Here is a 57,303-nt window from a genome sequence, read left to right as displayed (position 1 = left end):
TGAAAGATCCTTCCACCTGGACCACCTTCGTGGGTTCGGACTTCGTCGAGGAAGGCCGGCGCGCCGCACAGTGGCTGCTGGATCACACCAAGAACACCACCGGCGACGTGAACATCGTCGAACTGCAGGGCACCGTGGGTTCCGATCCCGCCATCGAACGCAAGAAAGGTTTCGAGGAAGTTCTCAAAGCCCACCCGCGCTACAAGATCATCCGCTCCCAGACCGCCGACTTCACCCGCGCGAAGGGCAAAGAGGTGATGGAGGCTTTCCTCAAGGCCGAGGGCAAGAAAATCAACGTGCTTTACGCGCACAACGACGACATGGCCATCGGCGCGATCCAGGCCATCGAGGAAGCCGGCCTGAAGCCGGCCAAGGATATCCTGGTGATCGGCGTGGATGCCGTCAAGGGCGCCTTCGAGGCGATGATCGCAGGCAAGATGAATGTCAGCGTCGAGTGCAATCCCTTGCTAGGTCCCCAGCTGATGGAAGCGGCCGCCAAAGCCGCCGCCGGACAGACATTGCCGCGCTGGATCAAGTCCATCGAGGGCGTGTTCCCGGCCGAAGTGGCAGCCAAGGAATTCCCGAACCGCAAGTATTGACGCGGACAGTCCGGCCCCGGCCTGCTGCACGCGCCAGCACCGGGGCACAGGATCTCCTGCAATTCGTGCAAGAGAAGCGCATCGATGGCAAAGGAAATGGCTGAGAAGCCTCGCCGGGGTTAGGTGCCCAGAAGACTGCGTGTCCAGGCACCAGACGTCGCCAGGTAGCAGGCGTACAGCGACGTCGTGGCAGTAATGAAGAGGCGGTTACCTCGCGGCCCGCCAAACTCCAGATTGGCCACCGGCTCCGGAACAAGTATCCGGCCGAGCAAATCACCCTGCGGCGAGAAGCAATGCACGCCATCACCGGCGCTCGTCCAAACGTTGCCGCGCAGGTCCACACGCAAGCCGTCCGGTATCCCCGCGTCCACGGTGGCGAACACTTCGCCGCCACGCAGCCGGCCGCCAGCCGCCACTTCAAAGGCTCTGATGTGCCGCGGCCCCTGAGGATCATGCGATGCTCCCGAGTCCGCCACATACAGGCGCGCGCCGTCCGGCGAAAACGCCAGACCATTGGGCTGCACAAAGTCCGTGGCGGCGGCGTCGATCCGACCGGTCCCGGGGTCGACCCGAAAGACATAGCGGCCACCGTACTCGGGCTCGGCCACGTAACCCTCGTAGTCGGACAGGATCCCATAAGTCGGATCAGAGAACCACACGGCCCCATCTGGCGCGACAACGGCGTCGTTGGGCGAGTTCAGCCGCTTGCCGTCGAAGGCGCTGGCGATCACGGTGCGCCGGCCGTCGAGCTCGGTGCGACCGACGCAGCGCGTGCCATGCTCGCAACTGACGAGACGGCCTACGCCGTCGCGCGTATGACCGTTGGCGAAGTTGGAGGGCCTGCGAAACTCCACCACGCTGCCCGCGCCCGCGCCGTCGGGCACCCACCGCAAGATGCGGTCGTTCGGGATATCGCTGAACAGCAGGAAGTCGCCGGCCGGGAAGTACACAGGGCCCTCGGCCCAGCGCGTGCCGGTGAAAAGCTTCTCGACGAAGCCGTTCGGCGGAACCAGTCCGCGAAAACGTGCATCGTGCAGCAGGAAGTCGCCCCGAATGCCGTAGCGGTCGGCCACGATCACCTCACCCTGGCCGAGCGGCCATACAGCAGCAGCATGCACAGGATCAACGCCCCGTAGATGATCTGGCGGCCCGCCTCCGGCATCTGCAGCACTGCGAGCACGCTTTGCAGCAGCACGATGAACATCACGCCCGCGACGGTGCCCAGGTAGCTGCCGCGACCGCCCAGGATATTGGTGCCGCCCAGCACGACTGCGGCGATTGCGGGCAGCACGTAAGGATCACCCATCGCCTGGTACGCGTTGGCCGAGTAGCCAGCGAGCAGGATGCCGGCGAGCGCCGCCAGCGCACCGCAGGCAACGAAGCACAGCACGATCACTTTGCCGGTACGCACGCCCGACAGGTAGGCGGCGCGCTCGGTGTTTCCGATGACGTACACGTAGCGGCCGATGGCAGTGCGCGTGAGCACCAGGTAGAACAGCAAGGACACCGCCACCCAGGTCCACACGGCATTGGGTACGCCCAGCGTCTTGCCCACGCCCAGGGCACGCATCAGTTCGGTGGCGCCGTGCACCGGTGCGTGTCCGCCGGAATAAAGGACCATCAGGCCCTGTAGCACAGCATTGGCGCCGAGCGTGAAAATCATCGAAGGGATGCGCAGGATCGCAACCCCCAACCCATTGACCAGACCGATCAACGCGCCGCAGGCGATGCCCACGGGGATTGCCCAGCCAGCGCCGTAGGTGGCGCCCGCCGCCGCGGCCATCATTGCACCGGTGGTGATGGTCCAAGGCACCGACAGGTCAATGTGGCCCAGCAGGATGACGGCCATGAGTCCGGCGGCTGCGATGCCGAGGAAGGCGGCGATCTGCAGTTGCAGCAGCAGGTAACCCGGCATCAGGAAGTTGCTGTTGATGGCGCTGGCGGCCAGCAGAAGAACCACCGAACACAGAGCCACCATGGCCGGGGGATTCAACAGCAGTCGCTGAAACAGGTTCTTGACGCTGGCAGCGGGGCGTCGGGTATCGACGGAGAGGCTGGTCATCAGAACAGGTCCAGGCGGTTTCGCAGGCGAAGCACGTGCAGCGCACCAACACACACGGCGGCCAGAAGGATAAGTCCCTCAAACAGCGGTTGCCAAAGCGCCGGTGCATCGAACACGAACAGAAGATCGCCAATGGTACGCAACACAAAGGCTCCCAGCACCGAGCCCACCATACCCCCGCTACCGCCGTAAAGTGAGGTTCCACCGATCACTACTGCCGCGATGGAATTGAGGGTATACAGGCCCGCCTGCGGCGAGCTGGCTTCACCCGACAGGGAAATCAGCGACAACAGAAGCCCAGCCAGGCCGGAAAGCAGGCCAGCGGCGGTGTAGGCGATGAACTTGGCCCGTTGCAACGGCACACCCGAGAGGTAGGCGGCCTGTTCGGACGACCCCACCGCATAGCAGGCCCGGCCGATGATGGTGCGCCTGAAGGGCATCCACCCCAGCACAATGACCGCGACGAGCAACACCAGTGTGGTCGGGACCACGCCAAAAAGACGGCCGGTCAGCGCGTCCGACAGTCCCTCGCTAACTTCGCCGCCCGGCGACGGACGCAGCAGCAAAGCAAAACCGAAGAACATTGCGCCCGTGGCGAGCGTGACGATGATCGGCTGCAGGCGTCCGAGCACCACGATCGCGCCGTTGAGTGCGCCAGCCGCTGCACCGGTTGCCAGCACCAGCACCACGCCAAGCGCCACCTGCCAGGGCGCACCGTTCACAACGACGGAAGCCAGGCAACTGGTGAGCACCATCACCATCCCAACGGAAAGGTCCAGTCCGCGCGTGATGACCGGGAGTGTCTGGGCCATCGCAACGATTGCCAGCAGCGCTGCCTTGTTCGAGGCCGTGGTGACGATGGCCACGGAGATCGAGCGCGGATGTTCCAGCAAGTAGAGCGAGAACATCAGGACAAACACCACCAGCGCGCCCAGCGGGCCGCCGTTGCGGCGCAGCAGACGCAACCATTCTTCGCGCCTGTTCATGCGACGACCTCCTGTTCGGGTGCCGCGAGCGACACGTTGAGGGACGCAGCCACGATCTCCTGCTCGGTGATCTCGGCTCCGACGAGCGTACGCGCGATACGTCCCTCGTACATGATCAGGACGCGGTCAGCCAGGCCGATCAGCTCTTCGTAGTCGGTGGAGTAGAGCAGGATGGCCACGCCCTGGGAAGCCAGCTGGCGTAGCAGGACATAGATCTCCTGCTTGGTGGCCACGTCGATGCCGCGCGTGGGATCGTTCAGCAGAAGCACCCGCGGCTGAGCCATCAACCATTTGGCAATCACCACCTTCTGCTGATTGCCCCCTGACAGGGTCTGCACCGGGTCTTCCACAGAGCCGAGCTTGATGCGCAGCTTGTCCACCATCTGCATCACGGCAGCCTTCTCGGCTGCCGGGCTGAGCAGACCATTGCGGCTGAGCGCCTCCAGGCGCGCAAGGCTGGCGTTCTCTCGAATACTCATCGGCAGGACCAGCCCCTCGGTCTTGCGATCCTCCGGAATCAGGGCAATCCCGAGCTCCGGCTTTTTGCACTTGTGAGGTGTCAAACCGAGAACCGGCTGGCCGAAGACCTCGAACTCGCCGTGTACGCCCCTGAGCACACCAAAAAGCGCCAGCAGCAGTTCGCGCTGGCCTTGCCCGTCCAGCCCGCCCAGGCCAACGATTTCACCTTGCCGGATCTCCAGCGAAATGTCCCGGAGGTCGGGGTCCCAGTTCAGGGACTTGACCCTGACAGCCGACGGTGCGTCCGTGGCCGGCCCGGTCTTGGGCGGATATGACTTGGCGACGTCACGGCCAATCATGAGCTGCACCACCTCGGCATCGGACCGGGTGCCACTGGCGAAAGTATCGACGCGGCGGCCGCTGCGAAATACCGAACAGGTGTCGGCAAGCGCCTTGACCTCGTGCATGCGGTGCGAAATGAACAGCGCCGCGACACCCTGGTCCCGCAAACTGAAAAGCAGGCGGTACAGGCGTTCCACATCCTCGCTGCTGAGGGCGGAGGTCGCCTCGTCCAGAATGAGCAGGCGCGGCTTTGCGCCGAGCGCCTTGGCAATTTCGACCACCTGCCGGCGGGACAGCGGCAGATCGCGCACCCGATCCATGGGATGGATATCGTCGCAGCCCAACAGGGACAGCAGTTCGGTTGCGCGGTTTTGTTGGGCCCTGGCGTCAATCAGGCCGTATCTCATCGGAGGCCTGGACAGAAAGATGTTGTCGCATACGGACAGGTCCGGCACCAACGACAGTTCCTGGAACACGCACACGATGCCGCGCTCGCGTGCGGTGTTGGGTGAGCCCAGCCGCAGTTCCTGGCCGTCCAGCAGAATGCGGCCGGCGTCGGGCTGGACGACGCCGGCGATGATCTTGATCAAGGTCGACTTGCCGGCACCGTTCTCGCCCAGAACGGCGTGGATTTCGCCCGGCGCGCAGGAGAAGTCCGCGCGATCAAGCGCACATACGCCGCCATAGTGCTTGGTGATGCCCTGAAGTTCGAGCAGAGGTTTCTGGGTCACGAAAAGAAAAAAACTCCCTACAGAAAAAGCCGGACTCCACCGCGGAACCCGGCATTGGAACCCAGGGGCAGCGCTTAGGTGTTCCCCTCGCTCTGCTTCATGATGTCCGGCGCCGTCAGGTTGATATTGCACGGCGGGAATTCGTTGGCCACGTAGAAGGTGTCGGGCAAGTCCGGGTAGAAATTCTTGCCGGGCGCCATGTCCTGGTACTCCACGTAGGGAATGGGCACCGAGATGTATTGCGGCAGCTTGTGGCCCTGCAACGCTGCAACGGCAGCCTTCAGCGCCACCGCGACGAGGCCCGGTGACTGCGCGGCAGAGGCACCCTTGAGGCCCTCCTTGTGGTGCTGGTGGACCATCTTGCGAAAACCGTTCTCCCCTTCTGCCCCAATGGGTACAAACGGGTGCTTGGCCTCGATCAGCGCACGGATGGTGCCATTGGAGCCCGCCTGCGTGTAGATGCCGTTGAAGCGGCCGTGCACGGCGATGGCGTCGGCAGCCACCTTCTGCGAGGTGCCGTCGTCCCAGTTCCCCACCACTTCAATGATCTGAACCTGCTTGTGCTTGTTCATGATTTCGCGGAAACCCAGATGGCGGTCGCGATCTACCGAGTTACCCGGCAAACCCCGGATCTCCAGCACCTTGCCGCTAGTGACCCCGTTCTTCTCCAGCCAGCGGCCCATCAGGCGCCCCATCTCCAGCTGGTCCTCGTTCACCTGGATCACCTCGTCCGTGTCGAGCACATTGTCAAACGGGATCAGCACAACACCCGCCTCCTTGGCTCGTTTGATCACGGGCTTGAACGAGGTGGGCGACACCGCGATAGTAAGGATGGCGTCGAAGCCCGCGTTGATGAAATTGTCGATGGCGCCCAGTTGCGCGGCCACATCCGTGCCGGTGGACACGACCTTCAATTCCTTGATGTGCGGCTTCATCTCCGGAGTCGCCGCATAGGCCTTCAGCGACTTGATCATCTGGATGCGCCAACTGTTGCCGGCGTAGCCATTGGCCAGCGCGATGCGATAAGGTCCTTTCTTGGCCGGATACTGGATAACCTTCTTGTTGCCAGTGAACGGTTTAAAGCAGGCCGGCTCGTGGGTCTGCGCGAGTGCCGGCCCGCCCAGGCTGGCCAGGGTAGCAGCCGCGCCTGCAGCCAGAATGTCTCGTCTCGTTTGCATGCTTGTCTCCTGTTTAGAGTGAGCCGGTCCGTGACGCCGGCAATCTGAGAAAGGCGCAGGATTGCGCGAAGCATTTGGTCAGGCCAAAACTTAACGATTTCATTTTTGGTCTGGCCGCAACAGGTCGCATTGGGACTTTCCCTTGGCTTGCGCCGCTTCGAAGGCTGCGTCCTCTTCTTCAGGGCCCAAGGCGCCGCGGGCGCGTCGCCTTGCCTGTGACGCCAACGCGGGCGGCAAGCTCAGCAGCCGAGCGACACGCCGCCTTCTTCTGTTCATGGTTTTTGGCGATATCCGCGAGCGAATGTTCCAGGAAGGAATTACACCGCCGGCTACGGACCTACCGGATGAAGCGGGGGACGACACGATGCGGTCCACCAGCGAATTCGCTCAGACGCAGCCGCCCTGCAGATAGTCCTGGAAGGGCTTGGGGCGTCTCAGCACTCCACGATGGCCTTGACCACACCCTGCGCAGGATCGAGCAGGCTCTTGAAGCGCTCGGGAAGTTCGGCCAGAGACAAGCGGTGCGTGTTCAGCGCAGCATGCGGCACCCGCCCGGCACGCATCGCATCGATGACCGTCCGAAAGTCCTCGACCGTCGCGTTGCGACTGCCGAGTAGCGTGGCTTCGCGCTTGTGGAACTCGGGATCGGAGAAAGTGATGCTGTCGCGGACGATGGAAACAAGGACGTACTTGCCACCGTGGGCGATGAACCGGAATCCGCGCTCCATGGCTCTGGCGTTGCCAGTGGCATCGAACACCACGTCGAAGAACGCCCCTGCCGTCAGCCGTGCAAGCTCAGCCTCGTCATCCGGCCCGAGAACCACGCCGGCATGCGCCCCTAGCTGGTCCATGCAGAACCGCACGCGTTCGGCCCGGGCGTCCAGCACCGTCACCTGGCCGCCACGCAGTCCAGCGAAGATCAACACTGCCATTCCGATGGGACCGGTGCCGACGACCAGCACGCGCTGACCGGGTTGCACATCTGCCCGGCGCGTGGCGTGCGCTCCGATGGCCAGGAACTCAAGCATCGCCGCCTGATCCAGGGTAAGACCTTCGGCGCGGTGAACGAAGGCCGTGGGCACGGCGAGGTATTCCGCCAGAGCACCATCGCGATGGACGCCGAGAACCTGCAGATGAACGCAACAATTCGTCTTGCCCTGCTGGCAGGCGCCACAGTTTCCGCAGGAAAGATACGGCATCACGTAGACCGGATCCCCTTTGCGCAGGCCTGACGCGGGTGGCGCCTCGTGGACTTCGCCGGCGAGCTCGTGCCCCATCACGCGGGGATACTCCAGGTAGGGCTGGCTGCCGGTGAAGATGTGCAGGTCGGTCCCACAGATACCTACCCGACGTACCCGGATGAGAACTTCATCGCTTGCGCGGATCGGCATATCCCGGTCGAAGGCCCGCAGCGATCCCGGGGCTTCACAGATCACGGTCAGCATGATTGGCCTTGTACAGTGGTCAGACCAGCGACTATATATCCGCTAATTTGGACTGACCACCCTCGGCGGCGAGCTTTCGAATCTCGGAAAGCCTGGGGACGAATCCAGCAGCGGAAGCGAGACATCATGAGGCCCCGATACCCTGCCCAGAATTCGCTCCGCCTCATCGAACAAAACTGGTCCGACCAGGCGATCGACCCAGTCCAGAAGCTGCATGCCGCAGTAAACCACGTGATGCCCGCGCGTGGTGATGCGCAGTCCCCGGCGATGCCGCTGGAAAACGGGCTCGCCCACCGCGTCCTCGAAAGCCTTCAGCCGGTGACTGGCCCCCGACAGAGACAGATGGCAACGGCGTGCAGCTTCCGATAGTGAACCGGATTCGGCGCAAAGCACCACCAGTCGGATCGAGGCGAGATCAAGGCGTTGAAGGTTCATAATTGGTCATGCCAATTTTTGAAATGTATCAATTTTGGTCTGACCACGCAAGATTTTTATTGCCGCTCGCTGGCCATGTCCGCTAAAGGAGCACTGCCCGACTGTATGATCCGTCCGTCAACTTCTCCTGCCATGAGCGTTATCAAACCTGCCGAAACTCGGCGCCTGTACCAGCAGATCGCCGATCAGATCAGAGAATTGATCACCAAAGGATCGTTCCAGGTCGGCGACCGCCTGCCGGCCGAACGCGAACTAGCCTTGCTCCTTGGTGTTTCCCGGCCTTCATTGCGCGAGGCGTTGATCGCCCTGGACGTCCAGGGTAGCCTTGAGATCCGTAGCGGATCGGGTGTCTATGTCTGCCCGCAACCCAAACGCACCTCCGGGAAGGCTACGCCGGCACTCGGGGAGAGTCCCAGGGAACTGATGCAGACGCGCTCCGCCCTGGAGAGCGCGGTGGTGATTCTCGCCTGCGCGCGCGGCACGCCGGAGCAGCTCAAACAGCTTCGGACGATTGTCACCCGCATGCGGGCGGAAACAGAGCGCAACCGGGCCTCGCTGGATCTGGACCGCCGCTTTCACATGACGCTCGCGGAGATGAGTGGCAATTCGGTGATGGCGCGCCTGATCGCCGAACTGTTCAATGAACGGCACAGCCCGATCTCGGCCAAGCTGTCTTCGAAATATGAGAACCCTCGCACCTGGAAGGCTGCCCTGAAGGAGCATGAAGCTATCCTGAGCGCACTGGACACACGCGACCCGATAGCCGCGCAAGCCGCCATGCTCGCCCACCTGCGCGCCTCCGAACTTCGCTGGGTGGGGGACTGACCTCCGTCTCCTGAGGAAAGTTCCTCTGGACACAGGATGTGCAGATTGCTATCGCTTGTGCCAGAAATTGAATTGGCGCCCAAGCCGAGGCGGGCCTAGCATCGCGCCTTGCATCCCCGTCCGCACACCATAATCTAGGAGACGATTCACATGGACATACAAACCCGCTATCCCAGCCTGAAGGGCCGATCTGTCCTCATCACCGGGGGGTCTACCGGCATCGGCGCCACGTTGGTACGCCAGTTCGCAGCGCAGGATGCGAAGGTCGGGTTCATCGACATCGACGTGGACAATGCGCTCGCCCTGCAGGCAAGCGTGGCGAAAGAGTCCGGCAAGCGCGTGCATTTCATGCGTGGGGACGTGACCGACACGAGCGAGTTATGCCGGGCGATTGAAGCGATTCGCTCTGAGATCGGACCCATCCGGGTGTTGTTAAACAACGCGGCCAACGACGAACGGCACCGGATCGAGGACACAACACCGCAATCCTGGGATGCGGGTGTCGCCGTGAACCTGAAGCACCAGTTCTTCGCGGCACAGGAAGTCGCATCCGACATGAAGACACTGGGCGGTGGCTCCATCATCAACTTCGGTTCGGTCAGCTGGATGCTCAAGCAAGGCGGCATGCCGGTCTACACCACTTGCAAGGCAGCCGTGCAGGGGCTCACCAGGAGCCTGGCGCGAGACTTCGGGCCCTTCCACATCCGGGTGAACACCCTGGTGCCGGGTTGGACAATGACGGAAAAGCAATTGCGGCTGTGGGTCACGCCCGAATCCAAGGCGGAGCTGGCTCGCTCGCAGTGCCTGCCTCGGGATCTCATGCCCGAACACATTGCGAAGGCGGCACTGTTCCTGGCTTCTGATGACAGCGAGATGATGACCGCGCAGGATCTTGTCATCGACGGGGGTTGGACCTGACAGGCCGCTAGAAGGCGATCCTGAGACTTCCTGATTCCGCCAATTGCTTAAACGTCTCGCGGGCAACATGCATGGTGCCCCATCGCTGGTGACTGATTTGAAGAAGAGCGGCACCATCGCCCCGATTGAAGGCGGACAGATTCCTTCCTGCATACGCGTGTGATGCAAGCCGTCCTTCACTGAGATTTTCACAGGCTATGCTGCCGCAGCAGCCCTGGTCATGATCGCTTGCTCTATCTAATCTGCGCAGGGATCGGCCCGATACGATCGCTCCCGATACTCGAAATAGTCGAAGTCGGCAGCCAGTCCGCTACCTGACATGTCCTGGCATGCCATTCCCACGAAAGCACCCGTGAAGTTGGCACGCCCCGGCGCGCTGGCTTCATCTGAGAGGATGCTGGCGTCGAATTGGAAGGGAAGCCACTTCCACGCACCGCCCTCGGCCCGATAGGCGAAATACAGCCGCTCCATGTCCACCTCAACTCGCAATTCCACAGGCATCCCGGGTTTGACTGTTACCGGGGCCGAGAACGCATCGGCCGACATGTGGTTGGGCAGGCTCGACATTACCCGCACATGCTTGCCGAGTACCTCGTCGTGAGACAGGTAGAGGTAATGGAACTTGGTGCTGTTGTAGTAGCAGATCAGCCCGGCCTGCTGCTGGAAGTGGCGGGGTTCGAACTCAACGCGGGTCCGGGCGCTGTAGCAGTGCGCCTGCTGGCGCCTGGCGACCAGCGATTGCTTGAAGAAGCTGCCCACCGTTTCGCGGCCGAACAGACGCAAGTGCCCCGGCCGCGCTGTCAGGCTAAACAGCTCCTCGGGCCAGGGTGAGCGAAGCCACTGGAAATCGGTGGGGAGCTCGGGCGTATCGAAATCCTCTCGCTCGGGAACGCTTGCGAACGGGTGTGTCGGCAGCGCGGGAGCTCGCGCCTGCAACTGGACCAACGCTGACGCGCCGTCGGTCCTCAACCAATCGTCAGCACCCCACACCATCGGCTGGATTGCAGTTTCGCGCCCAAGAGTGCAGGTTCCGCGATTGGTCAAGGGACGGCCGCACAGGTAGGCGATATACGTCTGTCCGTCTTGCGTTTCCACAAGGTCGGCATGGCCGGCCCGCTGCAAAGGGGCATCCGGCCGATCGCGCGAGCTGAGGATGTAGGTGTCGGGATGGAGCTCGTAGGGACCGCGGAGTTCGCGCGAGCGCGCCATCGTGACTGCGTGGCCCCAGCCTGTTCCACCCTCGGCGGTGATCAAGTAGTAGTAACCGTTCCGCTTGTACAGGTGCGGCCCCTCGGTAAACCCGATCGGCGTGCCCGCAAAGATGTTGATACGCTCGCCGACCAACTGGCCCTGCGCAGGGGAATACTCTTGCAGCACGATGCCGGCAAAGCGGTTCTTGCCTGGCCGGTGATCCCACAATTGGTTGACCAGATACTTACGCCCATCGTCGTCATGAAACAGAGAAGGGTCGAAGCCGCTGCTATTGAGATAGACGGGATCGGACCATTCGCCATCGATTGAGGCCGAGGTGACCAGGAAATTATGAAAATCGCGCAGCGATGCGCCCCCGGCCGCGCCCGCGTTCGAGGTCTGGCCATAACGTTTGACGTCGGTGTAGATCAGGTAGAAAAGCCCGTCAGCGTACGAAAGGCAGGGCGCCCAGATACCGCACGAGTCGGGGTCGCCGAGCATGTTGAGCTGGCTGGGGCGTGTCAGTGGGCGGGTAATCAACCTCCAATGCACCAGGTCCCGCGAATGATGGATCTGCACGCCCGGGAACCACTCGAAGGTGGATGTCGCAATGTAGTAGTCGTCGCCCACGCGGAGGATGGACGGGTCAGGATTGAAGCCCTTGAGGATCGGGTTCTGGATCAGGGTGGAGGTAGGCATGTGCAACGACTCAAGCTAAACGCAGACCGCTCGCCGCGTCAAACAGATGGGCACGTTCGGCCAGCGGCGCGATGTGCAGGATCTCGCCCGGGCGCGCTTCGATGCGCTCCCTGAAAAGGACCGTGATGGCTTGCCCGCCGAGTTCAGCGATCACCTGCGTTTCCGATCCGGTGGGCTCAACGATCTTCACCAAAGCTGGCACTCCCGTGTCGGACAAGGTGAAGTGCTCGGGGCGCACACCGTAGAGCACGGCGCCCGCCTGTGGCGGCGACGCAGGCTTGGCTACTGGCAGCACCAGCCCGCCTTCTGCGTGAAAACCGTCGGCATGGAGCGTGCCCTTCAGGATGTTCATCGCCGGGCTGCCAATGAAACCAGCGACGAACAGGTTGGCGGGCCGGTCGTACAGCTCCAACGGCGCACCAACCTGCTCGACCACGCCATCATGCAGAACGACGATGCGATCGGCCATGGTCATGGCTTCCACCTGGTCGTGCGTCACGTAGATCATGGTGGTGCGCAGGCGCTGGTGCAGTGCCTTGATCTCCGTACGCATCTGAACCCGCAGCTTGGCGTCGAGATTGGAGAGGGGCTCATCGAAAAGAAAGACCTTCGGGTCGCGCACGATTGCACGCCCCATGGCCACTCGCTGGCGCTGGCCACCTGACAGCTCCTTGGGCAGGCGCCCCAGCAATGGGACCAGGCCCAGTATTTCCGCAGCGCGCTGCACTTTCTGTCCGATCTCTTCCTTGCCTGCACCATTCATCTCAAGCGAAAACGACATGTTCTGCGCCACGGTCATGTGCGGGTACAGGGCGTAGTTCTGGAACACCATGGCGATGTCGCGCTCGGCTGGCGGCAGGTGGTTCACGACTCTGTCGCCGATGCTTATTTCGCCGACGGTGATGTCCTCCAGCCCGGCGATCATGCGAAGCAAGGTGGATTTACCGCAGCCCGACGGACCCACCAGGATCACGAATTCACCGTCCGCGACACCCAAGTCGACGCCGCGAATGATGCGCTCGGTGCCGAAGGTCTTTTCCACGCCTCGAATGTTGACGGATGCCAATGCGCTTCTCCTTTGTGCCTTGCCTGCGTCAGCCCTTGACCGAACCTGCGGTCAATCCGGCGACGATGTGTTTTTGGGCGGCGAAGAACATGATCACCGCCGGCAGGATCGTCAGGGTGATGAACGCCAGTACCAGGTTCCATTCGGTCGAGTACTCCCCCTGGTAGGCCATGATGCCCAGCGGCCAGGGATAGTTGGATTCGCGGTTGAAGACCACGAGCGGCAGCAAATAAGCGTTCCAGCTGTGCACGAACACGATGACCGAGACGGTGGCCAGGATGGGCCGCGACAGCGGCAGCACGATGTACCAGAAGAACTTGAAGTAGCCGCAGCCGTCAATGAGCGCGGCCTCGAAGAGCTCCGCCGGAAGTTGCTTGAAGTAATTGCGAAAAAGCAGCACGCTGGTCGCCACCCCGAACGCTACCTGCGGCAGCACCACGCCCCAGTAGGTATCCAGCAGGCCGAGGTCCCGGATCTTGATGAACAGGGGCAAGATGGCCGTGGCGGCCGGGAACATCAGACCTAGAAGCAGGTAGTTGAAGAGGAACGTGGCGCCGAAGAACCGCACATGGACGAAAGCAAAAGCAGCCATTGCAGAAACGCCAACCGTGAGTACGACCGTAAGCACGGCGATGATCACCGAGTTCAGCATTAGCCGCCAATAGCGCCCCCCCGAGAGAATGTCCCAGTAGTTCGTCCACTCCCACTCGCGCGGCAGCCCGAACGGATCGACGCGCAGATAGCCCAGTGATTTGAAGCCTCCCAAAGCCGTTGCGATCAGCGGAACCAGCACCACACCCGCAACGACGAACAGAACCGCATAGCGCAGCATGACGGGCACCCCGCCTGCGGCGACGCGTGGCGAGGCAGTCGCAGCCCGGTGATTGGATGCGTTATCAGTCATCGCGCATCAAGACCCGTTTGTAGCCGAACGCAAACACTACGCAAATGAGGAACAGCACCACGCCCACTGCGCTGCCGAAACCGATCTGCATGCGCGTCACACCGTAGCTGTAGAGGAAGGTGACCATCGTCTGCGTGCTGTCAGACGGGCCGCCCTTAGTCAGCGGCATGATGATGTCAAAGAGCTGGATGGAGCCGATGATGGCAAAGAAAACCGACAGGCGGATGGTTGATCCCAGGAGCGGCAATGTGATGCGCCTGAATATTTGCCAGCTACTTGCTCCGTCGATGCGCGCCGCTTCATACAGGCTGGAGTTGATTTGTTGCAGGCCAGCGATATACAAGATCATGTGAAAGCCGAAATACTTCCAAACGACCACGACCAGGATGGCGTACATGGCCAAGTCGGGCTCTGCCAGAACATAGGGGGGTGAAGCGCCGAAAGCCTGCCAGATCTTGGCCAGAAAGCCATACTCGCCGTCATAGACGAAGCGCCAGATGAGGCCAGCCGCGATCTCCGCCAGTATGTAGGGCAGGAAAAAGATCAAGCGAAAGGTCGTGGTACCGCGAAGGCGCCCTACCAGAAGCAGCGCCATCGCCAGGGCGAGCGGCAATTGCACGGCCAGCGAGACAAGGATGACCAGCAGATTGTTTTTGAGCGCCGTATGGAACGCTGGCGTTTCGAACAGCAGCTTGAAATTGCGCCATCCGCTGAACTGTGTCGGGGTTCCATAGCCGTTCCAGCTGAACAAGCTGTACCAAGCCGCCTCGCCCATCGGCAGCGCGACGAACACCGTGAACAGCAGCAGCGCAGGGGGCAAAAACAGCAACGCAACGGTCGCGCTCGTGCCCAACCTGGAGCTGGGCCCGCGGAAACGGACCCATTGCCCCATCAGTTGGCCAGTTTCCACGCCTGCTGCACGGCGGCGGCAGCGTCGGCGGGCTTGATGCGGCCCGCCGCAAGGTCTGCGGAAATGTCATTCACCACGGCCCCGACGGACGCACCGAGCATCTGGTCGTAATAGACTTGGTGGTATTTCGCGTTGGACACGTTCTCGACCAGCAGGCGCAGCACGGGACGCTTGATGGCGTCGTTCGTGCCTTTGATGGCCGGCAGGTACAAACCCTTCTCCGCGGCGATACGCTGGTTCTGCGCTTCGGAGAAGAAGCGCAGGAACTCCACGGCTTCCTTGGGTGAACCCTTGGTCACGATCCAGCCATTAAGCCCGCCCAGTGTGTCGGTCGGGTCGCCCTTTCCGCCCGCAACGGTGGGGAAAGGCATCCAGCCCAGCTTGTCGTCCGGGATTCCGATCTTGTCGGCGGAGTTGGCCTTCATGGAGCCGAGCATGCCGTTGAGCATCAGCACCATGGCGCCTTTGCCGTCCCCGAATTGGCCCGACGATTGCGGGAATGTTGTGCCCAGGAACCCGGGTTGGAAAGGTTTGAGATCCGCCAGCTGCTTGAACAACTCGCCCGCACGTACGAAGGTCTCGCCGGCGAAGCCCTTGCCTTCGCCACGCAATGCGGCGTCAAATGCCGGCTTGCCGCCGACACGGATCGCCAGATGCGACCAATAGAAATGAAGCGGCCATTTGTCGCCCCCGCCTGCGATGATGGGTGTGATGCCCGCGGCCTGGAACTTCTTGACGGCTCCCAGCAAGTCGTCCCAGGTTTTGATGCCTTGGGCCTCGACGCCGGCCTTGGCAAACAGGTCCTTGTTATAGAAAAAGCCGACTTGAGACAGCTGGAACGGCACGCCGTAGATCTTGTTGTCCAGCGTGTACGCCTGCACGCCTGCGGGCAGGAAGCGCTCCTTCCAGCCGCCGGCACTCATTGGCGCGCTGATGTCTTCGAGCACGCCGGCCTTGACCTGCTCACGCATCACGCCCCCTCCCCAGCTATACAGGATGTTCGGGCGATCAGGCGATTGCAGCAGGGTTGTGAGCTTCTTCTTGTAGGCCTCGTTTTCGAGGTACTGGATTTCGACCTTGACTCCGGGATGGGAAGATTCAAAGCGCTGTGCCAAGTCGGTATAGAACGCCCGGATTTCGGGATTCTGATCGACGTGCATTAGGCGAACGTTGACGTCTGCAGCCATGGCCGCAACACATGCCGCTCCTGTGGCAAGCGCGAGGGCACCCGATAACACTAGCTTGCTGAGCTTCACATCGTCTCCATTAGTTGTCTGGTCGAACCAAATGTGCCACTGGCCTCCGGTCCCAACATCAGGGATTACCCCCGTCCACCGCCATCCCAGTGGAGCCGAAAGAAATCCACTTGTGAGCCGAGGAGGGAGCGTTCACAATTGTTTACCAGTCAAACTATTGTGGTACGCCTGCCGCGCACCCGTTTTCGATGCCCAGTACGTCTATTACCGGAGACCAGCGCTATCTCAAATCCATCAATCGCATGATCTTGCTGCGCCTGTTGCGGGAGCAGACCGGGATGTCGCGAGCCGAACTGGCCGAGCGCAGCGGGCTGACCCGCTCCACAGTCAGCGCCCGGATCAAGGAGCTCATCGACGAAGGCTGGTTGAGCGAAGAAAATGCCAGTACCACGGGCGGCCCCGGACGAAGACCCACACCCCTGAATCTGGATGGATCGCGCCTGATCCTCCTGGGCGCTGAACTCGGGCCTGACGCAATCCGAGTGGTGGCCACGTCGATTAAGGGTGACATTCTCGAATCGAGCCAGGCGACGCTGCGCTCCCGGGAACCCGATCCGGCGTGCCATCAGCTGGTGGAAATGGTGAGCGCCCTCTCCTCCCGCATGACACGCGAGGGCGCGCAGCTATTGGGCATCGGAGTCGGGCTGCACGGGCTCGTCGACAAGCGCTCAGGCATGCTGGAATTCGCTCCCAACATCGGCTGGCGCAACGTCGATGTGGGCAACCGGCTCGGCGCCGAACTGGCCCGCTCGGGTTTTGCAAACGTGCCGGTCTATTATCACAACGAGGCGGACATGGCCGCTGTCAGCGAGACCGAGTTCAGCGAACGCCCCGTCGCCGATCCCTTGGTATACGTCAGCTGCGGTGTCGGGGTTGGCGCGGGGATCATCCTCAATCGCGCCCTCTTCACCGGCGCCACCGGCTCGGCCGGTGAAATCGGGCACACAACGCTGGTGATTGATGGCGCGCCCTGCTCTTGCGGGCGCTTGGGGTGCGCGGAAGCCTACCTGGGCCTCAAGAGCATCGCGGCAGCGGCCGGTTGTCTGCAACACGGCGCGATCAACCACGCAGCCCTTCGAGCCCGCATGTCGGCACGCGACCCGGAAGCACGGGCGGCCTTCGCGCGGGCCGGTGAGTTTCTCGGCGTTCTGTTGCAGAACGCCTGGACGACGTTCAATCCCCAGGTAATCGTGCTCGGCGGCGAAGCAGTAACACTGGGCGGCGAAATCCTGGTGGACGCCGCATCGCAAATCCTCGCTCGTTATGCTGCCCGTGCAGGCCTTCAGGCTCCCAAAGTGAGGTTGGCCCGGTACTCAGACCTTGCTATTGCAGTCGGTGGCGCTGCTTACGTGTTGCATGCAATTCTCAACCCGCACCAGCGCTCCTCGCACATTCGCTACGAGCCGGAGGCATCCGAGGCGAGTGTGCATCCGGAGCACGCCGAATGGGCCGCTACCGCCTAATCCGGTAGCGCTGACGCATTCTGACTTGTAATGCCAAAGCGCCGACGCTTTGTAAAAGATGCGCCGATTCTCCGAACTGGGATGGTCACGGTGTACCTACCTGGGTTTACAAACCAAGGGGCTGGCAACGTCTCAGAATTGCAGACGGTGCTCAACGAATATTCGCCGATCATGCACTTCCGGGGCTGTTTGCCGCCAGCACGAAAGCCAGTGCTGATGGCGTCGTTAGGGCTTGTGAGCTTTGCCAGGTCCGTCGCTCTTTTCCGCGGCAATGACCTTGATCTTACCGACCATCCCTGCTTGGTAGTGGCCGGCAATCAGGCACGCGAAGTCGAAATCGCCCGGGCGATTGAAGGCCCAGACCAGTTCACCGGTCTCGCCAGGCGCCACGTGAGTCATGTAGGGCTCGTCGTGCTCCATGGTCGGAAACTTCATCATCAGGGCTGCGTGCTCGTCGAGTTCCTTCTTGTTGCCGATCACCATCTCGTGCATCACTTTGCCGCCGTTCTTCACCGCGAACCTGACAGTCTCGCCATGCTTGACTTCGACCCTGTCCGGAGTGAAGCGCATGTTGTCTGTCATGACTAGTTCGACCGTGCGCCCGGCCGCCTTGGCATCACCCGCGATGCCCCAGGCCTTCTGTTCTTTTTTGACCGGCCCAGTCTTCTTTTTGTTGTGATCTTCGCCTTCATGAGCCACGGCTCCTTGCGATACGCCCATTAGCGCTGCAGCCAGCAGTGCGATCAGTACTTTCATCTTGAATGTCCTTTCAATGACACGGTTGGCGGAGATCGCCGGATTGGTGGCCCGAGTGGCCTGACACGGGTTTTCGGATCTGGTCTTCCACATCCTTCTAGGGTGCAACCTTGGCCGGCATGGGACCGGTTCCGCTGTTGGACGGGCGCGGCATCTCCGACAGCTTGCGTTGTTCATGGAAGGAGGTGCTCCAAGGCGGGAACGGCATGACGGACGTACGAATCCGCGGGCGCCAGTCAAAGCTGGCGGCCGGAATGCGGATCAGGCGTGAGGTGTTTGTCAGGGGTCTTTTGACGTCTACTTGGACGGGGCAGCCTCGATCAGCTTGAGCGCCTGCTTCATGCTTTCCACAGCCTCGGTCTCCAACGCTTCATAGACCGGTTTTTCGTGATTGAGCTGCGCGAAGATCTCGCGGGCCTTGGCGACCTTCGCTGGGTCGTTGATCTTGGGGTTAGCCAGCGCTGCCTCGAGTCGCTTGTACTCACTGGAAAGGAATGCGGGCTGTTCACCGAGTTCGCGCAGGCCTGCGTTGGTGAGGCTTCGGATACGCAGCAGCATCTTGATGTCGGCTTGGTCCATCTGGCCCTGGGCACGCTCCATTGCCAGGCGCGCCTGGATTGCCTCCTTGCTATCCAGCTTCTTGCTCGCCGCGAGTTGCTGGTATTTGGTGATGTCCGGGCCGAAATCGTGCGCCTGGGCGCCGGCCGTTCCAAGCAGCAGCGCGGCTGCAATAAAAGCGATTCGAATGTTCATGTCGGGTTCCTCTTGTTAGGTTGAAGACATTTGCAGTCTAGGATCGACTCTATAAGATGACGCATAGATTTGTTTTCACTCAATAATGGGTAGTTATATGCGCGTGAACGAGATCGAAACCTTCCGGGCCATCATGTCGAGCGGTTCGGCGCGCAAGGCTGCCGCCCTGCTGGGCGTGACGCAACCTGCGATCAGCCAATCGCTCAAGCGCCTGGAAGCCGAGGCCGGCTTCGCCCTCTTTCAGCGGCTGCGCGGCCGTCTGTACCCCACGCCCGAAGCGAAGGCGCTGCTGGTGGAGGTCGAGCGCGTATTCGTTGGCCTGGGAGCGATCGAACATCGTGTCAAGAGCCTCAGGGAGTTCGGGGTCGACCAATTGCAGGTGGCCTGCTATCCCGCGTTCGGACTTGGTTTCATGCCGCGATGCCTGAAGCAACTGATGGCCTCTCCCGCGAAGGGCCCCCGACCTCACGTATCCCTGCAGATCCTCAGCTCAAAAGAGGTGAAAGACCGGGTCATATCCGGGTTGGCCGACTTCGGGCTGATGGCCGACGAGGTGTCTGTGGACGGCCTGGAACCGACGACATTCGCGACGTTTCCCGGCGTCGTCGTGATGAAGAAAGGACACCCGCTCGCCAGGCACAAGCAAATCCGGCCAGAACAGCTTGCCGAGTTGCCCTTCCTGGCGTTGAATCCCGAAGATGCATCGAGGCGGAGGTTGGACGCGAAACTCGCCGAGCATGGCGTCACCCTGTCGGTGTCTGTTCACACGCCCTATGCGGTCAGCGTGTGCGAGATGGCGCTGCACGGCCTCGGCGTGGGCGTCGTCAATCCGATCACGGCTCTGGACTACGCTGACCGCGGTCTGGTGGTGCGCAGGTTGAGCGTGGATGTGACGTTCTCATGCTTCCTGGCAATCCCGGCGGGCCAGGTCTTGTCGGGCACCGCGAAAAGATTCCTGTCGCTCATGCGGGCTCAACTGCGGGCCGACGAACAAAAGCTGCAGGAGTATTTGAAGGCGGCCTGATCAACACCCGGACAAGGAAGCGGACGTTGACGCCACACCCCTGACTTGAGCGCATCGAGCCACCTTACCTGGCTGGCTGGATTTCCGTGACAACGATGGCGCCGCCAGCAGATTCGGCCTTGAACCGGATCTTGTCGCCCGCTTTGACAGCGTCCAGCATGGCCGCGTCCTTGACCTGGAACACCATGGTCATGCCCGGCATTTCCAGGTTTTTGATCTCGCCATGCTTGATGGTGATCTTCTTGGCCTCTTTATCGACTTTGCGAATTTCGCCATCGGCCATCTCGGCGGACGGTTTCGCTGCTTCTTTTTTTGCTTCACCCATCGGCATGGCTCCGCTACCGGAGTTTATGGTCGATTGCGCGTGTGCCGCGCCGGCAAACAGCGCAGCAAGGATCAGAAGGGTTTTGAGGGATTTCATGGTTCGTTCCTTTAAGAAGAGCTTGAAGATTTCGAGGGATAAGACTTGAATATGCTGGTGCTGCCATCGGGTTTGACCAGCAGCACGTCGTAAGCGTCTTTGCGCTTTCCGTAGATGGGGCCATCCATGCCCGGGGAGCCGACAGGCATGCCGGGCACCGCCAAACCGATGGCCTTGGGACGTTGCGCCAGCAGGCGCTGTATGTCACCTGCAGGAACATGTCCTTCAATGGCGTAGACGCCGACCTGTCCGGTGTGGCATGAGCCCAGCCTGGCGGGTATGCCAAGCCGCGCTCTTGCCGCCGTATTGCCGCTGTCGTTGACCCGCACGTCAAAGCCGTTGTCCTCCAGGTGTTTTACCCAGTCTTTGCAGCAGCCGCACTCGGGGTCTTTCCAGACCTCGACGAAGGGACGGGTTTGGGCGGACGTTCCGCCACTGAGAACGAGCTGCGCGCCGGCGACAAATACCGGGAGAGCTTTGAGAAACGAGCGTTTTTGCATAGCGGCCTCCGTCAGCGTCAGGATTATTTGGATGCCACCACTGTGAGCTTGCCCACCATCCCAGCCTGGTAGTGGCCGGCGATCAGGCAGGCATAGTCAAAAGTGCCTGGCTTGTTAAAGGTCCAGATGATCTCACCGGTCTTGCCGGGGCCGACGTGGGTCATGTAAGGCTCCTCGTGCTCCATGTTCGGGAACTTCATCATCAGCGCGGCATGCTCATCGAGGTCTTTCTTGGTACCGATCACCATCTCGTGCATGATCTGGCCGCCATTCTTGATGACGAACCTGATCGTCTCGCCTTGCTTGACTTCCAGCTTGTCAGGGCTGAATCGCATGTTGTCAGTCATGGTGAAAGTCACGGTGCGGGTCACGGTTTTGGCATCGCCGGCGATGCCCCACGCTTTCTGCTCCTTTTTGACAGGGCCCGCTTTTTTGGCATGGGTTTCGTCGCCATGCGCCAAGGCGAAGGTGCTCGCGCCAACGATCAGGGTGGCGAGGATTGCTGTGTTGATTTTTCTCATGAATATTCCTTGAGTTAGTGTTGATGAGAGGTTGCGGAAAAAGGTGCAGTTGGCGCGGTGTAACCGCGCAACAGGGCGTAGCGGGCCACCTGCTCCGAAGTCAGGAGTTGGGTTTGCTGCAAATGGGTTTTCAGATGAGAGGCACGCAGCGCCGCCTGCAGTTGCCCGATCCGCTGGGTATGGCCTGCCAATGTCTCCGCATCGATCCGGCGCGCCGCAAATGCGGTATCCAGTTCCCGTTCGGCTTGCACCAGCTGCGCCCCCAGCGCCCGGGCTTCGGCTTTGTGGCGAGCCAGCAGCGCTTCTGAGTCCTGCTTTTGCTGTTCGTTCAGTTCGAGCGGCTGTGCCAGCTCCAGGGTATGCATAGGCCCGGGATAACCATTGAGTTCGGCGGCTTTGGCCAGCTCCATACCTTTTCCGGTCAGCAGATCCTGTGTCTGGGATGCGGAGAGTGACTTGATCTCGCGAACCTGCTGCCCAGCGTAGGGGCTGAGGCCTGCGGATGCGGGGCTAGCTCCCGATCCGTGTTGATGCTGGGCCATTGTGGCTGTACTGATAGCCCACAAAATGCAGGAAAAAGAGAGCTTGAGAGTGTTTATATGCTTCATGAGTTTTCCTTGGTTTCAATGCTTCATGTTGCCCATGGGCTTGCGCACCTGGACTTCAACTTCTTTGGCCGGCATGTTCTGGACCGGCATGGATTTGCCTCCCTCTGCGGCGAAGCGCGCGGGGTTGGGCAGCGACCCGGTCCACTCATAGGCCACCTCGCCGGCGGGATGCTTGTACCAGCCGGGATCCTTGTAGTCGCCAGCCTTCTGGTCCTTGCGCACCTTGACCACCGAGAACATGCCCCCCATCTCGACCGAACCGAACGGGCCGGTGCCGGTCATCATGGGTGCGGTGTTGTCCGGCAAGGGCATTTCCATCTCGGCCATGTCAGCCATGCCGCGCTCGCCCATCACCATGTAATCTGGAATCACATTGGTGATCTCGCGCGCCACTTTGCGATGGTCCACGCCGATCATGGTCGGCACGTCGTGGCCCATCGCGTTCATCGTGTGGTGGCTCTTGTGGCAATGAAACGCCCAGTCGCCCTCCTCGTCGGCGAGGAATTCGATCTGCCGCATCTGGCCGACGGCGACGTCGGTGGTGACCTCGTACCAGCGAGTCGATTTCGGCGTCGGCCCCCCGTCAGTGCCGGTAACGAGGAACTCGTGCCCGTGCAGGTGGATCGGGTGGTTGGTCATCGTCAGGTTGCCGATCCGGATGCGTACCTTGTCGTTCTTGCGCACCACGAGCGGATCGATCCCTGGGAAGACCCGGCTGTTCCAGCTCCACAGGTTGAAGTCCAGCATGGTCATGATCTTGGGCGTGTAGGCACCCGGATCGATGTCATAGGCATTGAGCAGGAACACGAAGTCCCGGTTCACCTCATCAATCAGGGGATGCTTGGCCTTGGGATGGGTGATCCAGAAGCCCATCATCCCCATGGCCATCTGCGTCATTTCGTCGGCATGCGGGTGGTACATGAAGGTGCCGGGGCGCTTGGCCACAAACTCATAGACAAAAGTCTTGCCCACAGGGATGGCCGGTTGGGTCAAACCTGACACGCCATCCATGCCGTTGGGCAGCCGTTGGCCGTGCCAGTGCACGCTGGTGTGTTCCGGAAGTTTGTTGGTCACAAAGATGCGTACCCGGTCGCCTTCAACCACTTCGATGGTGGGGCCGGGCGACTGGCCGTTGTATCCCCACAAATGCGCCTTGAAGCCTGGAGCCATCTCGCGCACCACGGGTTCGGCCACCAGGTGGAATTCCTTCACACCGTTGTTCATGCGCCAGGGAAGCGTCCACCCATTGAGGGTGACCACAGGGTTGTAGGGACGCCCGGTATTTGGCACCAGCGGTGCCATGGTGTCAGGCTTGGTCTGGATCACCGGCTCGGGAAGCGCCGCCATGGCGACCCTGCTGACAGCAGCGGCGGCTACCGCCGTGGTCAGCGCGCCAGCGCCCGTCAGGAAATTTCTTCTATTGGTCATTGGAGTTCCGTAAATTTTGTTTGGGCCTCAATGGCCACCTTCAGCGCCACCGCCGGCGGCACCTGATACAGGCATCGCGCCCATGGCGGTCGGTTTGCCGATGATGGAAGCGGCAAGCGCTGCGTCTGCCAGCCAATACTGCTGGTAGGCATTGATGGCGGCGGTGACGCTGGAAATCTGCTCCCGGGTGTCGGCCAGCAGCTCGAAGACGCCGATCAGCATTCCGTTGTAGCGAAGGACGTTTTCTTCCGCCATCGACTTGCGCAGCGGAACAACTTCGTCGCGATAGTGCCTGGCGACGTCGTAGGCAGTCCGGTAGGCCGAGTAGCTTTCGCGCAGCTGCGACGAGGCGCCCCGCACGGTGCTTTCGTAGCGGTTAGCCGCCGCCAGGGACTGGGCGTTCATGGCGTCGCGGCGTGCCGACCCCCAATCAAAAATCGGCAGGCGGATTCCCAGCTCGTAACCCCTTCGCGGCGTCCTGGTGCCGGCGGCTTCGTCGATGACGGTGTCGCGGCGGATTCCAAGCTCCACGTCGATCAGGCTGGTGAGCAGGTTCAGGCCTTGTGAGCGCCCTGCCACATCGAGCTGGTGTCGCGCCATCTGAACGTCGATACGTTGCTCCGTCGCGTTGGTACTCACTGCAGCGGGCTGGCGAGGCTCTTTGGGCAGGTCGGGCAAACGTTCAGGCAACTTCAACGCATCGGCTTGGGCATCTGTCAGGCCCAGCTGCCGGATCAGCTCTTCCCGCGCGGCCGTCGCGGCATGCTGGGCGGATGCCAGCTGCGCTGCGGAATCGGCGTAAAAACTCTGCTGGCGCGCCCGCTGCAGTTTGTTGAAGTTACCCACCTGCTGCATGCGCCTGGCAAGCTCAGCCCCGGCCTGCGCGGTGGCGTTGACCTGGCCGGCATACTGCAAACTCTGCTGGGCGCCTACGGCCCTTACCCAGGCTTGTCGGACCTGCGTGACCTGCTCGACCACGCTGGCGCCAAGCTGCACTTTGGCCTGCGCCACCTGCCCGCGGGCGATGGACACGCGCTGGGGCAAGGTCAGCAAGTCCAGCAAGCCAAACGACAGCAGACGGCCAAGTTCGAGTTCTGAGCCCATGCGGGTGCGCTCAAAGGTGAACAACGGATTGGTGATGCGGCCGTTCTGGCTTGCCGTGGCCATATCGGCCCAGCTTTGGGCCAACAAGGTTTGCACCGCAGGGCTGTTGGTCAGCGCCAACTGGACAGCGTCATCCATGCTCAGCGGTTTGGCCAGCAGTTCATCCGCGAGTTTGCTGCGCGCCTGGCGCTGCTGATCGGTACGGCTGAGTTCCAGCTTGCCCTGGGTGAAGGTGTTGGTGCTGCCATTGGCATCGCCAAGCGCTTCTTCGAAGTTGACGGAAGCGCAGCCGGCCAGCACCAGCGTCGCCGCGGTGATCGCGCCGAGTTTAAAAATGGTTTTCATGACGTTCCCATTCAAGGTTTGGCTGGCGCGTTGCGTGCGCCATTCGGTGGCGGTGCTTCAGGCGTCTGTGCTTGCCTGGCTTCCTTGGCATAGGCACGCCAGCCGCCGATACGGGCGGTGGTGTCGTTGGCTTCCTTCCAGTTCACCGTGGACTCTTCGGTGTAGGGCTGGTAGCCGTCCATGGCCGACCGGAAGGCCGGCGGTGGGCTTGCCTGGGTTACAGCAGGTGCCGGACTGGCCGGCGCAGGGCTTTGCGCGGCCGACAGGCCTGGCAAAGCAGATATCAGAACCAGCCCGTAGGCCAGCAGGGGGTTAAACATGGGATTCCTCGCGATTTCATGGAACGGCGACAACAAAGGCATCTCCCGCAGGGGAAATCAGCTTTGATGACGAACGATGAAAAGCACCCGTACCGCGGAGCCCGAAGGTCCGCGGTCAGCCAGGTGCGTCAGGCGCGAGGCGGTTTCTCGGGCAGGGCCGAGGGTACGCTGTGAATCAGGGCCGAAGGCTCGATATATACAGCGCCGGAAATGGAATGAATTGCCACTGTCCGGGCAGCAGCGGTCATGCCGACCAGGTTGCAGCAAGAGGCACAAACGCCGCACTTGTGAGCCGCGTCGGGCAGCTGGTTTTGCGCATCCGGCGCCTGCTCGAAGCCGGTCGCTTGCGTTGTCTCCGCATGCATCGCGTGATCGAGAGCATCCTCGGAAGCACCAGCGTGGTGATGGTGGTCTTGCGGATCGGCTGGCGCCTGCAAAACCATATGGTCGACGTTCTTGCCGCAATATTGCATCGATACCGAGGCAAAGCCCTGCATGGGCAAAGCCAGCATCATGAGCCAGAGCAGGAACGTGCAAAAACGCGACATAGGTTCTTGATTCTATAGATTCTTTTAAGTTCCGATGGAATAACCACGACTCTAAACCTTGCCACTGTAGGAAGGTCAAGGCGCTATTCGCCTCGATATGTAAGGAGGTGTTGAATGCCATCGAAATCTGGCCCACTGCGGGGAGCGGACAAAACCTGGACTACCTGGAGGTAGTTCATGTATTCGTACGAAGACAGCATCGAGCGGTCGAGCGCTACTACATCAAGCTCGGCAGACGCGCGAGGCCAACTATCCGTCAGCTGAGTATCGATCTGGCCGCTCAAATGAGCGTTAACAATCGTCGCGGTGTAGAGACCAAGATAGTGTCTACATCGGCTTGCGTGAATCCGCGGCGAAGCATCCGCGGCACGATGTTGGCGAAGATATGCTGGTAACCATGGCCGCCGTAGCGGCCAAGTCGCGTGCGGGTGCAGATGTCGTGGCTGATCAGAACCTGCTCGCGGTAGCCACGATCAACCAATAGCTTGACCATGCGCAGCCGGGCACCATCGTTGGGCATGTCGATGTCGGCGGCCGGGTAGGCGGTCTGCTCCCAACCGAACAGGTCGAACTCGATCACACAGCCCGTGTCCGCCAACTGCAGCAGCCGGTCATCATCGAAGATGGTCCTGTCGATGTGGCTGATCACCACCCGGTCCACGGGTTGGCCGCGCGCGCGGATGAAGTTCACCACCTCCATGGGCTGGTCGGCATTGCGCCCAGGGTGCACGTTAAGAGCCGCGCCGGTGTCCTGCATCGCGGTAATGGCGCCGTGCATGACGCGCTGCTCCAGGTCGGTCCAGGGCGCCTGGCAACCGATCTCACCGATGATGCCGGCGCACACCTTCGTGCCCCACGCGCCGACGGTGATCTGTTCGATCATTTCGCGTGCGAAGTCGTCGGCCGAACGCGTGTGGTTGGCGGCGTTCTGGTAGTCGTTGACATAGTGGCCGCAGCCCATGACCACGCGCACCCCGGTCGCCTGCGCCACCTCCACCAGCCGGTCAGGCTGTGGGTTGAGGCCGCCGACCGTCAGGTCCACCAGCGATGCGCCGCCCGCGGCCTTCATGTCGCGCAACTCGGCGATGGCCACGTCGGTCTCATCCAGGCGATAGTTGCGCATGAACTGCTTCTGGCCATAGGCGATGCCCCAGCAATTGCACAGGTCGATGTCCTGTTCCTGCTCCACCGGTGGATTCAAGCGCAGCGGGGGTGGCGTCAGGTCGATGAAGACATGTTCGTGCATGAGGGTAGGACCCAGCTCGCTGGGGTTCACCAGGCCCAGCACAGTCTGCACGTGGCCTTTGCGTTCGGCCGGCTTACTCATTTTTGAAGTCCCTTCCCGTACTGATCCACGAAGGCCGCGAAGGCGCCGTGGAAACGGGCCAGGTCGTCGTCTGTCAACGGCAGGGACAGCACGATGAAGCCGCGCCGTGCGACATAGAAGCCGTGGTCCAGCATGTGGAAGAAGAACAGGTCCTTGACGATCTGTCCGGACGCGGGAATGTCGTCGGAATGGCGAATCTCTTCCGGCGTAGCGTGCAGGTTCATGAGCGTGCCCAGGCCGGTGAACTGCAGGGTTGAACCGTGCGCCCTGCTGGTCGCGTTCAGGCGCTCGCGCAGCGCGTCGCCTCGCGCGTTGAAAGCCACGGCCACCTCAGGTGTGTAGATCCGGCTCAGGCCGGCAATGCCCGCGGACATCGACAGCACGTTGTTGTTGAAGGTGCCGGCATGCCCCATGTGGCCCTGCGTACGTGGATCGAACAGCCCCATGACGTCCTGCCGGCCGCCGAAGGCGCCGAAGGACATGCCGCCGCCGATGTATTTGCCCAGTGTTGTCAGGTCCGGTGTGATGCCGAGTACGGTCTGGCGGCCGCCCGGTGCCAGGCGCGAGGTCATCACCTCATCGAACACCAGCAGAGCGCCGGCCTCGGTGGCCAGACGCCGTAAGTCTTCAAGGAAAGCCGGGTGCCCGACGATGCAGCCGCCCGCGCCTTGCATAGGCTCGACCAAAATAGCGGCCAGGTCCTTCGCATGTTCGGCCACCAGCGCGGCCGTGCCGGCCTGGTCGTTGTACGTGCCGAGCACGAAATCGTGCGGCACATTGATCGGCGAGTGACCGGTAGCGAAAGTGAGCACGCCGCCGTGGTAGCCCCCCTTGAACACAAGGATCTTCTGGCGGCCGGTGAAGCGCTTGGCCGCGGCGATGGCCAGCAGGTTGGCCTCAGTGCCCGAGTTGGTGAAGCGCAGACGCTGGACCGAGGGGATGCGAGTCGTCACCAGTTGCGCCAGCTGCGCTTCGAGCAGGTTGTGGCCGGTCAGGTTAATGCCTCCGTGCAGCGCGTTGATGACGGCGTCGCGGATCACCGGGTGGCTATGGCCGTACAGGCCAGCACTGAACTCGCCGAGGAAATCGGTATATTCATGGCCGTCTGCGTCCCACAAGCTGGCGCCTTCACCTCGCGCGATGGCCAGCGGAAAGGGTTCGTAGTAAAGCACTGAGCGGGTGTTGCCGCCGGGCATGACGTCGGTGGCTGCCTGGTAGCGGCGCTGGCTTTCGGGGTTGCGCGCCACATACGCTTCGCGCAGGCGGTTCAGGTCGGATTCAATGGTCATGTCGTTTCGATGGGTTCCCAAAAAAATGGGAAGTTCATGCCGATGCTCCATGGAAGATGAAGCCACGCCCAGGCACCGAGTCCAGCAAGGACCGGGTGTAGGCGTGGGCTGGTTTGGAAAATACCTGGTGCGCCGGGCCTTCTTCGACGATGGCCCCCTGGTGCATGACGATGATGCGGTCGCAGATCTGGTTGGCAACGCGCAGGTCGTGAGTGATGAACAGCAGGCCGATGCGCAGGCGTTGCTGGATGTCATGGAGCAGTTCGAGAATCTGCGCCTGGACAGACACGTCCAGCGCTGAGACAGCTTCATCGGCAATGAGCAGTTGCGGGTTGCAGGCCAGCGCTCGGGCGATGCAGATGCGCTGGCGTTGTCCGCCCGAGAACTCGTGCGGATAGCGGTGCAGCGCATCCGGGCGCAAGCGCACCAGGGTCATCAGTTCCTCGGCGCGCGCCCAAGCCAGTTCGTGGCGCTGGCCGGCGTTCACGGCGCCTTCGATGATCGACTCGCCCACGGTCTGGCGGGGGTTGAGCGAACGGTAGGGGTCCTGGAACACCACCTGCACCTGCTGGCGAAACGCCTTGAGCCGGCGCCCGCTGGCCTTCTCAATGGACTCGCCCTGCGACAGCACAATGCCGCCACTGGGGTCGATCAGCCGTGCGATGCAACGCGCCAGGGTGGACTTGCCCGACCCGGATTCGCCCACGACGCCCACGGTCTCGCCCGGGCGCACCCTCAGCGACACGTCGCGCACGGCGTGCACGTCCTTGCGGCCGCCGAAGAGGCTGCGCGAGCTGTAGTTCTTGGCCAGGCCCCGGGCTTCGATCAGCGGGGCGGCCTCGGCCACCGGCGCGCGCTGCACCGGCATCAGCCCCGGCACGGCCGACAGCAGCATGCGCGTGTAAGGCTCGCGTGGTGCCTGCAGCACCTGCAGCTTGGGTCCCTGCTCCACCATCTCGCCCAGGCGCATCACCACCACGTGATCGGCAATTTCGGCCACCACGCCGAAGTCATGCGTGATGAAGAGCACCGCGGTGCCGTTCTCGGTCTGCAGCTCCTTGATGAGCCTGAGGATCTCGGCCTGCGTTGTCACATCCAGTGCCGTGGTGGGTTCATCGCAGATCAGCAGCGCCGGCTTGAGAATCAATGCCATGGCGATCATCACGCGCTGGCGCTGCCCGCCCGAGAGCTGGTGCGGGTAGGCGCCGAAGATGCGCGGCGGCTCCGGCAGGCGCGTGCGGCCGAACACCTGCAGAATGCGCGCGCGCCGTTCGGCGGGCGACAGCGCGGTGTGCACGACCAGCATCTCGTCGAGCTGCTGGCCGCAGGTCATGACCGGATTGAGCGCGGTCATGGGCTCCTGGAAGATCATGGCCATGCGCTCGCCGCGCACGCGGCGCAGCCGCTCCACGGGCATGGCCAGCACGTCTTCGTCCAGCAGGCGCACGCTGCCCCGGACGGGCGACACCGAGGACGGCAACAGCCGCATCACGGTTTGCGCGATGACCGATTTGCCCGAGCCCGACTCGCCCAGCAGGCAGGTGGTCTGGCCGGCAAACACCTCGAAGGAAATCCGCTCGACGGCGTTCGGCCGGTCCGCGTTAGGGGGAAGTTGCACCGTGAGGTCGTCGACCGTCAACACGGCCTGGGTGGCGGATGGTGAATGGCTCATGGTCTTGCTCAGCGGCGGCGCAGTTTGGGGTCGAGCGTGTCGCGCAGGCCGTCACCCAGGATGTTCACCGCCAGCACAGTCAGCGCCAGGAAGGCGCCCGGGAACAACACGTTCTCGGGGTGTTCGTTGAAGTTCACGCGCCCCTCGGACATGATGTTTCCCCAGGTCGGAATCTCGGGCGACAGCCCGATGCCCAGGAAGGACAGGATGGCCTCGACCAGCATGGCCGCCCCACAGACGTAGGTGGCGTGCACGATCAACGGCGCCACGGCGTTGGGCAGGATGTGGCGCCAAAGAATCTTCCAGGTGGGCGTGTTCAGCGCGACCGCCGCTTCCACATAAGGCTCCTCGCGCACCGAGAGCACGATGGACCGCAGCAGCCGCGCCACGCGCGGAACCTCGGGGATGGCGATGGCCACCACGATGGTCACCAAACTGGCGCGCCACATCGACACCAGGGCAATGGCGAGCAGGATGTTGGGGATGGCCATGAAGCCATCCATCAGGCGCATCAACACGCCATCCAGACGACGGAAGTAGCCGGCAACGAGCCCGATGAGGCCGCCGCCCAGCATCGCGAGGACGGCCACTGCCACGCCCACCAGCAGCGACACCCGCGCGCCGTAGGCCACGCGGCTCCAGGTGTCGCGCCCGAAGCCGTCGGCCCCCAGCAGGAACAAGTGATCGGCGGCTTCCCCGCCCAGGACGGTGAAGGGCGCGCGAGTGCCGGGCCCGATGTTGATGCTGCCCGGGTCGATGGCCGAAGGGTCCACCGTGCCCAGCCAGGGTGCGGCCAGCGCCACGAAGGTCAGCAGGGCCAGTGCGCAGGCACCTAGGCGCACGGCACCGTTCGAACGGACCAGGCGCCAGGTGGAAGGCCGCTGGCGGGGAACAACGACTTCTTCCGTGGCGTCGGCAGGCGGGTCGAGATCGGTGATCATGGTCGTTCGGGGAGTTCAGTAGCGGATGCGTGGATCCAGCAGCACATAGCTCAGGTCGATCAGCAGGTTGATGAGGACATAGACCACCGAGAACAGCAGGATCACGCCCTGGATCACCGGGAAGTCGCGCGAAAGCATGGCGTCCACGGTGAGCTGGCCCAGGCCGGGAATGGCGAACACCGTTTCGGTCACCACAACGCCGCCAATCAGAAGTGCAATGCCGATGCCTATGACCGTGACGATGGGAACGGCGGCGTTGGCCAGCGCGTGGCGCATCAGCACCGCGCGTTCGGCCAGGCCCTTGGCGCGAGCGGTGCGGATGTGGTCTTCCGTCAGGGCTTCCGACACGGCCGCGCGCGTGACCCGTGCGATCAGGGCGGTGTAGACCAGCGACAGCGTCACGGCGGGCAGAATCAAGTGCGAGATCCAGGCGCCGGCGCCCGAAGACAGGCGCGCATAGCCCTGCACCGGCAGCCATCCGAGCTTGAGTGCAAACAGCCAGATCAACACGTAGCCGATCACGAACACGGGAACCGAGAATCCCATCACCGAAAAGCCCATCAGCATGCGGTCGAGCCATCCGCCGTGGCGTGCCGCCGCCAGCACGCCCAACGGAACGGCGATCAGTACGGCGAGCACAATGGTGAGCGCAGCGAGCGACAGCGTGGGTTCCAGACGCTGCATGATCAGCGTGCCCACCTTGGTCTTGAAGTAGTAAGACTCGCCGAGGTCACCACGCAACAGCTCGCCGACCCAGATCAGAAACTGTGAGGGCAAGGAGCCTTCCAGTCCCAGGCTTTGGCGCACGCGGGCGAGGTCGGCCTCGGTGCCCATGTCTCCCACGATGAGCGCCGCGGGATCGCCGGGTGTCAGCCGCAGGATCAGGAACACGAAGACAGCGACGAAGATCAGGACCGGCAATGTCGAAAACAGCCGGCGTGCGATGAACGTGTACATGGCATCAGGATCGGCGAACCGTCAAGGCTTGCTGATGTTCCAGTAGACATTGGCCGCTCCGACGAGCACACCATTGACCACGCCTTTGCGGAACGCCACCGGCCGCAACAGCTCGCCCATGGGGGCAAAGGCGCCGATTTCATATGCGCGCACCTGGATCTCTTCGGCCAGTTTCAAGCGAAGCGCAGGGGAGCCGGCGCGGGAGAAATCGGTGCGCAGCTGCTCCAGGCGTTCGTCGCTAGCCCAGCCGAACCAGCCTGCCTCGCCATTGGCCGAGAGCGGCGCATAGTTGATCGGGTTTAGTGCGTCTTCCGTCCCCCAGTAGGTCACGAAAGCATTCCAGCCACCTTGTTCGGCCGGCTCCTTCTTGGCACGGCGCGCCACCACGGAACCCCAGTCCATGGACTTCATGTCGACGGTGAAGCCGCCCTGGCGCAGCAACTGTGCCACCACCGGCGGCAGCTTGGCCAGCGAGGTGTTGTCAGTGGCGTGGAGCAACACCACGGGTTGCCCTTTGTAGCCCGCCGCCTTTAACAGCTCCCGGGCCTTGGCGTACTGGGATTTTTCGGTGAAGCCTAGACTCTTCTTGGAGGCCAGCGGTGAACCGCAGGGATAGACCGACATACAGATCTTATAGAGCTCGGGGATGCCCACCTGTGTGCGCAGCAGCGCGTCCTGGTCCATGGAGAACATGGCGGCCTGACGCACCCGAACGTCGTTGAAGGGCGGCACCAGATGGTTGAACCGCAGCAGGTACTGCCCTCCAGCGGCGGCGACGGTGGTGACACGGTTGTTTGCCTTCAAGGCGTTGTAGTGCTCGAAAGGCACGGACTCGAGCATGTCGACTTCGCCATTGACCAGCGCGTTGACCTGGGTCTGCGCGTCCTTGAGCACCACCCATTCGACGCGATCGACTTTCACGCTCTTGGCGCCGGTGGTGCCCGAGGGCGCCTCCGGGCGAGGTACGTATTTGGCGTTCTTCAGGTAGACCGCACGCTCGCCCGGGCGAAACTCGTCGGCCTTGAAGACATAGGGCCCCGAGCCGACGCTCTCGGTGATCTGCTTGTCCGCCGGCGTGTCGGCGACGCGCTTGGGCATGATGAAAGGCACCAGCGAAGAGGGCTTGCCAAGCGATTCGAGCACTGCGCCATAAGGCTCTCTGAACACCAGGCGGAAGCTGCCGGCAGACATCACCTCCGCCTTGTCCATGGATGCGTACATGCGCTGGCCCATCGGATCGCGCTTGGCCCAGCGCGCCAGCGACGCAAGCACATCCTCCGCCGTCACCGGCTGGCCGTCGTGGAATGCCAGGCCGGATCGAAGCTTGAACGTCCAGGTCTTGCCGTCACTGCTGACGGTGTGCGAATCGACCATCTGCGGCTTGATGTGGCCCGCGGCATCGGTGCCGAAGAGTGTGTCGTAAATCATGTAACCGTGGTTGCGAGTGACCACGGCGGTGGTCCAGATCGGGTCCAGCACCTTCAGATCGGATGAAGGCACCAGCCGGAACGTGCTGCCGGCGCCCTGCGCCTGGGCGGGCGCGGCCGCCAGAGTCAGGGCGAGTACAGCACCCAAGGTGGAGGTGAGCATGAAGCGACGCTTGGATTGCATGTGAACTCCTTGATAACACCGGAACGGGGCATGAACGGCTGTCTGGCGGGCGGCATTTGCGGCCCCCTGCAGTTGAACCCGTGCAGGCGGTCCGGCGGACCCACACAGCCTCAAGCAGGTAATATGCCACACTGGACAATTTTATTATTGATCACAGGACAATTAAATTGTTATCCCCGGACGCAAAGAACCTTCAGGGGAATAACCCTAATGGGTAAGCTGCCGCGCAGCCTCCCTGCGCCGCCTGCAAACGGTGCGGAAAACGCCCCCATAAGATGCGCAGAGCGTCCCGTTGGGGCGCTAGATACAAAGAACGAGCGTGTACCATCGGCTCGACAAACTCAACGCCCCACCCCTGCCGCCATGCCATCCCCAGCCGCACCCAAGCCTGCCCGCAAGACTGCGGGCAGGCCGACCGACAGCACGATCACGCGCGAACTCATCGTCGACGTGGCACTCAATCAGATCGACCGCGTGGGCATTCACGCTTTCAGCCTACGTGACGTGGCCCGTTCACTGGATGTCTACCCAACCACCATCTACTGGCATGTGGCGTCAAAGGAAGCGTTGCTGGCGGAAGTGTCGAATCTGGTGATGACTGGCGTGGTGCCGCCGCGAGGTGAAGGCGACTGGCGTACCTGGATGCGCAAGCTGTTCAGCAGATACCGCAAGTCGGTGCGCAAGCACCCCAACGTGGCGCAACTGATCGGCGCACAGCTTGCCTCGAACGGGGCCTTGAGCATCGATCTGATTGAAGGTGTGATTGACGCGCTGCTGGAGGCGGGCGCCACTGAAGCCAATCTGCGTGAAGCCTATAACTCTGTCATATCCTCGATGATGGGCTTCATGACGATGGAGCTGGCGCCCCTGCCTACCGACGACCCTGAGGGCTGGGCCAAAGCGCTGGAAGGCCGCGTACGCTCCATCGACCCGTTGGCTCACCCGACGCTGACGCGTTACTTGCCGCTGTTGGCCAACCGTGCCTTCATCTTGCGTTGGCAGAACGGAACCGAGATACCGCTCAACAGCAGTTTCGACGCTCAGGTGGAAATCTTTCTTGCAGGGCTGGAAGCGTTTCTGGGGGGAAAAACACCCTCTGGCAGATCGAAGGTGCGGCCGGCACGGCGCTCTGAGTCTTAAAACGTGTGTCGCAGACCCAAGTCATAGCCGTTGGACGTCATCGCCGGGATCAACGAGCGCCCACGCCGGGTAATTAGCGCCTATCTGATTCAGGACAAGAACGATCAGCCGCTGATCCAGTTCGCCTTGCACTCACGTCTTGCAGCGCAATTGATAGACAACTGAGAGGAGCGCATCGACTGAGCCATAAAAGGCGGCGTCGGTCGATTTTGCGGCCCGCTCTGCTTGATGTCGAAGATGTCACAGTACCTACATGGTGTACCAAACCAGGGCATAGCGACGTTCCAGAATTGAAAAAGCCCCTGAATCCGTTAGGAATCAAGGGCTTGCGCATCTGGTGGCCTGGGGCGGAATCGAACCACCGACACAAGGATTTTCAATCCTCTGCTCTACCGACTGAGCTACCGGGCCTGAGCCTTAGATTATATATCACCCGAAAGAGGTGCCTGGCCGCCACGGGCCTCCGGGATTAAACGCCGCGTTTGCCGCGGGTCAGATCCACGCCGAGTTGCTTTAATTTCCGGTAGAGATGGGTGCGCTCAAGGCCGGTTTTTTCGGCCACACGGGTCATGGAGCCGCCTTCCTTGGCCAGATGGAATTCGAAGTAGGCTTTTTCAAATTCATCACGCGCGTCGCGCAGCGGTTTTTCCAGCAAGAAACTTTGTGTGGCCTGGGGCCCCAGGTCGATAGGCGGGGGCAGCGTGCCGCCGGTCATCACCGCTTCGACCGTGAGGTCGGCCGCATGCACTGCGGTGTTGTTGCTCGGAGCCACGGGTTTGCGCGGGGTTGTCTTGGTCAGGCCCTGCTCAACAGCCTTGAGAAGCTTTTGCAGCGTGATGGGTTTTTCAAGAAACGCCATGGCGCCAATCTTGGTGGCTTCCACTGCGGTGTCGATGGTGGCATGACCGCTCATCATGATGACGGGCATGGTAAGCAAGCCGCTGGAGGACCACTCCTTGAGCAGCGTCACGCCGTCGGTGTCGGGCATCCAGATGTCCAGCAGCACCAGGTCGGGCCTGGAGCGTGCGCGGGCGGCACGGGCCTGCGCCGCATTTTCGGCGAGCTCGATCTGATGCCCTTCGTCATTAAGGATTTCTGAGAGAAGGTCGCGTATGCCCAGCTCGTCGTCGACCACCAGAATGTTTGCCATGATTGAATTGCTGCCTGCCTGTTATTGCGATGCCGTGCCGATATCGAAGTGTTACTGAATGTGTTGTTAAGCCACAACTGCAAATGATAACGACACTTGTGCCCCTTGCACCAAACCGTCTGTTACGCGGTTTGAAATATCGATGCGCGCACCGTGTTCATCCGCGATTTTCTTGACTACCGCGAGCCCTAGCCCGGTGCCTTTGACCTTGGTAGTGACATAGGGTTCGAAGGCGCGTTTAAGGATGTGTTCAGGGAAGCCGGTTCCGTTGTCGCGGACGGTTAACCGTACCCGTTTGGAGGTTTCGGAGTATTCGGTTTTGAGAGTGACACGCCCGCCCTCCTTGCCTTCCTGGGCATCCTGCGCGTTCTGCAACAGGTTGTGGATGATCTGGCGCAGTTGTTGATCGTCCCCCTGGATTTTCGGAGCCTTGGGATCCAGTTCGGTGACCACAGGCACCGCGGCACTGCCACTGCGCAGTTCGCTGTGGCCGTCACTGAGGTAGAGCTGCATCACATCATTGATCAGGGCATTGAGATCTACAGGCTTGAGTTCGGCGGCCGGCAAACGGGCGTAGTCACGGAACTCATTGACAAGGCGCTTCATCGCATCGACCTGGTCTACGATGGTTTTGACGGATTTGGTGAGCAGCAACTGCTCGGGCTCGCCAACCTTGCCGGTGAGTTTCATCTCCAGGCGTTCAGCCGACAACTGGATAGGCGTGAGCGGATTCTTGATTTCATGGGCCAGGCGGCGCGCCACTTCACCCCAAGCCTGTGCACGCTGTGCCGACACCATCTCGGACACATCGTCAAACACCAGCAGAAACTCTTCAGTGCCGGGCATCTTGGCGCCACGAGCGATCAGCGTGATGGCATTGTCAGGCGCACCAGGCACGGCCGCGTTGAGCTCAAAAGATTGCTGCCAGTGCTCAAGCTCATGGGGCGCACCATCGCTGAGGTAGTCGGCGAACTGGGCAAGGACATCCTTGGCAAACCCGCCCAAGCCAGGGACTTCACCAAGCGATTTCCCATGGTGGGCCGCCAGCGGTGCACGCAGGATGCGCGTCGCACCGGGGTTGCTGGACTGGATATGGCCGTGCACATCCAGCACGATGACGCCGGCGGTGAGATTGTCCAGAATGGTCTGCAGATTAGCGCGCGCAGCGTCAACCTGACTCATGCTTTGCTGCACGGCGGACCGGGCGTCGGACAGCTGCTGTGTCATGTCGGCAAAGGATCGCGTGAGCCCGCCCAGTTCGTCCTTGCCCTGCAGTGCGGCTTTGGGGGTCAGGTCACCCTGCGCCACCTGGCGCACGCCTTCTGCCAGGACCAGCAGCGGCTTGGCGAGCTGGTTGCCCAGCACGACCGCCAACAGCACCGCACCGAAAACCGCGAGGAAAAGGCTGAGCGTGAGTGTGCCTATGTACATTTTGCGCAGGCCGCTGCGCGCCAGCGCGCGCTCCTGGTATTCGCGGTTTGCCTCCTGGACGGCGACGGCGTTGGCCACCAAGCCTTCAGGCAACAGTTGGGTCACCTGCAAAAACCGGGCATCTCCCAATACATTCACATTGGGGTTGTTCACCACGGCGATGGCCTTGATGCGCGCAAGCGCCCCGGGCGCAATCCCGGCCGCCCCACCCGTAGCCAGCTCGCCATTGCCGGCGGACACCACTTCATCAAGCCCCTCAATCTGAGTGACGACGCGCTGCGTGCGTGCCGTGCGCAACTGCTGCACTGAAGGGCGTTCAGGTTTGAGCAGGAACCGTGAATCGCCCGCGCTGGCAATCACCTGGCCCGAAGGGCTCCAGAGTACTACGTCGTTGGCCTGAAGCTGGTCGCGCAGACGTTCCAGTGCCAGGCCGGCCATCGCATCCGGCGTTTCGGCAATCTGTGTTGCGGCCTGCCGCGTCTTGTTGCCGAGGTCGGCGGCCAGCGTGTCCAGCGTGGCACGCCCCAGATTCAGCCCGGCCGCCAGCGCGCTCTCGACCTCCACGTCAAACCAGCTTTCGATGGACCGCGACACGAACTGGTAGGAGACCACATAAATCATCAGCCCTGGCATGAGTCCAACGAGCGCAAAGATGGCGGCCAGCTTGACCAGCAGCCGGCTACCAAATCGACCGCGATACAGCCGCAGGGCAAGGCGCGCCACGATCCACCCGATAACCAGCAGCAGCAAGCCGGCAACCGCCACGTTGAGCACAAAAAGCAGTGCGTAATTGCGCTCATACAGCTCGCGGTTGCCGGTGGCCTGCGTCAGCAGGAACATCAGCACCAGGCCCAGCGCGGCAACGGCTCCCACGCCAACACCAACAGTCCAGCGAAAAGCCCTGCTGCTCTTGAGGGAACCACCGCTGACCGTCAGGTTCACTTGACGCCCTCGGCGCTCGCAGCCACAGGCGCTGCGGGCTCCAGTTTCAACCGTTCCCTGACCTGTGCGGAGATGTTCCAGTCCTTCTGCCCCGCCACCCCGATCTGAAAGGGCCGCGGCAGCTGTGTCAGGTCAAGCCTGAAATTGAAATCGAGCTTGTGGGCGGCATCGGGATCAACCTCGGCGGCATCCGCGATTTTCCAGCGCGCCACGCGCTGGATGGCAGAGATGGCTTCCGGAAGGGTTTCGTAATTCTGGTTCAGTGTGGCGCGCAGGCCCGCCGAGCTGGTAATCAGGCCGGAAGCGATGTTGACGCGCCAACGGCGGGTCAGCGGCTGGTAGGCCAGCCGGATGGTGCGGGCCGCGCTGACCACGCGCGGGTTTGTCCAATACCAGCGGTCCCTGTAAATATCGGCTTCAACCACAAAAAACATCGGAATGCCCTTGAGCAGGGCGTCTTCCACGACCGCCGGAAGGTCAAACCGGACAAGTGCGGACAGGTGAACACCGTCATCGCCCCGCTCAACGCGTAGCTGGGTGATTTCTGTGGCCAACGCCGGCCCGGCGGTACCCATCACCATACAGAAGCACAAGGCCAACAGGAACCGCACAGTGGCGCCCATCGCGCGCCCGCAGAGATCAGCGGCTGCGTTTTTCAAGAAGGGCGTAATAAAAACCGTCGTGTTCACGCATCAAATTGTCCGGGAAGACCGTCTTCCCCACGCCACTTTGGGGGAGCAAATGCCCCGGCGAGGGCTTTAATAGGGCGTCGGTGTGGTGCGTAAGAAACGTTTGTATCTGGTTGTCGCCTTCTGCGCGAAAAACCGAGCAGGTGCAGTAGAGCAGGCTGCCACCGGGTTTGAGCAGGGGCCAGAGTGTTTTTAGCAAATGCGCCTGGATGCCGGCCAGTTGAGCGATGTCGGTGGGCCGACGCAACCAGCGCACATCGGGGTGGCGCCGCACGATACCTGAGGCGGTGCACGGAGCATCCAGCAGGATGCCGTCATACAGCTGCCCATCCCACCAGTCGCCGGGACGGCCGGCATCCCCGACCCGGATATCAGCCTGCAGGCCCAGGCGCTGCAGATTCTGGGTCACCCTCTCGCAACGTCGGGCGTCGATGTCGAGTGCCGTCACGTCGCAGTCCATCAGTTCGAGCAGGTGGGCGGTTTTCCCGCCCGGGGCAGCGCACGCGTCAAGCAGTCTCAGCCTTTTATCGCCGTTGCTCTCAGCATTCATGCTCTCCAGCAGCAAAGGCGCAGCCAGCTGCGCAGCGGCATCCTGGACCGAAAAATGCCCTTCCGCAAAGCCCGGCAGTGAGCTCACCGCCTGCGCATGGGCAAGTATCACGCCATGCCTGCCAACCGGATCTGCTTCAATATTGATAGCTGCCAGCGCCCGTTGGTATTGGGCTTGGGTCGTTTTTTGTTCATTAACCCGCAAGATCAGCGGCGCCCGGGTGTTGTTGGCCTGCAGGATGGATTGCCAATCCCCCGGGTGATCCTTGCGCACGCGGTCTATCCACCACTGTGGATGGTTCCACACAGCCTGCGGACTTTTTTCGGTGCGGGCGATCAGTTCACCACGTTCACGCAGGAACCGGCGCAGGCAACCGTTGATAAAGCTGGCCTGGTGCTGCGTTGCGTCGCTGCGCTTGGCAGCCTCAACAGCCTGGTCCACCAGGGTATGGGCTGTGTAGGGCGCGTCCTGCTCCGTCCAGATCAATGCCAGCGCCACGCACAGCAAAGCATCGGCCTCCGCGGGAGGTGGACGGCGAGCCAGTTGCAGGCGCAGGGCTTCGGCACGCCCCAGCCAGCGCAGCGTGCGAAAGCCCAGTGACTGGACGCCAGGCCGCAATAAGGCGTCAACATCTTCCAGCGCGGCAGTCATGGACTGGCCGTTGCGCACGGCCATCAGCAGAGAAGCTGCCCCCTGAAGCTGGCGCCACAGGGGGACTTGGGTCGGGTTGTCTTGCATTTGGTCTGAGAACGCCACCCGGAACGGACGGCCACCCTCCATTAGACCAGTCGGCAGATCACGGTTCTTCGAGGGCCGTGAAATGCAAGCCTGAGCCGCGGAACTAGCTTTGCCAGGCCGCAGGCGGGCGGCCCCCTCGGGGGGCAAGGAGTTACACGCAGTGAACGACTGAGGGGGCTAACCGAGACTGTCCGCCCAAATATTGCTGGCCCAGTTGAGTGCGTAAACGCCTTCAAGCTCAGTCGGCCCTGTGCTGACGCCGCCGGAGCCGGCTACCGCCTTGAAGGTTTTCTCTGCAACCACGTACTCGTGCACGCTGGCCACGTGAATCACATTTTTGTTGTCGACAAAGCTGTAGCAGGTATTGGTCAGCATGGGGGCGGGGTTGACGTCCCAACCGGAGAGCTGCGCCACAATCGCGGCGGCCGCGACTTTGCCGTGGTTGTTGGCCATGTGGCCGCTCTTGGGCATGGCCGGCGCCACCTGGATGGAGTCGCCGATGACGTGAACGTCTTTCGCGGCGGTTGATTCAAACGTGAGGTAGTTGACGCCGCACCAGCGGTTGTTGGCCTGGTTGTTAAGGCCCGCCTGCACGGCAATCGTACCGGCGCGCATGGAAGGCAGCACGTTGAGCACATTGGCCTTGACGTCGTCCTGCACATCGAATTTGATGATGCCTGCCTTGGCGTCGACCGCCGTGGCCTTGTGCTGGCCGCGGTATTCGACAATGCCCTTGTACTGCTCGGCCCACACCTTCTTGAAGAGCGGTCCCTTGGAGGTGACGTCCGGATTGGCATCAAGAATGAGCACCTTGCTGCGCGGTTTAACGGCCTTGAAGTAACCGGCAATGACGCTGGCACGCTCGTAAGGGCCGGGAGGGCAGCGGTAAGGAGCCTCGGGAATCGTGATGGCGTAAACCCCGCCGTCGGGCATGGCTTCGAGTTGCCGGCGCAGTGCAACAGTTTCCGCGCCCGCCTTCCAGGCCTGCAGCACCTGGCCGGAGGCATTGGCGTCTTTCAGGCCATCGATGCTGCCGAACATCAGCTCTACCCCAGGTGAAACTACCAGTTTGTCGTAGGCGATGGTGGCGCCGCCGGCCAGCGTGACCGTTTTCTTCGCAGTGTCGATGGCGCTGGCGTAGTCTTTCACCACGGTGATGCCGTGGTTGCGCGACAGGCCCGCGTATGAGGTGGTGAGGTCGCCGATCTGTTTGCCGCCGCTGAGCACCAGGTTGGAGATGGGGCAAGAGATAAAAGCCTCCTGCGGCTCGATCAGTACGACGTCGATCTTGTTGTCAGAAAGCAGGCGCACGTATTTGGCGGCAGTGGCTCCGCCGTAGCCGCCGCCGATCACCACCACTTTGGCTTTGGAAGGAACCGAAGTGGTGGCGCAGCCGGCCAGGCCCAGCAAGCCGAGGGCGGCTGTTGACTGCAGAAAAGAGCGGCGCTTGAAGCCCGTCAATGAAACGGTGTGAAGAGGCATATTCATGGTGTCTGCTCCTTACTTCTTCTGTGCGGCAAAGTAAGTGCCCAGCGATTCAATCTGCCCATCGTTGTAGCCTTTGCTGATCTGGTGCATCACCGTGGCAGCACGCGTGCCAGTCTTGAAGGCATTCATCTGCGCCACAAAGTAGTTTTTATCCAGGCCCGCGAGCGACGTGACCGAAGAACCCACCACGACCTTGCCGTTAGTGCCATGGCAATTGGCGCAAGTGGCCGCCAGGCTTTTGACATACAAGGCCTCTTTGGTGCCGGCACCCTGCGCTTGCGCCAGAGGGCTGAGTGCAAGGCAGAGCAAGGGCAGCGCAAACCGTGTGAATCCCCTGGATTTTCTGGATATGACGAGGCGTGAAGTTCTCATGGATTCTCCTGTTTTTGGGAAGCAGTCTCTTCGGCTGACAATTTAACGCGACGCCCCTGGCACCCTATAGGGAGTATCCAGTACTTCAGCAGCAGTTTGAGCCCTGCCCTTCAAACCATTGGCAATGTGTTTATTGGCATTTGATGGGGTATAGCGGCACATCTAGAAAATCGCATTCGGCCGCGTTGGCATTTCATCATCACGCTGTGGGGGAAGCGCCTCCATTGCCCGGCCATAGATGCGGCGGATGCGCTCAGCCAAGGGCGGGTGGCTGGCAAACCAGTCGGTATCTGCACGAAGCCCCACCAGCAACATATGCTGCACGGCCGGGTGCACGCTGCGCGGCATAAGCCCCTGCGCATGCTGGCCCGCCACCTTGCGCAGCACACCGCCCAACCCATCCTTGCTCCGCGTGAATTGCACTGCCCGCGCATCTGCCAGGAACTCACGCTGGCGCGATACCGCCGCTTTCAGCGCGCGCCCCGCAAGCCATCCGAGCGAGCCTGTGGCCAGGATGGCAAAACCAGGCACGGCGAGGAAAGAACGCCTGCCGCTGTCGTTCTGCGCGCACATGCTGCGGCCAAGGTTAAAAATCATTTCAAGCCCGAACACCATGCCGGCCAGCCGCATGTTCAGGCGCGTATCGCCCTCACGTATATGGCTGAACTCATGCGCCACCAGCCCTTGCAGCTCGTCGCGCGTCAGGTATTCCAGCGCGCCGCGCGTGACCGCCACTACCGAGTCATCCTCATCCCAGCCAGTGGCAAACGCGTTGATGCCCTCCTCCCGGTCGAGCACCATGGCCAGGGGCGGGCGCATGCTGGAAGCGATGGCCAGTTCACTCACGATGTTGCACAGTTTTTGTTCGGACTCGCGGCTGGCTGGCCAAGCCTCCCGGGCGCCGGCACGGCGCGCCAGCTTCTCGCCACCGCCCTGGAGCACGGAGGTTTCCAGCCACCAGCCGCCAAACACAAACAGCAGTGTCACGCCCGTATTCACCGCAAAGAAGTAGCCAGGGTAACCTGTGAAGCCGGGGGCTACCAGGCGCCAGGTGAGTGCCAGCGCGGCGTTGACGGCCAGGACAAGCGCAAGCACGGTCAAGCCGAACAGGACCAGCAGCCGCGTGGTCTGTCCGCGAGCGGTGTCTTGTCGCTCAAAAAACCGCATTCGCAGTTCCCAAGGTCATTTCGCCCTTCAATACGTGCGGAGCACTCAGGCAGCTTACAGAGGATCCAAACCAATCAGGGCCGCAGAACCGGCTTTGCCGGGCCGCAGGCGCAGCGGCCCCCGAGGGGCTGGAGCCTGCGGCTCCAAAGCTGCTTGAGCAGCTTTGGACAGTCGACAGAGGCGAAGCGTCTCGCGAGCCGCGGCCTGCAAGGCCTCGCGTAGTACACGAAGTGACAAGCGTGGGGGCCACGTTTTCAGAACTGGATACGCACAGCCTCGCGCTCGGCCGGCGTCTCTGTCGCGCGCAACATGGCCGAAGGCGCAAAACCAAACGTGCGGGCAATCAGCAGTGCAGGAAACTGCCCTTGCGCATTGTTGTAGTCCAGCACCGCATCGTTATAGGCCTGCCGGGCAAAACCGACCTTGTTTTCGGTGCTGGTGAGTTCTTCGCTGAGTTCACGGATGGTCTGGTCGGCCTTGAGTTCGGGGTAGGCCTCGGCGACGGCAAAAAGACGCCCCAGGCTTCCCTCCAGCGACTGCTCCGCAGCAGCGAGCGCCACAACCGCGCCGGCGTTCGCGGGGCGGCTGCGCACTGCATCGCTGGCCGTGCGCGCCTGGTTGCGCGCAAGCATCACGGCCTCGAGCGTGCTTTGCTCATGCTGCAGGTATTTTTTGGCGGCTTCGACCAGATTGGGGATCAGGTCATAGCGGCGCTTGAGCTGCACATCGATCTGGCCGAAAGCGTTGGCAATGATGTTTTTCAGCCGGACCAGCCGGTTGTAAGCGCCTACGGCCCAAAAAACCAGCAAGGCAAACACGATGATAAAAACAAGAGTGCTAAGGGGCATGGATATTCCTTGGTGCGACATGAGCTAACACTCGCCCGGCAGCTCTCCGGGCGGCTGCCGCGAGGTTAACTGGTTTTGGGTTCAACCGGCAAGCTGGCAGGCTGTATTTTGAATGCCGTGGACCGCTACGATTTTGATAGCAATCTGCGCCCGTCTGATATGCGCAAAGCCCGAATTTCGCTTATCCTCCACTGCATAATTGCCAGGCGACTGCCGTCCCGCCCATAAAAAAGCCCCACACCCTTGCGGAGTGTGGGGCCTAGCGCCTTTCACGGCGCGGATCAGCCTGGCTTACTCGGAAGCTGCGCTGTCGCTGCCTGCTTCAGCTGCGGCGGGCATAGCTTCCAGCTCGGCCGCTTCAGCCTCGGCGATGGCACGGCGCTCGGCATCGTCCATCTGGTCCTTGGCTTTGCGTGCCTCGTGGTAGGCCATGCCGGTACCAGCAGGGATCAGGCGGCCGACGATCACGTTCTCTTTCAGGCCACGCAGTTCGTCGCGCTTGCCCATGATGGCAGCCTCGGTGAGCACGCGGGTGGTTTCCTGGAAGGAAGCCGCGGAGATGAACGAATCGGTCGACAGCGAAGCCTTGGTGATACCGAGCAGCAGGTTGCTGAACGTTGCCGGGACCTTGCCTTCGGCGCGCAGGGCGTCGTTGGTGTCCAGCATGGCGGAACGCTCGACCTGTTCGCCGGCGATGTAGCTGGAGTCGCCCACATTTTCGACGACCACGCGGCGCAGCATCTGGCGAACAATCACTTCGATGTGCTTGTCGTTGATCTTCACGCCCTGCAGGCGATAAACGTCCTGCACTTCGTCGACGATGTAGCGGGCCAGCTCTTCCATGCCCAAGAGACGCAGGATGTCTTGCGGGTCGGCGGGGCCGTCCACAATCGACTCGCCCTTGTTGACCACCTGGCCTTCGTGCACCAGGATGTTCTTTTCCTTCGGAACGAGGTCTTCCCAGACCTTGCCTTCAGGATCAGTGATCTGCAGGCGAACCTTGCCTTTGGTCTCTTTACCGAACGACACAGTACCGGTCATTTCGGCTAGCGTGCCCTTGTCTTTTGGCGTACGGGCTTCGAACAGCTCGGCAACACGCGGCAGACCGCCGGTAATGTCGCGGGTCTTCTGGCCTTCGATCGGGATACGGGCCAGCACTTCGCCGGGGCCCACGTCCTGGCCGTCGCGCACCTGAACCAGTGCACCCACCTGGAAGCCAATCGTCACCGAGTGATCGGTGCCGGGGATCTTGACTTCATGGCCGGAAGCGTCGATCAGCTTGACCTGCGGACGGATCACCTTCGTGGCGCCGCGGCGTTTCGGATCGATCACCACCAGGGTGGACAGGCCGGTGACATCGTCAACCTGCTTGGCAACCGTCACGCCTTCTTCCACATTCTCGAAGGCCACCTTGCCGGCGAACTCGGTAATGATGGGGCGGGTCAGCGGATCCCAGTTGGCCAGAATGGCGCCAGCCTTGATGGTCTGGTCGGCCTTGACAGTCAACGTGGCACCGTATGGCACCTTGTGGCGCTCGCGCTCGCGGCCGTGTTCGTCATGGATGACGATCTCGCCGGAACGGGCGATCACGACCAGCTCGCCCTTGCTGTTGGTCACATAGCGCATCGGTGCGTTGAAACCAATCACACCGTTGGACTTGGCTTCGACGCTGGAAGCGATCGCCGCACGCGATGCCGCACCACCGATGTGGAAGGTACGCATCGTCAGCTGCGTGCCGGGTTCACCGATCGACTGCGCGGCGATGATACCGACCGCTTCGCCGATGTTGATGAGGCCGCCTCGGCCCAGATCGCGTCCGTAGCACTTGGCGCACAGGCCGAAGCGTGTTTCGCAGGTCAGCGCCGTGCGCACCTTCACTTCGTCCACGCCAGCTGCTTCGAGATCCTCGATCAGGTCCTCGTCCAGCATGATCCCGGCCTTGGCCAGCACCGAGCGGTTTTCCGGATGCAGGATGTCTTCAACCGCCGTGCGGCCGAGGATACGGTCACGCAACGATTCGATGACTTCACCGCCTTCGACGATAGCGCGCATGAGGGAACCCTCTTGCGTGCCGCAGTCTTCTTCAGTGACCACCAGATCCTGGACAACGTCGCAAAGGCGGCGCGTCAGGTAACCGGAGTTAGCCGTTTTCAGCGCCGTGTCAGCCAGACCCTTACGGGCACCGTGGGTGGAGATGAAGTACTCCAGTACGTTCAGGCCTTCACGGAAGTTGGCGGTAATCGGTGTTTCGATGATCGAGCCGTCAGGCTTGGCCATCAAACCGCGCATACCAGCCACCTGGCGAATCTGCGCTGCGGAACCGCGGGCACCGGAGTCGGCCATCATGTAGATGGAGTTGAAGGACTCCTGCTCAACTTCCTTGCCGTTGCGATCGAGCACTTTTTCTTTCGAAAGCTGGGCCATCATGACCTTGGACACTTCGTCGCCGGATTTGCCCCAGATATCGACCACCTTGTTGTAACGCTCGCCGGAAGTCACCAGGCCCGAGACATACTGCTGCTCGATCTCTTTAACTTCCTTCTGGGCGCGCGAAATGATGGCCGGCTTTTCCTTGGGGATCAGCATGTCGTCGATGCAGATCGAGATGCCGGCCTTGGTTGCCAGGCGGAAGCCCGACTGCAGCAGCTTGTCGGCGAACACCACGGTCTCTTTCAGTCCGCACTTGCGGAAAGACACGTTGATCAGCTTGGAGATTTCCTTTTTCTTCAACGCCTTGTTGATGTTGGAGAAAGGCAAACCCTTGGGCAGGATCTCGGACAGCAATGCACGGCCGCCCGTGGTTTCCCACAGTTTGGTCGACGGCACGAACTCGCCAGTGGCCTTGTCCTTGGTGTACTCGGTCAAACGCACGCTGATGCGGGCGTTCAGGTCGAGCTCACCCGCGTCAAATGCGCGGCGGACTTCACCGGTGTCAGAGAACACCAAGCCTTCGCCCTTGCCGTTAGTGCGGTCGCGGGTCGTGTAGTACAGACCCAGCACCACGTCCTGCGACGGAACAATGGAAGGCTCGCCGTTCGCGGGGAACAGGATGTTGTTCGAAGCCAGCATCAGGGTGCGAGCTTCCATCTGCGCTTCCACCGACAGCGGTACGTGAACGGCCATCTGGTCACCGTCGAAGTCGGCATTGAAAGCCGAGCAGACGAGCGGGTGCAGCTGGATAGCCTTGCCTTCGATCAGGATGGGCTCAAAGGCCTGGATACCGAGACGGTGCAGCGTAGGCGCACGGTTCAGCATCACGGGGTGTTCCTTGATGACCTCTTCCAGGATGTCCCACACCACCGGCGTGCCGGATTCGACTTCCTTCTTGGCGGCCTTGATCGTCGTGGCGATGCCGCGCGACTCGAGCTGCGCGAAGATGAAAGGCTTGAACAGTTCCAGCGCCATCAGCTTTGGCAAACCGCACTGGTGCAGCTTGAGCGTTGGGCCCACGGTAATAACAGAACGGCCCGAGTAGTCGACGCGTTTGCCCAGCAAATTCTGGCGGAAACGGCCTGACTTGCCCTTGATCATGTCGGCCAGGGACTTCAGTGCGCGCTTGTTGGCGCCCGTCATGGCCTTGCCACGGCGACCGTTGTCCAGCAGCGAATCCACAGCTTCCTGCAGCATGCGCTTTTCATTGCGGGCAATGATTTCAGGGGCCTTCAGTTCCAGCAAACGGCGCAGACGGCTGTTGCGGTTGATGACGCGGCGATACAGGTCGTTCAGGTCGGAGGTCGCGAAGCGGCCCCCATCCAGCGGCACCAGCGGACGCAGGTCCGGCGGCAGCACGGGCAGCACGTCGAGCACCATCCAGCCCGGCTTGATACCGGACTTCTTGAACGCTTCCATCAATTTCAAACGCTTGGCGTTTTTCTTGATCTTGATTTCGGAACCGGTCAGGTCGTTGCGCAGTTTTTCTATTTCAACGTCGAGATCCAGCCCTTCGAGCAGGTCCTTGATGCCTTCGGCGCCCATCTTTGCGGTGTACTCGTCACCGTATTCCTTGCGCTTGGCGTCGTAGTCGTCTTCCGACATGATGCTGAACTTCTTCAGCGGGGTCATGCCGGGGTCGGTGACCACATATGCTTCAAAGTACAGCACGCGTTCGATGTCCCGCAGCGTCATGTCGAGCACCAGGCCCAGACGCGAAGGCAGCGACTTCAGGAACCAGATGTGCGCGCACGGGGCGGCCAGGTCGATGTGACCCATGCGTTCGCGGCGAACCTTGGTTTGCGTGACTTCAACGCCGCACTTCTCGCAGATGACACCGCGGTGCTTGAGGCGCTTGTACTTGCCGCACAGGCATTCGTAGTCCTTGATAGGGCCAAAGATCTTGGCGCAAAAAAGACCATCGCGCTCTGGCTTGAAGGTACGGTAGTTGATGGTTTCAGGCTTCTTCACTTCGCCGAAAGACCACGAACGGATCTTTTCGGGCGAAGCCATGCCGATCTTGATGGCATCGAAATGCTCATCCGGCGTGAATTGCTTGAACAGGTCGAGTAATGATTTCATGTGTTAAATCCTTTTCTTTCCTGTTGATTAGCTGCGTTCCAGCTCAATGTCGATACCGAGCGAACGAATTTCCTTGACCAGCACATTGAACGACTCGGGCATGCCGGCCGTAATCGCGTGCTCGCCCTTGACGATGCTCTCGTAGACCTTCGTACGGCCCTGCACGTCGTCGGACTTGACGGTAAGCATTTCCTGAAGCGTGTAGGCGGCGCCATACGCTTCCAGTGCCCAGACCTCCATCTCGCCGAAACGCTGTCCGCCGAACTGCGCCTTGCCGCCCAGCGGCTGCTGGGTAACGAGGGAGTAAGGGCCGGTCGAACGTGCATGCATCTTGTCGTCCACCAGATGGTGGAGTTTCAGGAAGTGCATGTAACCCACGGTGGTCGTGCGCTCGAAAGCGTCGCCCGTGCGGCCGTCATACAACTGTGCCTGGGTGCGCGTTGCCGTCAGGCCCTTGGCCTTGGCAATGTCGTCCGGATAAGCCAGCTGGAGCATGCCCATGATCTCGGCCTCGGAAGCGCCGTCAAACACGGGAGTGGCAAAAGGCACGCCAGTGGTCAGGTTGGCAGCCATCTCGATGATGTCCGTATCCGACAACTTCGCCAGGTCCTCTGCACGGCCTGACTTGTTGTAGATCGTTTCCATGAACTTGCGGACTTCCTGCACCTTGGCTTCGGCTTGCAGCATATCGCCGATGCGATGACCCAGGCCCTTGGCGGCCCAACCCAGATGCACTTCAAGCACTTGGCCCACGTTCATCCGCGAAGGAACGCCCAGTGGGTTCAGCACGATGTCGCAGGGGGTACCGTCGGCCATGTGCGGCATGTCTTCGACCGGAACGATCTTGGACACGACGCCCTTGTTGCCGTGGCGGCCGGCCATCTTGTCGCCAGGCTGCAGGCGGCGCTTGACGGCCAGGTAGACCTTGACCATCTTGAGCACGCCCGCTGGCAACTCGTCGCCCTGCGTCAGTTTTTTACGTTTCTCTTCGAAAGACAGGTCGAAGCTGTGGCGCGTCTGCTCCATCGAGTTCTTGACGCTTTCGAGCTGGGCGGCCACTTCGTCATCGGCCGGACGAATGTCAAACCAATGGTATTTCTCGACATCGGCCAGATAGGCCTTGTCGATCTTGGTACCCTTGGCCAGCTTTTTAGGGCCGCCATTGGCAACCTTGCCGATGAGCAGCTTTTCGATACGGTCGAACGCGTCAGCCTCGACGATGCGCAACTGGTCGTTCAGGTCCAGACGGAAACGCTTGAGTTCGTCATCAATGATCTGCTGTGCGCGCTTGTCGCGCACGATGCCTTCACGGGTGAAGACCTGCACGTCGATCACGGTACCTTGCGAGCCCTGGCTCACGCGCAGCGAAGTGTCCTTCACGTCGCTGGCTTTTTCACCGAAGATGGCGCGTAGCAGCTTTTCTTCCGGTGTCAGCGTGGTCTCGCCCTTGGGCGTGACCTTGCCGACCAGCGTGTCGCCCGGCTGGACTTCAGCGCCGACATAAATAATGCCGGATTCGTCGAGGCGGTTCAGCTGTTGCTCGGACAGATTGGGAATGTCGCGCGTAATTTCTTCGGCACCCAGCTTGGTGTCACGGGCCATCACGACGAGTTCTTCGATGTGAATCGAGGTGTAGCGGTCTTCTGCCACCACGCGCTCGGAGATCAGGATCGAATCCTCGAAGTTGTAGCCGTTCCAGGGCATGAACGCGATCAGCATGTTCTGGCCGATGGCGATTTCACCCAGGTCAGTCGATGCGCCGTCGGCAATCACATCACCCTTGGCCAGTTTGTCGCCGATCTTGACGATGGGACGCTGGTGGATGTTGGTGTTCTGGTTGGAACGCTGGTACTTGATAAGGTTGTAGATGTCCACGCCCACTTCACCGGCGAGGGCTTCTGCGTCGTTGACGCGCACCACGATGCGGGTTGCGTCAACATAATCAACGACGCCGCCGCGGTTAGCCGTGACCACTGTGCCGGAGTCGACCGCCGCAACGCGCTCGATGCCGGTGCCGACCAAAGGCTTCTCGGGGCGCAGTACAGGCACAGCCTGACGGGACATGTTGGCGCCCATCAAAGCGCGGTTGGCGTCATCGTGCTCCAGGAACGGAACCAGCGAAGCCGCCACGGAGACGATCTGCGCAGGGGACACGTCCATGTACTGGACGCGTTCTGCACCCACCAGGACGGACTCGCCGTTTTCCCGGGCAGACACGAGGTCACCGGTCAGCTTGCCGGCATCATCCAGGGCCGCGTTGGCTTGGGCAATGACGTATTTGCCTTCTTCGATGGCCGACAGATAGTCGATCTGGTCGGTGATCTTCGCGTCCACGACTCGGCGATACGGCGTTTCGATGAAACCGTATTCGTTGAGGCGGGCATACAAAGCCAGCGAGTTGATCAGGCCGATGTTCGGACCCTCAGGCGTTTCAATCGGGCAGACGCGGCCGTAATGGGTCACGTGCACGTCACGTACTTCAAAGCCGGCACGCTCGCGCGTCAAACCGCCCGGGCCAAGGGCCGAAACACGGCGCTTGTGGGTGATTTCGGCCAGCGGATTGGTCTGGTCCATGAACTGGGACAGCTGCGATGCACCGAAGAATTCTTTCAACGCAGCCGAAATCGGCTTGCTGTTGATGAGGTCGTGCGGCATCAGCGGCTCTTGCTCAGCCTGGCCGAGACGCTCTTTCACGGCCTTTTCGATACGTGCCAGACCGGTGCGGTACTGGTTCTCGGCGAGTTCGCCGACACAACGGACACGGCGGTTGCCGAGGTGATCGATGTCATCGACTTCGCCGTTGCCGTTGCGCAGGTCCACCAGGATCTTGACGACAGCGAGGATGTCCTCGTTGGTCATGACCATGGGGCCGGTAGAAGAATCGCGGCCCACACGGGCGTTGAACTTCATGCGGCCGACCTTGGACAGATCGTACGTATCCGGGTTGTAGAACAGACGCTGGAACAGAGCTTGCACGGCATCCTCAGTAGGCGGCTCGCCGGGGCGCATCATGCGGTAGATGGCAACGCGCGCAGCAAACTCGTCTGCGGTTTCGTCGGAACGCAGGGTCTGCGAAATGTACGAGCCCTGGTCGAGCTCGTTGGTATACAGAACCTGCAGGTCCTGCACACCGGCAACGCGCAACTTCTTCAGCAGCACTTCGCTCAGTTCATCATTGGCCTTGGCAATGATTTCACCGGTTTCAGCGTCAACGATGTTCTTGGCGACCACACGGCCAATCAGGAAATCTTCTGGAACGCTGATAGTTGATGTTCCAGTCTGCTCAAGTTCACGCGTGTGGCGAACCGTGATGCGCTTGTCTTTCGCAACCACAACCTTGCCATTCTTGTCAGTGATGTCGAAGCGGGCCACTTCACCACGCATACGCTCGGCAACGAATTCCATCTGCGCGCCACTGTCCATCAGGCGGAAGTTGTCGAACACAAAGAAGTTCGCAAGGATGGATTCCGGATTCAGGCCGATGGCCTTGAGCAGGATGGTGACCGGCATCTTGCGGCGGCGGTCGACACGGAAATACAGGATGTCTTTGGGGTCGAACTCGAAGTCGAGCCACGAGCCGCGGTAAGGAATGATGCGGGCTGAGAACAGCAGTTTGCCCGAGCTATGGGTTTTGCCCTTGTCGTGTTCAAAGAACACGCCAGGCGAACGATGCAACTGGGAAACGATCACCCGTTCGGTGCCGTTGATCACAAAAGAGCCCTTGTCGGTCATGAGCGGCACTTCGCCCATGTAAACCTCTTGCTCTTTGACTTCCTTGACCACCTTGGACTGCGATGTGGAGGATTCGCGGTCATAAATAATCAGTTGCACCTTGGCACGCACGGCCGAGGCGAATGTCAAGCCACGGGTCTGGCATTCGCGCACATCAAATGCCGGCTTGGCCAGGTTGTATTCAATGAACTTCATCTCGACAAAACCGTTGTGCGAGACGATAGGGAAAGCGTTTTCAAACGCTGCCTGCAGGCCTTCCACAGTGCGCTTTTGGGGTGCACGATCGGCTTGCAGGAACGCTGTGTACGCGTCTTTCTGCATTTGCAGCAAGTAGGGAACAGTCAACACGCTTTCGCGGTTGCCGAAGCTTTTGCGGATGCGTTTACGTTCGGTATAGGAATAGGCCATGAGTTCTCCGCGTTGATGGGCTCTGGCGACTCTCGTGCCCGAATACACCACGTATTCAGGCAGCTTGGTGGTTGGCCACTACCAACCATGGCGGACGGTGACGCATTGCACGTCACCCGAACCAAGGCGTTTTCTGCAGTCGGGGTCAGAAAACACTGGAAAGCAGACGGTTAAGTCTGCTTTCCAGTGTTTCTATAAAACACTGGGCAGGCGGCAAGCCTGCATCGGTGTTCGAAGAACACTGAGAAAGGACTATCGGGCCCTCTTTTCAGTGTGCTCCTTGAAGCACGAAAGGCTGGAAGCCCGATTACGGTCTTCCAGCCTTCTCAATCACCAAGAATTACTTGAGTTCGACTTTCGCGCCGGCTTCTTCGAGCTTCTTCTTCGCAGCTTCTGCGTCGGCCTTTGGAGCGCCTTCCTTGACGTTCTTCGGAGCGCCGTCAACCAGGTCCTTGGCTTCTTTCAGGCCCAGACCGGTGATTTCGCGAACGGCCTTGATGACCGACACCTTGTTGGCGCCAGCTTCGAGCAGCACGACGTTGAAGTCGGTCTTCTCTTCAGCAGCGGCAGCAGCACCGCCACCACCGCCAGCAGCGGGAGCAGCCATTGCGGCCGCGCTCACACCAAATTTCTCTTCGATGGATTTCACCAGTTCGTTGAGTTCGAGGACCGTCATGCTATCCAGCGCGGTCAAAAATGCGTCTTTATCGAATGCCATTTTGAATTTCCTAAAAAGTTGGGTACAAATTACGCTGCTACAGCTTCAGCTGCTGCGGGGGCATCGGCTGCGCCGCCACCCTTTTTGGCCGCCAGGGCGCCCAGCACAACGGCCGTACGCGACATAGGCGACATCAGCAAGCCACACAACTGGGCGAGCAACACTTCCTTGGAAGGAATGTTGGCCAGTTGCTTCACGCCGTTCACGTCCAGGGATTTACCGGCAAATGCGCCACCGCGAATCACCAACTTGTCGTTGGTTTTCGCGAAGTCAGCCACCACTTTCGCAGCAGCCACAGCATCTGTGGAAAAACCGTAGATCAGCGGACCGGTCATCTGGTCGGATACGACTTCGAATGCGCTACCTGCCACGGCACGGCGAGCCAGAGTATTCTTCAGAACACTCAGATTCACGCCTTTATCGCGGGCCTGGCTGCGCAGACGGGTCATGTCAGCGACCGTAATGCCACGGTATTCCGCCATCACGAGCGTTTGAGCTTTAGCGGCGAGGCCAGTCACTTCATCAATGACGGCTTGTTTCTCACTGCGGTTGAGACTCAAGGTCTACTCCTTAAAAATGTGCCATCGGGATCAGACCGGCTCTCGCCTGTCGTCAACCCTTCAACACGCTCATGTTCAGCGACCAACTGTTTCAGATTCTTTGCAAAACCATCTGCAGCGGGACCGCCATCTGCGTTGGCTGTCTTTCGATTAAGCGGCAAGCCCAAAAAGCCTGCCACGCCAACGGTCTTTGATGACCTGCCGGAGCGAACCCCGGCAGCCCACCACATGAACAGGCCTTGCGGGCCCGTCCAAATTTCTGCGATTACGCTGCGATGGTTTGTGTGTCGACGCGAACGCCCACACCCATCGTTGACGAAACCGCAACTTTCTTCAAATACACACCCTTGCTCGAAGCCGGTTTGGCTTTTTGCAGTGCGTCGATCAGTGCAGCCAGATTGCCTTGCAGCTTGTCCGTATCAAACGAACGGCGGCCAATCGTGCCGTGCACAATACCGGCCTTGTCAACGCGGAACTGGACCTGGCCAGCTTTTGCATTGCGCACCGCTTGGGCGACGTCCGGCGTGACAGTACCAACCTTTGGATTGGGCATCAGACCACGGGGACCGAGCACCTGGCCCAGCGTACCCACGATGCGCATGGCGTCGGGGGATGCAATCACCACGTCGAAGTCCATCTTGCCGGCCTTGATTTCAGCAGCCAGATCGTCCATGCCGACAATGTCGGCACCCGCTGCCTTGGCTTCTTCAGCCTTGGCGCCTTGGGCGAATACAGCTACCCGCTTGGTCTTGCCTGTACCGTTTGGCAGCACAACCGCGCCGCGAACGACCTGGTCGGATTTCTTGGCATCGATGCCGAGCTGTACAGCCACGTCGATGGATTCATCGAACTTGGCGACGGCGAATTCCTTCACGAGCCCGAGGGCGTCGGAAATGGCGTACAGCTTGTTGCTGTCGATCTTGTCGCCAATGGTTTTTTGGCGTTTGGTCAGTTTGCTCATACAACACCCTCCACCGACACGCCCATGGAGCGGGCCGTACCAGCAATAGTGCGAACTGCAGCGTCGAGGTCAGCAGCCGTCATGTCTTTCATTTTGGTCTTGGCGATTTCTTCCAGCTGCGCACGGGAGATCTTGCCGACCTTCACCGTGTGCGGCGTGGAAGAGCCCTTGTCGAGCTTGATGGCCTTCTTGATCAGGACGCCTGCGGGAGGGGTCTTGATGACGAAAGTGAAACTCTTGTCGGCAAATGCCGTGATCACCACAGGCAGTGGCAGACCTGGCTCAACACCCTGAGTCTGCGCATTGAATGCCTTGCAGAACTCCATGATGTTCAGGCCGCGCTGACCCAGCGCCGGGCCAATCGGGGGGGACGGGTTGGCCTTACCAGCTGGCACTTGCAGCTTGATGAAGCCGACGATTTTTTTCGCCATACTTTTCTCCTTGCGGGTCATAACGCCTGAACGCTGCAGAAGCAGGTCCGGGCTCCCCGGGGGTTACACAACTCAAAACAGTCCCTGGGGACCGTTTCGCGCCGAGTTGCAAGACGCGAAATTGAATACCGGACCGAAATTACGTTTTTTCGATCTGGCTGAATTCCAGTTCCACGGGTGTGGCGCGGCCGAAAATCGTGACCGACACACGCACCTTGTTCTTGTCGTAGTTGACCTCTTCCACCGTGCCGTTGAAGTCGGTGAACGGGCCGTCCTTGACGCGCACGTATTCGCCGGTTTCGAACTCCACCTTGTGCCGCGGCTTCTCGGTGCCGACCTGCATCTGGCTGACGATCTTCTGGACGTCTTCTTCAGAGATCGGGGCCGGACGATTCTTGGCGCCGCCAACAAAACCGGTGACTTTGTTGGTGTGCTTCACCAGGTGCCAGGTCTCATCATCCATGACCATCTCGACCAAAACATAGCCCGGAAAAAAACGGCGTTCCGTCGTTTTCTTCTGGCCGTTCTTGATTTCAACTACCTCTTCAGTAGGAACGAGAAAACGGCCAAATTTGGACTGCATGCCCGCACGGTTGATGCGCTCAACAATGTTGCGTTCGACCGCCTTTTCCATGCCGGAATAAGCATGGACGACATACCACTGCATGCCTGGAGTCGGCGTCAGAGACGTTCCCGCCGCCACTTCGCTGACTACCGTGCCGTTCAGATCGCTCATTATTTTTTCCATCCCAGGATCAGGTCATAAAACACCCACTCGAGCGTTTTGTCTGTAAGCCACAGGAACAAGGCCATGATCACCACGAAACCGAACACATAGGCGGTCATCTGAATAGCCTCCCTGCGAGCCGGCCAGACTACTTTTTTGACTTCGCGCCACGAGTCACGGCCAAAGGCCACAAACTGCTTGCCCGGCTCCGAAAGCATGAACACCGCCACGGCAGCCACAAGCCCGCCAATCAGCGCAGCCCACTGTACGACCTGACCCTGCTTGGCCAGCAGATAAAAACCCGCCAACGAGGCCAGCACCAGCGCAACGGCCGCGCCCAGCTTGGCCTTGTCGGCGCTGGTACTGACGGTTTCAACTTGAGAAGTGGCCATGGTTGGCGAATTTCCTGTTCAATCTTCGGACGTCTCTTCAGACGCTTAAGCCCACCTGGAGTTTTGACCCCCGGCGGGCTTGCTTTTAACTTTTCAAACCACCTTCAGCGTTGATGCACATCAACCATCAGGTGGCAGGGGCAGTAGGAATCGAACCTACAACCTTCGGTTTTGGAGACCGACGCTCTGCCAATTGAGCTATACCCCTCCATCAAACCTTACAAATTACGCAATGATCTTGGCCACGACGCCGGCGCCGACGGTCTTGCCGCCTTCGCGGATGGCAAAGCGCAGACCTTCTTCCATAGCGATCGGGTTGATCAGCTTGACGGTGATCGACACGTTGTCGCCTGGCATGACCATTTCCTTGCCTTCTGGCAACTCGATCGCACCGGTCACGTCCGTCGTGCGGAAGTAGAACTGGGGGCGGTAGTTGTTGAAGAAAGGCGTGTGGCGGCCGCCTTCGTCCTTGCTCAGAACGTAGATCTCGCCGGTGAAGTGCGTGTGCGGCTTGATGGAGCCGGGCTTGCACAGCACCTGGCCGCGCTGCACGTCTTCGCGCTTGGTGCCGCGCAGGAGGATACCGACGTTGTCGCCGGCCTGGCCCTGGTCCAGCAGCTTGCGGAACATTTCCACGCCGGTGCAGGTGGTCTTTTGCGTGTCAGCAATACCGACGATCTCGATTTCTTCGCCGACCTTGATGATGCCGCGCTCGACACGGCCGGTCACGACGGTGCCGCGGCCGGAGATGGA

General features: G+C 61.2%; 52 protein-coding genes and 2 tRNA genes (2 of these 54 running past the window's edge). 7 read left to right on the top strand and 47 right to left on the bottom strand.

The window, feature by feature from the left end; all coding sequences use genetic code 11:
* Positions 1–599 carry the 3' portion of an ABC transporter substrate-binding protein gene (locus ACQ4MS_RS11530; protein WP_431094568.1) on the top strand. 379 nt of this gene lie to the left of the window's left edge, so 599 of the gene's 978 nt are visible here — the last part of the coding sequence; its start codon lies beyond the left edge, outside the window; the stop codon is at positions 597–599.
* A gap of 119 nt (positions 600–718) precedes the next feature.
* On the opposite strand, the gene ACQ4MS_RS11525 is transcribed toward ACQ4MS_RS11530, so the two are convergent.
* The 7 genes from ACQ4MS_RS11525 to ACQ4MS_RS11495 all read right to left on the bottom strand — a co-directional run bounded on the left by ACQ4MS_RS11525 (position 719) and on the right by ACQ4MS_RS11495 (position 8,237).
* Positions 719–1,672 carry an SMP-30/gluconolactonase/LRE family protein gene (locus ACQ4MS_RS11525; RefSeq protein WP_431094566.1) on the bottom strand — a complete coding sequence of 318 codons (954 nt, stop codon included), beginning with the start codon at positions 1,670–1,672 and terminating at the stop codon, positions 719–721.
* A gap of 2 nt (positions 1,673–1,674) precedes the next feature.
* Positions 1,675–2,661: an ABC transporter permease gene (locus ACQ4MS_RS11520; RefSeq protein WP_431094564.1), complete on the bottom strand. Its 987-nt coding sequence runs from the start codon at positions 2,659–2,661 to the stop codon at positions 1,675–1,677.
* Complete coding sequence (locus tag ACQ4MS_RS11515) at positions 2,661–3,647, bottom strand: ABC transporter permease (RefSeq protein WP_431094562.1); 987 nt, start codon at positions 3,645–3,647, stop codon at positions 2,661–2,663. The genes ACQ4MS_RS11520 and ACQ4MS_RS11515 overlap by 1 nt, the downstream gene beginning before the upstream one ends.
* Complete coding sequence (locus tag ACQ4MS_RS11510; RefSeq protein WP_431094560.1) at positions 3,644–5,179, bottom strand: sugar ABC transporter ATP-binding protein; 1,536 nt, start codon at positions 5,177–5,179, stop codon at positions 3,644–3,646. Before ACQ4MS_RS11510 ends, ACQ4MS_RS11515 begins: the two co-directional genes overlap by 4 nt.
* A gap of 74 nt (positions 5,180–5,253) precedes the next feature.
* Positions 5,254–6,357 (bottom strand): sugar ABC transporter substrate-binding protein, encoded by a 1,104-nt coding sequence (locus tag ACQ4MS_RS11505; RefSeq protein WP_431094558.1) that lies wholly within the window; start codon positions 6,355–6,357, stop codon positions 5,254–5,256.
* 434 nt (positions 6,358–6,791) lie between these two features.
* Positions 6,792–7,802: a zinc-binding alcohol dehydrogenase family protein gene (locus ACQ4MS_RS11500; RefSeq protein WP_431094556.1), complete on the bottom strand. Its 1,011-nt coding sequence runs from the start codon at positions 7,800–7,802 to the stop codon at positions 6,792–6,794.
* A gap of 42 nt (positions 7,803–7,844) precedes the next feature.
* Entirely contained in the window at positions 7,845–8,237 is a 393-nt protein-coding gene (locus ACQ4MS_RS11495; RefSeq protein ID WP_431094554.1) for a helix-turn-helix domain-containing protein, read from the bottom strand.
* A gap of 132 nt (positions 8,238–8,369) precedes the next feature.
* Here ACQ4MS_RS11495 and ACQ4MS_RS11490 point away from each other — a divergent pair, with 132 nt between their 5' ends.
* On the top strand, positions 8,370–9,062 hold the full coding sequence (locus ACQ4MS_RS11490) for a FadR/GntR family transcriptional regulator (RefSeq protein ID WP_431094552.1): 693 nt from the start codon (positions 8,370–8,372) through the stop codon (positions 9,060–9,062).
* Between the two features lie 150 nt (positions 9,063–9,212).
* A complete protein-coding gene (locus tag ACQ4MS_RS11485) occupies positions 9,213–9,980 on the top strand; it encodes an SDR family NAD(P)-dependent oxidoreductase (protein ID WP_431094551.1) in 768 nt (255 codons plus the stop codon).
* A gap of 237 nt (positions 9,981–10,217) precedes the next feature.
* Here the strand turns inward: ACQ4MS_RS11485 and ACQ4MS_RS11480 are convergent, their stop codons facing one another.
* The 5 genes from ACQ4MS_RS11480 to ACQ4MS_RS11460 are packed head-to-tail and all read right to left on the bottom strand — an operon-like array spanning position 10,218 to position 15,937.
* Positions 10,218–11,870, bottom strand: a complete 1,653-nt coding sequence (locus ACQ4MS_RS11480; protein ID WP_431094549.1) for a glycoside hydrolase family 43 protein — start codon at positions 11,868–11,870, stop codon at positions 10,218–10,220.
* Between the two features lie 10 nt (positions 11,871–11,880).
* A complete protein-coding gene (locus ACQ4MS_RS11475; RefSeq protein ID WP_431094547.1) occupies positions 11,881–12,936 on the bottom strand; it encodes an ABC transporter ATP-binding protein in 1,056 nt (351 codons plus the stop codon).
* A 28-nt stretch (positions 12,937–12,964) separates the two neighbouring features.
* On the bottom strand, positions 12,965–13,840 hold the full coding sequence (locus ACQ4MS_RS11470; RefSeq protein ID WP_431094545.1) for a carbohydrate ABC transporter permease: 876 nt from the start codon (positions 13,838–13,840) through the stop codon (positions 12,965–12,967).
* Complete coding sequence (locus ACQ4MS_RS11465; RefSeq protein ID WP_431094543.1) at positions 13,833–14,750, bottom strand: carbohydrate ABC transporter permease; 918 nt, start codon at positions 14,748–14,750, stop codon at positions 13,833–13,835. Before ACQ4MS_RS11465 ends, ACQ4MS_RS11470 begins: the two co-directional genes overlap by 8 nt.
* A complete protein-coding gene (locus ACQ4MS_RS11460; protein WP_431094541.1) occupies positions 14,732–15,937 on the bottom strand; it encodes an ABC transporter substrate-binding protein in 1,206 nt (401 codons plus the stop codon). Before ACQ4MS_RS11460 ends, ACQ4MS_RS11465 begins: the two co-directional genes overlap by 19 nt.
* A gap of 257 nt (positions 15,938–16,194) precedes the next feature.
* On the opposite strand from ACQ4MS_RS11460, the gene ACQ4MS_RS11455 reads away from it, so the two are divergent.
* Positions 16,195–17,469, top strand: a complete 1,275-nt coding sequence (locus ACQ4MS_RS11455) for an ROK family protein (RefSeq protein ID WP_431094539.1) — start codon at positions 16,195–16,197, stop codon at positions 17,467–17,469.
* A 225-nt stretch (positions 17,470–17,694) separates the two neighbouring features.
* On the opposite strand, the gene ACQ4MS_RS11450 is transcribed toward ACQ4MS_RS11455, so the two are convergent.
* Positions 17,695–18,225 (bottom strand): cupredoxin domain-containing protein, encoded by a 531-nt coding sequence (locus ACQ4MS_RS11450; protein WP_431094537.1) that lies wholly within the window; start codon positions 18,223–18,225, stop codon positions 17,695–17,697.
* 297 nt (positions 18,226–18,522) lie between these two features.
* Positions 18,523–18,978 (bottom strand): hypothetical protein, encoded by a 456-nt coding sequence (locus ACQ4MS_RS11445; RefSeq protein ID WP_431094535.1) that lies wholly within the window; start codon positions 18,976–18,978, stop codon positions 18,523–18,525.
* A gap of 97 nt (positions 18,979–19,075) precedes the next feature.
* Here ACQ4MS_RS11445 and ACQ4MS_RS11440 point away from each other — a divergent pair, with 97 nt between their 5' ends.
* Positions 19,076–20,002, top strand: coding sequence for a LysR substrate-binding domain-containing protein (locus ACQ4MS_RS11440; protein ID WP_431094533.1), 927 nt, complete (start codon positions 19,076–19,078; stop codon positions 20,000–20,002).
* Positions 20,003–20,066: 64 nt separating this feature from the next.
* Here the strand turns inward: ACQ4MS_RS11440 and ACQ4MS_RS11435 are convergent, their stop codons facing one another.
* From ACQ4MS_RS11435 to ACQ4MS_RS11370, 14 genes are all read right to left on the bottom strand, one after another.
* On the bottom strand, positions 20,067–20,423 hold the full coding sequence (locus tag ACQ4MS_RS11435) for a copper-binding protein (RefSeq protein WP_431094531.1): 357 nt from the start codon (positions 20,421–20,423) through the stop codon (positions 20,067–20,069).
* Between the two features lie 11 nt (positions 20,424–20,434).
* The gene (locus ACQ4MS_RS11430; RefSeq protein WP_431094529.1) at positions 20,435–20,923 is read right to left on the bottom strand and encodes a DUF411 domain-containing protein; all 489 of its coding nucleotides are present in this window, start codon (positions 20,921–20,923) and stop codon (positions 20,435–20,437) included.
* A gap of 23 nt (positions 20,924–20,946) precedes the next feature.
* A complete protein-coding gene (locus tag ACQ4MS_RS11425) occupies positions 20,947–21,444 on the bottom strand; it encodes a cupredoxin domain-containing protein (protein ID WP_431094527.1) in 498 nt (165 codons plus the stop codon).
* A 14-nt stretch (positions 21,445–21,458) separates the two neighbouring features.
* Entirely contained in the window at positions 21,459–22,052 is a 594-nt protein-coding gene (locus ACQ4MS_RS11420; RefSeq protein ID WP_431094526.1) for a Spy/CpxP family protein refolding chaperone, read from the bottom strand.
* A 15-nt stretch (positions 22,053–22,067) separates the two neighbouring features.
* Positions 22,068–23,480, bottom strand: coding sequence for a multicopper oxidase family protein (locus ACQ4MS_RS11415; RefSeq protein ID WP_431094524.1), 1,413 nt, complete (start codon positions 23,478–23,480; stop codon positions 22,068–22,070).
* Between the two features lie 27 nt (positions 23,481–23,507).
* On the bottom strand, positions 23,508–24,929 hold the full coding sequence (locus ACQ4MS_RS11410) for a TolC family protein (protein ID WP_431094522.1): 1,422 nt from the start codon (positions 24,927–24,929) through the stop codon (positions 23,508–23,510).
* Positions 24,930–24,940: 11 nt separating this feature from the next.
* A complete protein-coding gene (locus tag ACQ4MS_RS11405; protein WP_431094520.1) occupies positions 24,941–25,249 on the bottom strand; it encodes a hypothetical protein in 309 nt (102 codons plus the stop codon).
* Between the two features lie 128 nt (positions 25,250–25,377).
* A complete protein-coding gene (locus tag ACQ4MS_RS11400; protein ID WP_431094518.1) occupies positions 25,378–25,746 on the bottom strand; it encodes a hypothetical protein in 369 nt (122 codons plus the stop codon).
* 331 nt (positions 25,747–26,077) lie between these two features.
* Complete coding sequence (locus ACQ4MS_RS11395; protein ID WP_431094516.1) at positions 26,078–27,124, bottom strand: phosphotriesterase family protein; 1,047 nt, start codon at positions 27,122–27,124, stop codon at positions 26,078–26,080.
* Entirely contained in the window at positions 27,121–28,413 is a 1,293-nt protein-coding gene (locus tag ACQ4MS_RS11390; protein ID WP_431094514.1) for an aspartate aminotransferase family protein, read from the bottom strand. Before ACQ4MS_RS11390 ends, ACQ4MS_RS11395 begins: the two co-directional genes overlap by 4 nt.
* A gap of 34 nt (positions 28,414–28,447) precedes the next feature.
* Positions 28,448–30,085, bottom strand: a complete 1,638-nt coding sequence (locus tag ACQ4MS_RS11385; RefSeq protein WP_431094512.1) for an ABC transporter ATP-binding protein — start codon at positions 30,083–30,085, stop codon at positions 28,448–28,450.
* 8 nt (positions 30,086–30,093) lie between these two features.
* Entirely contained in the window at positions 30,094–31,026 is a 933-nt protein-coding gene (locus ACQ4MS_RS11380) for an ABC transporter permease (protein ID WP_431094510.1), read from the bottom strand.
* 15 nt (positions 31,027–31,041) lie between these two features.
* Entirely contained in the window at positions 31,042–31,983 is a 942-nt protein-coding gene (locus ACQ4MS_RS11375) for an ABC transporter permease (RefSeq protein WP_431094508.1), read from the bottom strand.
* 21 nt (positions 31,984–32,004) lie between these two features.
* The gene (locus ACQ4MS_RS11370) at positions 32,005–33,594 is read right to left on the bottom strand and encodes an ABC transporter substrate-binding protein (protein ID WP_431094506.1); all 1,590 of its coding nucleotides are present in this window, start codon (positions 33,592–33,594) and stop codon (positions 32,005–32,007) included.
* Positions 33,595–33,957: 363 nt separating this feature from the next.
* Here ACQ4MS_RS11370 and ACQ4MS_RS11365 point away from each other — a divergent pair, with 363 nt between their 5' ends.
* Positions 33,958–34,734 (top strand): TetR/AcrR family transcriptional regulator, encoded by a 777-nt coding sequence (locus ACQ4MS_RS11365; protein ID WP_431094504.1) that lies wholly within the window; start codon positions 33,958–33,960, stop codon positions 34,732–34,734.
* A 30-nt stretch (positions 34,735–34,764) separates the two neighbouring features.
* A complete protein-coding gene (locus ACQ4MS_RS11360) occupies positions 34,765–34,899 on the top strand; it encodes a hypothetical protein (protein ID WP_431094502.1) in 135 nt (44 codons plus the stop codon).
* A gap of 170 nt (positions 34,900–35,069) precedes the next feature.
* Here ACQ4MS_RS11360 and ACQ4MS_RS11355 read toward each other — a convergent pair.
* The 19 genes from ACQ4MS_RS11355 to tuf form a co-directional block, all read right to left on the bottom strand.
* Positions 35,070–35,145 (bottom strand) — tRNA-Phe (locus ACQ4MS_RS11355).
* A 58-nt stretch (positions 35,146–35,203) separates the two neighbouring features.
* The gene (locus ACQ4MS_RS11350; RefSeq protein ID WP_431094500.1) at positions 35,204–35,884 is read right to left on the bottom strand and encodes a response regulator; all 681 of its coding nucleotides are present in this window, start codon (positions 35,882–35,884) and stop codon (positions 35,204–35,206) included.
* 66 nt (positions 35,885–35,950) lie between these two features.
* The gene (locus tag ACQ4MS_RS11345; protein ID WP_431094498.1) at positions 35,951–38,257 is read right to left on the bottom strand and encodes an ATP-binding protein; all 2,307 of its coding nucleotides are present in this window, start codon (positions 38,255–38,257) and stop codon (positions 35,951–35,953) included.
* On the bottom strand, positions 38,254–38,916 hold the full coding sequence (locus ACQ4MS_RS11340) for a DUF4390 domain-containing protein (protein WP_431094496.1): 663 nt from the start codon (positions 38,914–38,916) through the stop codon (positions 38,254–38,256). The genes ACQ4MS_RS11345 and ACQ4MS_RS11340 overlap by 4 nt, the downstream gene beginning before the upstream one ends.
* Entirely contained in the window at positions 38,897–40,234 is a 1,338-nt protein-coding gene (gene rsmB / locus ACQ4MS_RS11335; RefSeq protein ID WP_431094494.1) for a 16S rRNA (cytosine(967)-C(5))-methyltransferase RsmB, read from the bottom strand. Before rsmB ends, ACQ4MS_RS11340 begins: the two co-directional genes overlap by 20 nt.
* Positions 40,235–40,411: 177 nt before the next feature.
* Complete coding sequence (locus ACQ4MS_RS11330) at positions 40,412–41,722, bottom strand: FCSD flavin-binding domain-containing protein (protein WP_431094492.1); 1,311 nt, start codon at positions 41,720–41,722, stop codon at positions 40,412–40,414.
* Between the two features lie 12 nt (positions 41,723–41,734).
* Complete coding sequence (locus ACQ4MS_RS11325) at positions 41,735–42,094, bottom strand: c-type cytochrome (protein WP_431094490.1); 360 nt, start codon at positions 42,092–42,094, stop codon at positions 41,735–41,737.
* A gap of 162 nt (positions 42,095–42,256) precedes the next feature.
* A complete protein-coding gene (locus ACQ4MS_RS11320) occupies positions 42,257–43,261 on the bottom strand; it encodes a M48 family metalloprotease (RefSeq protein ID WP_431094488.1) in 1,005 nt (334 codons plus the stop codon).
* A 254-nt stretch (positions 43,262–43,515) separates the two neighbouring features.
* A complete protein-coding gene (locus ACQ4MS_RS11315; protein ID WP_431094486.1) occupies positions 43,516–44,109 on the bottom strand; it encodes a LemA family protein in 594 nt (197 codons plus the stop codon).
* Between the two features lie 291 nt (positions 44,110–44,400).
* Positions 44,401–48,621, bottom strand: coding sequence for a DNA-directed RNA polymerase subunit beta' (rpoC, locus tag ACQ4MS_RS11310; protein ID WP_431094484.1), 4,221 nt, complete (start codon positions 48,619–48,621; stop codon positions 44,401–44,403).
* 27 nt (positions 48,622–48,648) lie between these two features.
* The gene (gene rpoB / locus ACQ4MS_RS11305; protein ID WP_431094482.1) at positions 48,649–52,761 is read right to left on the bottom strand and encodes a DNA-directed RNA polymerase subunit beta; all 4,113 of its coding nucleotides are present in this window, start codon (positions 52,759–52,761) and stop codon (positions 48,649–48,651) included.
* 340 nt (positions 52,762–53,101) lie between these two features.
* Positions 53,102–53,479, bottom strand: a complete 378-nt coding sequence (gene rplL / locus ACQ4MS_RS11300; RefSeq protein ID WP_431094480.1) for a 50S ribosomal protein L7/L12 — start codon at positions 53,477–53,479, stop codon at positions 53,102–53,104.
* A 29-nt stretch (positions 53,480–53,508) separates the two neighbouring features.
* Positions 53,509–54,039: a 50S ribosomal protein L10 gene (rplJ, locus tag ACQ4MS_RS11295; protein WP_431094478.1), complete on the bottom strand. Its 531-nt coding sequence runs from the start codon at positions 54,037–54,039 to the stop codon at positions 53,509–53,511.
* Between the two features lie 265 nt (positions 54,040–54,304).
* Complete coding sequence (rplA, locus tag ACQ4MS_RS11290) at positions 54,305–55,000, bottom strand: 50S ribosomal protein L1 (RefSeq protein ID WP_431094476.1); 696 nt, start codon at positions 54,998–55,000, stop codon at positions 54,305–54,307.
* Complete coding sequence (gene rplK / locus ACQ4MS_RS11285; RefSeq protein WP_007871338.1) at positions 54,997–55,431, bottom strand: 50S ribosomal protein L11; 435 nt, start codon at positions 55,429–55,431, stop codon at positions 54,997–54,999. Before rplK ends, rplA begins: the two co-directional genes overlap by 4 nt.
* A gap of 139 nt (positions 55,432–55,570) precedes the next feature.
* Positions 55,571–56,098, bottom strand: a complete 528-nt coding sequence (gene nusG / locus ACQ4MS_RS11280) for a transcription termination/antitermination protein NusG (RefSeq protein ID WP_228778638.1) — start codon at positions 56,096–56,098, stop codon at positions 55,571–55,573.
* A 68-nt stretch (positions 56,099–56,166) separates the two neighbouring features.
* Complete coding sequence (gene secE, locus ACQ4MS_RS11275) at positions 56,167–56,550, bottom strand: preprotein translocase subunit SecE (RefSeq protein WP_431094474.1); 384 nt, start codon at positions 56,548–56,550, stop codon at positions 56,167–56,169.
* A gap of 132 nt (positions 56,551–56,682) precedes the next feature.
* Positions 56,683–56,758, bottom strand: a tRNA-Trp gene (locus tag ACQ4MS_RS11270).
* 17 nt (positions 56,759–56,775) lie between these two features.
* Positions 56,776–57,303, bottom strand: the 3' end of a protein-coding gene (tuf, locus tag ACQ4MS_RS11265; protein ID WP_431094472.1) for an elongation factor Tu. The gene runs 663 nt beyond the window's last position; 528 of the gene's 1,191 nt are visible here — the last part of the coding sequence; the start codon falls outside the window, past its right edge; the stop codon is at positions 56,776–56,778.

The organism is Polaromonas aquatica (genome assembly GCF_050626995.1).
Taxonomy (GTDB): Bacteria; Pseudomonadota; Gammaproteobacteria; order Burkholderiales; family Burkholderiaceae_C; genus Polaromonas; species Polaromonas aquatica_A.
This window is presented reverse-complemented; position numbering and strand designations above follow the sequence as displayed.

Bases quoted from the DNA above. Each gene is read 5' to 3' on its own strand.
- ACQ4MS_RS11495 (WP_431094554.1), bottom strand. From the start codon at position 8,237: ATGAACCTTCAACGCCTTGATCTCGCCTCGATCCGACTGGTGGTGCTT.
- ACQ4MS_RS11520 (WP_431094564.1), bottom strand. From the start codon at position 2,661: ATGACCAGCCTCTCCGTCGATACCCGACGCCCCGCTGCCAGCGTCAAG.
- rsmB (WP_431094494.1), bottom strand. From the start codon at position 40,234: ATGCAAGACAACCCGACCCAAGTCCCCCTGTGGCGCCAGCTTCAGGGG.
- ACQ4MS_RS11400 (WP_431094518.1), bottom strand. From the start codon at position 25,746: ATGCAGGGCTTTGCCTCGGTATCGATGCAATATTGCGGCAAGAACGTC.
- ACQ4MS_RS11315 (WP_431094486.1), bottom strand. From the start codon at position 44,109: ATGCCCCTTAGCACTCTTGTTTTTATCATCGTGTTTGCCTTGCTGGTT.
- ACQ4MS_RS11405 (WP_431094520.1), bottom strand. From the start codon at position 25,249: ATGTTTAACCCCCTGCTGGCCTACGGGCTGGTTCTGATATCTGCTTTG.
- ACQ4MS_RS11420 (WP_431094526.1), bottom strand. From the start codon at position 22,052: ATGAAGCATATAAACACTCTCAAGCTCTCTTTTTCCTGCATTTTGTGG.
- rplK (WP_007871338.1), bottom strand. From the start codon at position 55,431: ATGGCGAAAAAAATCGTCGGCTTCATCAAGCTGCAAGTGCCAGCTGGT.
- ACQ4MS_RS11490 (WP_431094552.1), top strand. From the start codon at position 8,370: ATGAGCGTTATCAAACCTGCCGAAACTCGGCGCCTGTACCAGCAGATC.
- rplA (WP_431094476.1), bottom strand. From the start codon at position 55,000: ATGAGCAAACTGACCAAACGCCAAAAAACCATTGGCGACAAGATCGAC.
- ACQ4MS_RS11460 (WP_431094541.1), bottom strand. From the start codon at position 15,937: ATGGCTGCAGACGTCAACGTTCGCCTAATGCACGTCGATCAGAATCCC.
- ACQ4MS_RS11455 (WP_431094539.1), top strand. From the start codon at position 16,195: ATGCCCAGTACGTCTATTACCGGAGACCAGCGCTATCTCAAATCCATC.
- ACQ4MS_RS11330 (WP_431094492.1), bottom strand. From the start codon at position 41,722: ATGAATATGCCTCTTCACACCGTTTCATTGACGGGCTTCAAGCGCCGC.
- ACQ4MS_RS11430 (WP_431094529.1), bottom strand. From the start codon at position 20,923: ATGCAAAAACGCTCGTTTCTCAAAGCTCTCCCGGTATTTGTCGCCGGC.
- ACQ4MS_RS11395 (WP_431094516.1), bottom strand. From the start codon at position 27,124: ATGAGTAAGCCGGCCGAACGCAAAGGCCACGTGCAGACTGTGCTGGGC.
- ACQ4MS_RS11350 (WP_431094500.1), bottom strand. From the start codon at position 35,884: ATGGCAAACATTCTGGTGGTCGACGACGAGCTGGGCATACGCGACCTT.
- ACQ4MS_RS11470 (WP_431094545.1), bottom strand. From the start codon at position 13,840: ATGACTGATAACGCATCCAATCACCGGGCTGCGACTGCCTCGCCACGC.
- ACQ4MS_RS11365 (WP_431094504.1), top strand. From the start codon at position 33,958: ATGCCATCCCCAGCCGCACCCAAGCCTGCCCGCAAGACTGCGGGCAGG.
- ACQ4MS_RS11500 (WP_431094556.1), bottom strand. From the start codon at position 7,802: ATGCTGACCGTGATCTGTGAAGCCCCGGGATCGCTGCGGGCCTTCGAC.
- ACQ4MS_RS11325 (WP_431094490.1), bottom strand. From the start codon at position 42,094: ATGAGAACTTCACGCCTCGTCATATCCAGAAAATCCAGGGGATTCACA.
- ACQ4MS_RS11425 (WP_431094527.1), bottom strand. From the start codon at position 21,444: ATGAGAAAAATCAACACAGCAATCCTCGCCACCCTGATCGTTGGCGCG.
- rplL (WP_431094480.1), bottom strand. From the start codon at position 53,479: ATGGCATTCGATAAAGACGCATTTTTGACCGCGCTGGATAGCATGACG.
- ACQ4MS_RS11370 (WP_431094506.1), bottom strand. From the start codon at position 33,594: ATGCAATCCAAGCGTCGCTTCATGCTCACCTCCACCTTGGGTGCTGTA.
- ACQ4MS_RS11410 (WP_431094522.1), bottom strand. From the start codon at position 24,929: ATGAAAACCATTTTTAAACTCGGCGCGATCACCGCGGCGACGCTGGTG.
- ACQ4MS_RS11390 (WP_431094514.1), bottom strand. From the start codon at position 28,413: ATGACCATTGAATCCGACCTGAACCGCCTGCGCGAAGCGTATGTGGCG.
- nusG (WP_228778638.1), bottom strand. From the start codon at position 56,098: ATGCAGTGGTATGTCGTCCATGCTTATTCCGGCATGGAAAAGGCGGTC.
- ACQ4MS_RS11505 (WP_431094558.1), bottom strand. From the start codon at position 6,357: ATGCAAACGAGACGAGACATTCTGGCTGCAGGCGCGGCTGCTACCCTG.
- ACQ4MS_RS11445 (WP_431094535.1), bottom strand. From the start codon at position 18,978: ATGAACATTCGAATCGCTTTTATTGCAGCCGCGCTGCTGCTTGGAACG.
- ACQ4MS_RS11320 (WP_431094488.1), bottom strand. From the start codon at position 43,261: ATGCGGTTTTTTGAGCGACAAGACACCGCTCGCGGACAGACCACGCGG.
- ACQ4MS_RS11480 (WP_431094549.1), bottom strand. From the start codon at position 11,870: ATGCCTACCTCCACCCTGATCCAGAACCCGATCCTCAAGGGCTTCAAT.
- ACQ4MS_RS11380 (WP_431094510.1), bottom strand. From the start codon at position 31,026: ATGATCACCGATCTCGACCCGCCTGCCGACGCCACGGAAGAAGTCGTT.
- rpoC (WP_431094484.1), bottom strand. From the start codon at position 48,621: ATGAAATCATTACTCGACCTGTTCAAGCAATTCACGCCGGATGAGCAT.
- ACQ4MS_RS11440 (WP_431094533.1), top strand. From the start codon at position 19,076: ATGCGCGTGAACGAGATCGAAACCTTCCGGGCCATCATGTCGAGCGGT.
- ACQ4MS_RS11375 (WP_431094508.1), bottom strand. From the start codon at position 31,983: ATGTACACGTTCATCGCACGCCGGCTGTTTTCGACATTGCCGGTCCTG.
- secE (WP_431094474.1), bottom strand. From the start codon at position 56,550: ATGGCCACTTCTCAAGTTGAAACCGTCAGTACCAGCGCCGACAAGGCC.
- ACQ4MS_RS11515 (WP_431094562.1), bottom strand. From the start codon at position 3,647: ATGAACAGGCGCGAAGAATGGTTGCGTCTGCTGCGCCGCAACGGCGGC.
- ACQ4MS_RS11435 (WP_431094531.1), bottom strand. From the start codon at position 20,423: ATGAAATCCCTCAAAACCCTTCTGATCCTTGCTGCGCTGTTTGCCGGC.
- rpoB (WP_431094482.1), bottom strand. From the start codon at position 52,761: ATGGCCTATTCCTATACCGAACGTAAACGCATCCGCAAAAGCTTCGGC.
- ACQ4MS_RS11385 (WP_431094512.1), bottom strand. From the start codon at position 30,085: ATGAGCCATTCACCATCCGCCACCCAGGCCGTGTTGACGGTCGACGAC.
- ACQ4MS_RS11485 (WP_431094551.1), top strand. From the start codon at position 9,213: ATGGACATACAAACCCGCTATCCCAGCCTGAAGGGCCGATCTGTCCTC.
- ACQ4MS_RS11415 (WP_431094524.1), bottom strand. From the start codon at position 23,480: ATGACCAATAGAAGAAATTTCCTGACGGGCGCTGGCGCGCTGACCACG.
- ACQ4MS_RS11450 (WP_431094537.1), bottom strand. From the start codon at position 18,225: ATGAAAGTACTGATCGCACTGCTGGCTGCAGCGCTAATGGGCGTATCG.